This is a genomic window from Nocardia sp. NPDC003269 (genome assembly GCF_042888005.1).
GTDB lineage: Bacteria > Actinomycetota > Actinomycetes > Mycobacteriales > Mycobacteriaceae > Nocardia.
Genome location: NZ_JBIAPA010000001.1, coordinates 732,562 through 787,340, shown reverse-complemented (window position 1 = coordinate 787,340; position 54,779 = coordinate 732,562). Strand labels below are relative to the sequence as shown.

The 54,779-nt window shown below is 70.1% G+C and carries 59 protein-coding genes (1 of these 59 running past the window's edge); 37 read left to right on the top strand and 22 right to left on the bottom strand.

Going from position 1 to position 54,779, the window contains the following annotated elements:
* Together tilS and hpt are read left to right on the top strand one after the other, a co-directional pair.
* Positions 1–1,014, top strand: partial view of a tRNA lysidine(34) synthetase TilS gene (gene tilS, locus ACFYWJ_RS03600; RefSeq protein ID WP_355280843.1) — the 3' portion only. 6 nt of this gene lie to the left of the window's left edge; 1,014 of the gene's 1,020 nt are visible here — the last part of the coding sequence; the start codon falls outside the window, past its left edge; its stop codon occupies positions 1,012–1,014.
* A 48-nt stretch (positions 1,015–1,062) separates the two neighbouring features.
* The gene (hpt, locus tag ACFYWJ_RS03595; protein WP_218720732.1) at positions 1,063–1,614 is read left to right on the top strand and encodes a hypoxanthine phosphoribosyltransferase; all 552 of its coding nucleotides are present in this window, start codon (positions 1,063–1,065) and stop codon (positions 1,612–1,614) included.
* Here the strand turns inward: hpt and ACFYWJ_RS03590 are convergent.
* Complete coding sequence (locus ACFYWJ_RS03590; RefSeq protein WP_355280841.1) at positions 1,611–2,210, bottom strand: TetR/AcrR family transcriptional regulator; 600 nt, start codon at positions 2,208–2,210, stop codon at positions 1,611–1,613. The genes hpt and ACFYWJ_RS03590 overlap by 4 nt on opposite strands.
* A 120-nt stretch (positions 2,211–2,330) precedes the next feature.
* Here ACFYWJ_RS03590 and ACFYWJ_RS03585 point away from each other — a divergent pair, with 120 nt between their 5' ends.
* Positions 2,331–3,161: an SDR family NAD(P)-dependent oxidoreductase gene (locus tag ACFYWJ_RS03585; RefSeq protein WP_355280839.1), complete on the top strand. Its 831-nt coding sequence runs from the start codon at positions 2,331–2,333 to the stop codon at positions 3,159–3,161.
* Here ACFYWJ_RS03585 and ACFYWJ_RS03580 read toward each other — a convergent pair.
* The 3 genes from ACFYWJ_RS03580 to ACFYWJ_RS03570 are packed head-to-tail and all read right to left on the bottom strand — an operon-like array spanning position 3,149 to position 9,428.
* Positions 3,149–5,047 carry a serine/threonine-protein kinase gene (locus ACFYWJ_RS03580; protein ID WP_355280837.1) on the bottom strand — a complete coding sequence of 633 codons (1,899 nt, stop codon included), beginning with the start codon at positions 5,045–5,047 and terminating at the stop codon, positions 3,149–3,151. The two genes, ACFYWJ_RS03585 and ACFYWJ_RS03580, sit on opposite strands and share 13 nt — an antisense overlap.
* 31 nt (positions 5,048–5,078) lie before the next feature.
* Positions 5,079–6,977, bottom strand: a complete 1,899-nt coding sequence (locus ACFYWJ_RS03575; RefSeq protein ID WP_355280835.1) for a serine/threonine-protein kinase — start codon at positions 6,975–6,977, stop codon at positions 5,079–5,081.
* Positions 6,978–7,022: 45 nt separating this feature from the next.
* A complete protein-coding gene (locus ACFYWJ_RS03570) occupies positions 7,023–9,428 on the bottom strand; it encodes a serine/threonine-protein kinase (protein WP_355280833.1) in 2,406 nt (801 codons plus the stop codon).
* A gap of 225 nt (positions 9,429–9,653) precedes the next feature.
* Between ACFYWJ_RS03570 and ACFYWJ_RS03565 the strand changes: the two genes are divergently transcribed.
* Positions 9,654–11,003, top strand: coding sequence for an amidase family protein (locus tag ACFYWJ_RS03565; protein WP_355280831.1), 1,350 nt, complete (start codon positions 9,654–9,656; stop codon positions 11,001–11,003).
* On the opposite strand, the gene ACFYWJ_RS03560 is transcribed toward ACFYWJ_RS03565, so the two are convergent.
* Positions 11,000–11,896 (bottom strand): LysR substrate-binding domain-containing protein, encoded by an 897-nt coding sequence (locus ACFYWJ_RS03560; protein ID WP_355280830.1) that lies wholly within the window; start codon positions 11,894–11,896, stop codon positions 11,000–11,002. The genes ACFYWJ_RS03565 and ACFYWJ_RS03560 overlap by 4 nt on opposite strands.
* A gap of 414 nt (positions 11,897–12,310) precedes the next feature.
* Positions 12,311–13,873, bottom strand: a complete 1,563-nt coding sequence (locus ACFYWJ_RS03555) for an aldehyde dehydrogenase family protein (protein WP_355270658.1) — start codon at positions 13,871–13,873, stop codon at positions 12,311–12,313.
* A gap of 106 nt (positions 13,874–13,979) precedes the next feature.
* Between ACFYWJ_RS03555 and ACFYWJ_RS03550 the strand changes: the two genes are divergently transcribed.
* On the top strand, positions 13,980–15,203 hold the full coding sequence (locus tag ACFYWJ_RS03550) for a helix-turn-helix domain-containing protein (RefSeq protein ID WP_355270659.1): 1,224 nt from the start codon (positions 13,980–13,982) through the stop codon (positions 15,201–15,203).
* Here the strand turns inward: ACFYWJ_RS03550 and ACFYWJ_RS03545 are convergent.
* Positions 15,188–15,460 carry a DUF2277 domain-containing protein gene (locus tag ACFYWJ_RS03545; RefSeq protein ID WP_189029638.1) on the bottom strand — a complete coding sequence of 91 codons (273 nt, stop codon included), beginning with the start codon at positions 15,458–15,460 and terminating at the stop codon, positions 15,188–15,190. The two genes, ACFYWJ_RS03550 and ACFYWJ_RS03545, sit on opposite strands and share 16 nt — an antisense overlap.
* Before the next feature lie 97 nt (positions 15,461–15,557).
* Here ACFYWJ_RS03545 and ACFYWJ_RS03540 point away from each other — a divergent pair, with 97 nt between their 5' ends.
* Positions 15,558–16,415, top strand: a complete 858-nt coding sequence (locus ACFYWJ_RS03540; protein ID WP_355270661.1) for a DUF1266 domain-containing protein — start codon at positions 15,558–15,560, stop codon at positions 16,413–16,415.
* A 22-nt stretch (positions 16,416–16,437) separates the two neighbouring features.
* Here the strand turns inward: ACFYWJ_RS03540 and ACFYWJ_RS03535 are convergent, their stop codons facing one another.
* Positions 16,438–17,373, bottom strand: coding sequence for a hypothetical protein (locus tag ACFYWJ_RS03535; protein ID WP_355270663.1), 936 nt, complete (start codon positions 17,371–17,373; stop codon positions 16,438–16,440).
* A gap of 276 nt (positions 17,374–17,649) precedes the next feature.
* Here ACFYWJ_RS03535 and ftsH point away from each other — a divergent pair, with 276 nt between their 5' ends.
* The 19 genes from ftsH to ACFYWJ_RS03440 all read left to right on the top strand — a co-directional run bounded on the left by ftsH (position 17,650) and on the right by ACFYWJ_RS03440 (position 36,537).
* Positions 17,650–19,998 (top strand): ATP-dependent zinc metalloprotease FtsH, encoded by a 2,349-nt coding sequence (gene ftsH / locus ACFYWJ_RS03530; protein ID WP_355270664.1) that lies wholly within the window; start codon positions 17,650–17,652, stop codon positions 19,996–19,998.
* A gap of 71 nt (positions 19,999–20,069) precedes the next feature.
* Positions 20,070–20,744 carry a GTP cyclohydrolase I FolE gene (gene folE / locus ACFYWJ_RS03525; protein WP_355270666.1) on the top strand — a complete coding sequence of 225 codons (675 nt, stop codon included), beginning with the start codon at positions 20,070–20,072 and terminating at the stop codon, positions 20,742–20,744.
* Positions 20,741–21,613 (top strand): dihydropteroate synthase, encoded by an 873-nt coding sequence (gene folP / locus ACFYWJ_RS03520; RefSeq protein WP_355270667.1) that lies wholly within the window; start codon positions 20,741–20,743, stop codon positions 21,611–21,613. The genes folE and folP overlap by 4 nt, the downstream gene beginning before the upstream one ends.
* Complete coding sequence (gene folB, locus ACFYWJ_RS03515) at positions 21,610–22,032, top strand: dihydroneopterin aldolase (RefSeq protein ID WP_355270669.1); 423 nt, start codon at positions 21,610–21,612, stop codon at positions 22,030–22,032. Before folP ends, folB begins: the two co-directional genes overlap by 4 nt.
* On the top strand, positions 22,029–22,568 hold the full coding sequence (folK, locus tag ACFYWJ_RS03510; RefSeq protein ID WP_355270670.1) for a 2-amino-4-hydroxy-6-hydroxymethyldihydropteridine diphosphokinase: 540 nt from the start codon (positions 22,029–22,031) through the stop codon (positions 22,566–22,568). Before folB ends, folK begins: the two co-directional genes overlap by 4 nt.
* Positions 22,562–23,035, top strand: coding sequence for a DUF3180 domain-containing protein (locus tag ACFYWJ_RS03505; protein WP_355270672.1), 474 nt, complete (start codon positions 22,562–22,564; stop codon positions 23,033–23,035). The genes folK and ACFYWJ_RS03505 overlap by 7 nt, the downstream gene beginning before the upstream one ends.
* 68 nt (positions 23,036–23,103) lie before the next feature.
* Complete coding sequence (locus ACFYWJ_RS03500) at positions 23,104–24,249, top strand: DUF6779 domain-containing protein (protein ID WP_355270673.1); 1,146 nt, start codon at positions 23,104–23,106, stop codon at positions 24,247–24,249.
* Between the two features lie 228 nt (positions 24,250–24,477).
* The gene (locus ACFYWJ_RS03495; protein ID WP_355270675.1) at positions 24,478–25,392 is read left to right on the top strand and encodes a DUF2520 domain-containing protein; all 915 of its coding nucleotides are present in this window, start codon (positions 24,478–24,480) and stop codon (positions 25,390–25,392) included.
* Positions 25,392–26,348, top strand: coding sequence for a pantoate--beta-alanine ligase (gene panC / locus ACFYWJ_RS03490; protein WP_355270677.1), 957 nt, complete (start codon positions 25,392–25,394; stop codon positions 26,346–26,348). The genes ACFYWJ_RS03495 and panC overlap by 1 nt, the downstream gene beginning before the upstream one ends.
* A 14-nt stretch (positions 26,349–26,362) precedes the next feature.
* Positions 26,363–26,782 (top strand): aspartate 1-decarboxylase, encoded by a 420-nt coding sequence (gene panD / locus ACFYWJ_RS03485; protein ID WP_110041391.1) that lies wholly within the window; start codon positions 26,363–26,365, stop codon positions 26,780–26,782.
* A gap of 19 nt (positions 26,783–26,801) precedes the next feature.
* The gene (locus ACFYWJ_RS03480; protein ID WP_355270679.1) at positions 26,802–27,584 is read left to right on the top strand and encodes a type III pantothenate kinase; all 783 of its coding nucleotides are present in this window, start codon (positions 26,802–26,804) and stop codon (positions 27,582–27,584) included.
* Positions 27,585–27,746: 162 nt separating this feature from the next.
* A complete protein-coding gene (locus ACFYWJ_RS03475; protein ID WP_355270681.1) occupies positions 27,747–28,343 on the top strand; it encodes a cysteine dioxygenase family protein in 597 nt (198 codons plus the stop codon).
* Positions 28,344–28,351: 8 nt separating this feature from the next.
* Positions 28,352–28,774 carry a rhodanese-like domain-containing protein gene (locus ACFYWJ_RS03470; RefSeq protein WP_218720644.1) on the top strand — a complete coding sequence of 141 codons (423 nt, stop codon included), beginning with the start codon at positions 28,352–28,354 and terminating at the stop codon, positions 28,772–28,774.
* A gap of 305 nt (positions 28,775–29,079) precedes the next feature.
* Positions 29,080–30,546, top strand: a complete 1,467-nt coding sequence (gene lysS, locus ACFYWJ_RS03465; RefSeq protein WP_355271703.1) for a lysine--tRNA ligase — start codon at positions 29,080–29,082, stop codon at positions 30,544–30,546.
* A 115-nt stretch (positions 30,547–30,661) separates the two neighbouring features.
* Entirely contained in the window at positions 30,662–31,024 is a 363-nt protein-coding gene (locus tag ACFYWJ_RS03460) for an Lsr2 family protein (protein WP_019044650.1), read from the top strand.
* Between the two features lie 301 nt (positions 31,025–31,325).
* Positions 31,326–31,940, top strand: a complete 615-nt coding sequence (locus tag ACFYWJ_RS03455; RefSeq protein ID WP_355270683.1) for an FHA domain-containing protein — start codon at positions 31,326–31,328, stop codon at positions 31,938–31,940.
* Between the two features lie 126 nt (positions 31,941–32,066).
* Positions 32,067–32,669: an anthrone oxygenase family protein gene (locus ACFYWJ_RS03450; RefSeq protein WP_355270685.1), complete on the top strand. Its 603-nt coding sequence runs from the start codon at positions 32,067–32,069 to the stop codon at positions 32,667–32,669.
* A gap of 81 nt (positions 32,670–32,750) precedes the next feature.
* Positions 32,751–33,689 (top strand): lipase, encoded by a 939-nt coding sequence (locus ACFYWJ_RS03445; RefSeq protein WP_355270687.1) that lies wholly within the window; start codon positions 32,751–32,753, stop codon positions 33,687–33,689.
* Positions 33,690–33,969: 280 nt separating this feature from the next.
* Positions 33,970–36,537 carry an ATP-dependent Clp protease ATP-binding subunit gene (locus ACFYWJ_RS03440; RefSeq protein WP_355270689.1) on the top strand — a complete coding sequence of 856 codons (2,568 nt, stop codon included), beginning with the start codon at positions 33,970–33,972 and terminating at the stop codon, positions 36,535–36,537.
* 60 nt (positions 36,538–36,597) lie between these two features.
* Here the strand turns inward: ACFYWJ_RS03440 and ACFYWJ_RS03435 are convergent, their stop codons facing one another.
* Positions 36,598–37,062 (bottom strand): YfbM family protein, encoded by a 465-nt coding sequence (locus tag ACFYWJ_RS03435; protein WP_355270690.1) that lies wholly within the window; start codon positions 37,060–37,062, stop codon positions 36,598–36,600.
* A gap of 121 nt (positions 37,063–37,183) precedes the next feature.
* Between ACFYWJ_RS03435 and ACFYWJ_RS03430 the strand changes: the two genes are divergently transcribed.
* The gene (locus ACFYWJ_RS03430; protein ID WP_355270692.1) at positions 37,184–37,681 is read left to right on the top strand and encodes a hypothetical protein; all 498 of its coding nucleotides are present in this window, start codon (positions 37,184–37,186) and stop codon (positions 37,679–37,681) included.
* Here ACFYWJ_RS03430 and ACFYWJ_RS03425 read toward each other — a convergent pair.
* Both ACFYWJ_RS03425 and ACFYWJ_RS03420 read right to left on the bottom strand, forming a co-directional pair.
* Positions 37,671–38,465 carry an LLM class flavin-dependent oxidoreductase gene (locus ACFYWJ_RS03425; protein ID WP_355270694.1) on the bottom strand — a complete coding sequence of 265 codons (795 nt, stop codon included), beginning with the start codon at positions 38,463–38,465 and terminating at the stop codon, positions 37,671–37,673. The genes ACFYWJ_RS03430 and ACFYWJ_RS03425 overlap by 11 nt on opposite strands.
* Before the next feature lie 9 nt (positions 38,466–38,474).
* Positions 38,475–38,741 (bottom strand): hypothetical protein, encoded by a 267-nt coding sequence (locus ACFYWJ_RS03420; RefSeq protein ID WP_355270696.1) that lies wholly within the window; start codon positions 38,739–38,741, stop codon positions 38,475–38,477.
* Between the two features lie 160 nt (positions 38,742–38,901).
* Between ACFYWJ_RS03420 and ACFYWJ_RS03415 the strand changes: the two genes are divergently transcribed.
* On the top strand, positions 38,902–39,756 hold the full coding sequence (locus ACFYWJ_RS03415) for an AraC family transcriptional regulator (RefSeq protein WP_355270698.1): 855 nt from the start codon (positions 38,902–38,904) through the stop codon (positions 39,754–39,756).
* A gap of 10 nt (positions 39,757–39,766) precedes the next feature.
* Here ACFYWJ_RS03415 and ACFYWJ_RS03410 read toward each other — a convergent pair whose 3' ends face one another.
* Entirely contained in the window at positions 39,767–40,957 is a 1,191-nt protein-coding gene (locus ACFYWJ_RS03410; RefSeq protein WP_355270700.1) for an MFS transporter, read from the bottom strand.
* Between the two features lie 72 nt (positions 40,958–41,029).
* Positions 41,030–41,500 (bottom strand): DUF1877 family protein, encoded by a 471-nt coding sequence (locus ACFYWJ_RS03405; protein ID WP_355270701.1) that lies wholly within the window; start codon positions 41,498–41,500, stop codon positions 41,030–41,032.
* Positions 41,501–41,682: 182 nt separating this feature from the next.
* On the opposite strand from ACFYWJ_RS03405, the gene ACFYWJ_RS03400 reads away from it, so the two are divergent.
* Complete coding sequence (locus tag ACFYWJ_RS03400) at positions 41,683–42,330, top strand: VWA domain-containing protein (RefSeq protein ID WP_355270702.1); 648 nt, start codon at positions 41,683–41,685, stop codon at positions 42,328–42,330.
* Between the two features lie 9 nt (positions 42,331–42,339).
* On the opposite strand, the gene ACFYWJ_RS03395 is transcribed toward ACFYWJ_RS03400, so the two are convergent.
* Entirely contained in the window at positions 42,340–43,023 is a 684-nt protein-coding gene (locus ACFYWJ_RS03395) for a response regulator transcription factor (RefSeq protein ID WP_355270703.1), read from the bottom strand.
* Positions 43,020–44,306, bottom strand: coding sequence for a histidine kinase (locus ACFYWJ_RS03390; protein ID WP_355270704.1), 1,287 nt, complete (start codon positions 44,304–44,306; stop codon positions 43,020–43,022). Before ACFYWJ_RS03390 ends, ACFYWJ_RS03395 begins: the two co-directional genes overlap by 4 nt.
* 212 nt (positions 44,307–44,518) lie before the next feature.
* Here ACFYWJ_RS03390 and ACFYWJ_RS03385 point away from each other — a divergent pair, with 212 nt between their 5' ends.
* Positions 44,519–45,412 (top strand): ABC transporter ATP-binding protein, encoded by an 894-nt coding sequence (locus tag ACFYWJ_RS03385; protein WP_355270706.1) that lies wholly within the window; start codon positions 44,519–44,521, stop codon positions 45,410–45,412.
* A 5-nt stretch (positions 45,413–45,417) separates the two neighbouring features.
* A complete protein-coding gene (locus ACFYWJ_RS03380) occupies positions 45,418–46,269 on the top strand; it encodes an ABC transporter permease (RefSeq protein WP_355270708.1) in 852 nt (283 codons plus the stop codon).
* Between the two features lie 3 nt (positions 46,270–46,272).
* Here ACFYWJ_RS03380 and ACFYWJ_RS03375 read toward each other — a convergent pair whose 3' ends face one another.
* Complete coding sequence (locus tag ACFYWJ_RS03375; protein ID WP_355270710.1) at positions 46,273–46,755, bottom strand: DUF4240 domain-containing protein; 483 nt, start codon at positions 46,753–46,755, stop codon at positions 46,273–46,275.
* A 31-nt stretch (positions 46,756–46,786) separates the two neighbouring features.
* Positions 46,787–47,395 (bottom strand): helix-turn-helix domain-containing protein, encoded by a 609-nt coding sequence (locus ACFYWJ_RS03370; protein WP_355270712.1) that lies wholly within the window; start codon positions 47,393–47,395, stop codon positions 46,787–46,789.
* 109 nt (positions 47,396–47,504) lie between these two features.
* Between ACFYWJ_RS03370 and ACFYWJ_RS03365 the strand changes: the two genes are divergently transcribed.
* The 4 genes from ACFYWJ_RS03365 to ACFYWJ_RS03350 all read left to right on the top strand — a co-directional run bounded on the left by ACFYWJ_RS03365 (position 47,505) and on the right by ACFYWJ_RS03350 (position 49,497).
* Complete coding sequence (locus ACFYWJ_RS03365; RefSeq protein WP_355270714.1) at positions 47,505–48,158, top strand: NAD(P)H-dependent oxidoreductase; 654 nt, start codon at positions 47,505–47,507, stop codon at positions 48,156–48,158.
* Positions 48,155–48,475, top strand: a complete 321-nt coding sequence (locus ACFYWJ_RS03360; protein WP_355270715.1) for a multidrug efflux SMR transporter — start codon at positions 48,155–48,157, stop codon at positions 48,473–48,475. The genes ACFYWJ_RS03365 and ACFYWJ_RS03360 overlap by 4 nt, the downstream gene beginning before the upstream one ends.
* A gap of 55 nt (positions 48,476–48,530) precedes the next feature.
* The gene (locus ACFYWJ_RS03355) at positions 48,531–48,977 is read left to right on the top strand and encodes an SRPBCC domain-containing protein (RefSeq protein ID WP_355270717.1); all 447 of its coding nucleotides are present in this window, start codon (positions 48,531–48,533) and stop codon (positions 48,975–48,977) included.
* An 82-nt stretch (positions 48,978–49,059) separates the two neighbouring features.
* Entirely contained in the window at positions 49,060–49,497 is a 438-nt protein-coding gene (locus ACFYWJ_RS03350; RefSeq protein WP_355270719.1) for an OsmC family peroxiredoxin, read from the top strand.
* A gap of 15 nt (positions 49,498–49,512) precedes the next feature.
* Here ACFYWJ_RS03350 and ACFYWJ_RS03345 read toward each other — a convergent pair whose 3' ends face one another.
* The 4 genes from ACFYWJ_RS03345 to ACFYWJ_RS03330 all read right to left on the bottom strand — a co-directional run bounded on the left by ACFYWJ_RS03345 (position 49,513) and on the right by ACFYWJ_RS03330 (position 51,536).
* Complete coding sequence (locus ACFYWJ_RS03345) at positions 49,513–49,971, bottom strand: hypothetical protein (RefSeq protein WP_355270721.1); 459 nt, start codon at positions 49,969–49,971, stop codon at positions 49,513–49,515.
* Between the two features lie 36 nt (positions 49,972–50,007).
* A complete protein-coding gene (locus ACFYWJ_RS03340; protein WP_355270723.1) occupies positions 50,008–50,796 on the bottom strand; it encodes a CbtA family protein in 789 nt (262 codons plus the stop codon).
* A complete protein-coding gene (locus ACFYWJ_RS03335) occupies positions 50,787–50,987 on the bottom strand; it encodes a CbtB-domain containing protein (RefSeq protein WP_355270724.1) in 201 nt (66 codons plus the stop codon). Before ACFYWJ_RS03335 ends, ACFYWJ_RS03340 begins: the two co-directional genes overlap by 10 nt.
* 225 nt (positions 50,988–51,212) lie before the next feature.
* Entirely contained in the window at positions 51,213–51,536 is a 324-nt protein-coding gene (locus ACFYWJ_RS03330; protein ID WP_355270725.1) for an antibiotic biosynthesis monooxygenase, read from the bottom strand.
* 55 nt (positions 51,537–51,591) lie between these two features.
* Between ACFYWJ_RS03330 and ACFYWJ_RS03325 the strand changes: the two genes are divergently transcribed.
* Positions 51,592–52,335: an alpha/beta hydrolase gene (locus ACFYWJ_RS03325; protein WP_355270726.1), complete on the top strand. Its 744-nt coding sequence runs from the start codon at positions 51,592–51,594 to the stop codon at positions 52,333–52,335.
* Between the two features lie 48 nt (positions 52,336–52,383).
* On the opposite strand, the gene ACFYWJ_RS03320 is transcribed toward ACFYWJ_RS03325, so the two are convergent.
* The gene (locus tag ACFYWJ_RS03320) at positions 52,384–53,262 is read right to left on the bottom strand and encodes an A/G-specific adenine glycosylase (protein WP_355270728.1); all 879 of its coding nucleotides are present in this window, start codon (positions 53,260–53,262) and stop codon (positions 52,384–52,386) included.
* Positions 53,263–53,352: 90 nt separating this feature from the next.
* Between ACFYWJ_RS03320 and ACFYWJ_RS03315 the strand changes: the two genes are divergently transcribed.
* A complete protein-coding gene (locus ACFYWJ_RS03315) occupies positions 53,353–53,976 on the top strand; it encodes a carbonic anhydrase (protein ID WP_355270729.1) in 624 nt (207 codons plus the stop codon).
* Positions 53,977–54,057: 81 nt separating this feature from the next.
* Positions 54,058–54,738: a hypothetical protein gene (locus ACFYWJ_RS03310; protein ID WP_355270731.1), complete on the top strand. Its 681-nt coding sequence runs from the start codon at positions 54,058–54,060 to the stop codon at positions 54,736–54,738.
* The last annotated feature ends 41 nt before the right edge of the window (positions 54,739–54,779 follow it).

Sequence of the window (54,779 nt, the reverse complement as noted above, 5' to 3'; positions counted from 1 at the left end):
GGTCAGGTGCGGCTTCCGGAGACTCCCGCTGTGCTGGCGGTGCGGCGGGGTGTGCGGGAGTGGGTCGCGGCGCGCGGTGGGCCGATGCCGGTGGTGGTCGGGCTCTCCGGGGGCGCCGATTCGCTGGCGCTGGTCGCGGCCGCTGTCGTTGAGGCTGAAGACGTGACCGCGATCGTCGTGGATCACCGGTTGCAGGACGGGTCGGGGGAGGTGGCCGGGCGGGCGGCCGAGCAGGCGAGGGCGCTGGGGTGTGTGGCTGCCGAGGTGGTCGCGGTCGAGGTCGGGCGCGGCGGCGGGGTCGAGGCGGCGGCGCGAGCGGCCAGGTACGCGGCGCTGGAATCGGTGCGCGGGGAGCGGCCGGTGCTGCTCGGGCACACCCTCGACGACCAGGCCGAGACCGTCTTGCTCGGGCTGGCCCGTGGGTCGGGCGGGCGTTCGATTCAGGGCATGGCGGCGTGGAACGAGCCGTGGGGGCGGCCGTTGCTGGCGGTGCGGCGGGCGCAGACGCGACAGATGTGTGTCGACCTCGGGATCGAACCGTGGGAGGACCCGCACAACCTCGACCCGGCCTACACCCGGGTGCGGGTGCGCACCGAAGTCCTGCCGCTGCTCGAGGACGTGCTCGGCGGCGGAGTAGCCCAGGCGCTGGCCCGCACGGCCGACCAGCTGCGCGCCGACGGCGATGTCCTCGACGTGCTCACCGCCGACCTGCTGCGCGCGGCCACCGTGGGCGAGGGTGGCCCCGGCGACAGTGATCGACCCGCGCTGTCGATCGAGATCCTGGCCACTGCGGCCCCGGCGCTGCGTCGCCGGACGATCCGGGCCTGGCTCGCCGACCAGGGCATCGGCGGCGTGCTGAACGCACATTTACAGGCGATCGACGAACTCGTGAGCAACTGGCGCGGGCAGGGTGGGGTGGCCGTGGCCGGGGGCAGCAGGGACCACAGGTTGGTCGTGACGCGCGCGCATGGCACGCTGACGGTACGCGCGCAGCCGCGAAACGATGCCACATAATGGATCGGCCCGGTCGGGATCGACACCACTGAAGGGAAACCCACTTCCGTGTACGGAGACGACATCGCATCGGTGCTGATCACCGAAGACGAGATCAAAGCCAAGATCGAAGAGCTGGCCGAGATCGTCGCCAAGCGATACCCGCCGGATTCCCCCGAGGGCGACCTCCTGCTGGTCTGCGTGCTCAAGGGCGCGATCTTCTTCATGACCGACTTCGCCAGGGCGCTGCCGATTCCCACTCAGCTCGAGTTCATGGCCGTGTCGTCCTATGGTTCGTCCACCTCGTCCTCGGGCGTCGTGCGCATCATGAAGGACCTGGACAAGGACATCGCGGGCCGCAATGTGCTGATCGTCGAGGACATCATCGACTCCGGCCTGACCCTGTCCTGGCTCAAGCGCAACCTGTCCACCCGCAACCCGGCCTCGCTGGAAGTGGTGACCCTGTTGCGCAAGCCCGACGCGCTGCGCACCCCGGTCGACGTCGCGCACGTGGGCTTCGACATCCCGAACGAGTTCGTCGTCGGCTACGGCCTCGACTACGCCGAGCGCTACCGCGACCTGCCGTTCATCGGCACGCTGGACCCGAAGGTCTACTCCTAGTCCGCCGGTCCGAAGGCACGCAGCACCGACTCGACCAGGGCGTCGGCGAAGGCCGCGTCCAGCGGGCCGGAGCGTGGTAGCCAGCGCTGGGTGATCGGTCCGTAGAGCAGGTCGACGACCAGATCCAGGTCGGCGTCCGCGCGCAGCTGCCCGGCGCGCTGTGCCGCGGCCAGCCGCCGGACCTTGGCCGCGTGCACCGGCTGTTCCAGCTTCTCGCGGTAGAGCGCGGCCAGCGCCGGGTCGTTGATGACCTCGGTGAGCACCGCCCGGATCGGCGCGTCGAACGCGGGATCGGCGAATTCGGCGACCGTCGCGCGCAGCACCGTCTTCAGGTCGGCCGCGAGGTCGCCGGTGTCCGGCAGTTCGATGCCGCCGCCGTCGGGGTCCTCGCTCTGCGCGAGCAGGGCGTCGAAGACCACCGCGCCCTTGGACGGCCACCACCGGTAGATGGTCTGCTTGCCGACCCCGGCGCGTGCGGCGATGGCCTCGATGGTCAGCTTCGCGTAGGCGGTCTCGCCGACGAGTTCGCGGGTCGCGTTCAGGATCGCCGATCGGGACCGTTCGCTGCGACGGGCGCTGTCCGGGGTTCGTGCCATGGGGTGAGTCTAGCCCGAAAATAAAACGAGACGTTTCGTCTTGACAATCGCTCGATCATGGCCCATCCTCGTATTCAGCAAGCGAGACGAACCGTCTCGTCGCACGTGAAGGAGACGCACATGACCCGCGCAGACAACGAAGCCCGCACCTGGTTCATCACCGGCGCCTCGCGGGGGCTCGGCCGGGCGTTCGCCGAGGCCGCTCTCGCGGCCGGTGATCGGGTCGTCGGCGTCGCCCGTGACGTCACCCCGCTCGACGATCTGGTCACCGCCGCCGACGGGCGACTGGTCACCTTCGCGCTCGACGTCGCCGATCGCACGGCGGTCTTCGCCGGGGTGCGGCGGGCGTACGACGCGTTCGGGCGGCTCGACGTCGTCGTCAACAACGCGGGCGGGGTGGTGCTCGGCATGCTCGAGGAACTCACCGAGCGGCAAGCCCGCGACCACCTGGATGTCAACTTCTTCGGCGCGCTGTGGGTGAGCCAGGCGGTGGTGCCGCTGCTGCGCGAGCAGGGCTCCGGGCACATCCTCCAGGTGTCGTCCATGGGGTCGGCGGGCGGCTTCGCGGCCACCGGCGTCTACAGCGCGGGCAAGGCCGCTCTCGACGCGATGACCGAGGCGCTGGCCATGGAGGTGGAACGGTTCGGCATCGCCGTCACCATCGTGCAGCCCGGCGGCTACGAGACCGGCCTGTTCACCACCGGTCTCACCATGACCGAGCAGAACCCGGCCTACGCCCCGGTGCGGGCCTGGCTCGAGGAGATGTGGAGCGAGTCGAAGGACGCCGATCCGGCCTCGGCCGCCGCCGTCGTCGTCCGCTTGGTGGACATGGCCGAGCCGCCGAAGCGGATCATCCTGGGCGACGCGGCCTTCGACATGGTCGCCGACCTCGGCGCGGCCCGCACCGCGGAGCTCGCGAAGTGGGAGGAGCTCAGCCGTCAGGCGGGCTGAGGCCGGGTGCCGACCACCCGCAGCAGGGCGCGGATATCGCCCTCGATGACGCGGAACAGCGCGTAGGAACCGGCGAAACCCAGCGCCCCGCCCACGCAGATCGCGCGGAGCGGGGTGGTGGTCGTCAGCAGGTCCGGGATGGGCAGGAAGGTCGCGCTCCCGATGGCGAGCAGCGGAATCGACGCGGCCGTCATCAGATAGCGGTGACATCGCGTGATCAGGCCCGTCAGTGCCGCGCCGTCGGCGCGGAAGTCCTGTCCGTGGTGCACGAAGAGCGGATAGACACAGCGCGTGAGGTAGAGCGTGATCAGGAAGAACGGGTAGGTCGTCGCGATGGCCGCGCTGATCGCCGCCGCGATGAGGAAGTGCACCGCCGTGCGCAGCGTCAGGCTGCCCGCCAGCGCGATCGTGGCGGCGAAGACGACGGCCGCCGACAGCCACAGCACGACGGCCACCACCACGGCCTGGTTGCCGAACCGCAGGGAGTCGCGACGGGCGCGATCGAGCGCACCGGGTGAGCAGCGCAGGCCCGCGCGGAGCCGCCGGGGCACGATCAGCAGGCGCCGGGCCAGGTAGATCAGGGTCGCGGCGCCCGCGGAGAAGAAGAGCACGTTCGTCACGCCAGCGACCGTCAGCAGGGTTTCCCTGGTGGCCGGGTCGAGCCGGTCGACGATCAGCGCGGTGTTCAGCTGGGCGTTGTAGATCGCGGCCAGCAGATTGGGGATCGTGATCGACAGCGCCAGGATCGCGAACAGGTACGGCCGCAGCCGGATGCGCCAGCTGTTCGGTGGTGGGTCGACGAGGTCGCGGGCGTGCGGGTCAAGGCAGAGATCGAACTGCGCGGCGAGGACACCGGCGTCGGGCCAGCGGTCCGCGCGGTCGGCGGCCAGGCAGGTCAGCAGGACCCGGCGCAGCGCGGCCGGGCAGTCGGTGGGCAGCTGGGCGAGCGCGGCGGCGGTGACGCCGTCGTCGCGGCGTTCCAGGGCGGCGTCCAGGGCGATCTCCGGGCGCAGTTCGTCGAGGGGGACGGTGGTGTCGTCGAAGGGTTTCGCCCCGGTGAGCAGTTCCCAGAGCAGGACGCCGAGGGAGTAGATATCTGCGCGGGTGTCGAGGTCGGCGGCGGTGCGCTCGTAGCCGGGGTGGCAGGCCTCGAGCTGCTCGGGCGACATGTACGACAGCGAGCCGCCGAAGTACGAGACGGGATTGGGGTCGGTCGAGCGGCTGAAGCTGATGTTGAAGTCGGCCAGCTTGGGCACGCCCTCGGCGGTGAGCAGGACGTTGGCGGGTTTGACGTCGCGGTGCAGCACGCCGTTGCCCGCCGCGTGGTGCAGGGCGGCGGCGAGCCTGCTGCCGAGCCAGGCGACGGTCTCCGGCCAGCTGAGCCGGGCCAGCTGGGCGCGCACGGCCGAGTCGGTCGGGCGGATCTCGCCCTTCTCCTCCATGGCCGCGTCGACGGCGTCGAGCAGCAGCCCGCTGGTGCGCTCGGCGGGCGGGGTGGCGCGGACCCAGCGCAGGACGTCGAGCAGCGTGCCGCCGGGCAGGAACTGCATGTACAGCAGCCGCAATCGGGGGGAGCCGTCGGCGGGATCGTCGAGCACCTGCTGGTCGAAGACGCGCACGATGTAGTCGTGGTCGAGCTGGGCCAGCGTCTGCGGCTCGCTGCCGCTGTCGGCGGAGATCTTCACCGCGACCAGTCGCTGCATCGAGCGTTGCCGGGCCAGGAAGACGCGCGCGAACGCGCCCGCGCCGAGTTCGGTGAGCAACTCGAAGTCACCGATCCTGGTACCGACCGCGATCCGGTCGAGTCCACGCCGATCGGTCGGATGCGCCGCGCCGGTGCGGTCGAGTGCGGGCCTGGTCGCCTCGGCGGTGCGTGTGGAGCTCACGCCGGGGGTACGGGCGCGAGCGGCGGGTGGTTCATCGCGATGTCGGCGGACCCGCGCGCGGATAGCCGGACCCGGTCACCCGCAGCAGTGCCCGGATATCGGATTCGATGATCCGGAACAGCACATAGGAGCCGACGAAACCGATCAGCCCGCCCACACAGATCGTGCGCAGCGGGGCGAGCGTGGTCAGCAGGTCCGGAACCGGCAGGAAGGTCGCGCTCGCGACGACCAGCAGCGGAATCGACGCCGCGACCACCAGGTACCGGCGGCACCACGCGGCCAGGGCCGTCAGCGAGCCGCCGTCGCCGCGGAAGTCCTGGCCGTGGTGCAGGAACATCGGATAGACGCAGCGCAGCAGATACAGGGTGATCAGGAAGAACGGGTACGTCATGGCGACGGCGGCGCAGATCGCGGACACCAGCAGCAGGTGCACGACCGTGCGGACCGGCAGCACGCCGTCCGCGACCCCGATGGTGATCGCGTAGATCACTCCCGCGACGACCCACAGCACGAACACCACCGCGACCGCCAGGTGCCCGAGCCGCAGGCAGTCCTGTCTGGCCCGCTCGAGGGCACGGGGCGAACAGCGCCGGCCCGCGCGGAGCCGATGCGGGATGGTCAGCAGCCGACGGCCCAGGTAGATCAGGGTGGCGCCGCCCGCGGAGAAGAAGAGCAGATTGGTGAGGTCGGAGACCTCGCGCTGGGTGGCGCGGGTGCCGGGGTCGAGCCTGCTGTGCAGCAGCGCGGTGTTCAGCTGCCGCTGGTAGTAGGCGGCCAGCACGTTCGGGATCGCGATCGAGAGCGCCAGAATGGGGAACAGGTACGGCCGCAGGCGGATGCGCCAGCTGGTCGGTGGCGGGTCGACGAGGTCGCGGGCGTGCGGGTCCAGGCACAGGTCGAACTGCGCGGCCAGGATCGCGCCGTCGGCCCACCGGTCGGCGCGGTCGGGGGCCAGGCAGGTCAGCAGGATGCGGCGCAGCGCGGCGGGGCAGTCGGCGGGCACCTGGTCGACGGCCGTCGCGGTGGCGCCCGCGGCGCGGCGTTCCAGGGCGGCGTCCAGGGCGATCTCCGGGTGCAGGTCGTCGTCGGGGACGGTGGTGTCGTCGAAGGGTTTCGCGCCGGTGAGCAGTTCCCACAGGAGCACGCCGAGGGAGTAGATGTCGGCGCGGGTGTCCAGGTCGGCGGCGGTGCGGTCGTAGCCCGGATGACAGGCCTCGAGCTGCTCCGGGGACATGTAGGCCAGCGAGCCGCCGAAATAGGACACCGGGCTGGTGTCGGTCGAGCGGCTGAAGCTGATGTTGAAGTCGGCCAGCTTGGGCACACCCTCGGCGGTCAGCAGGACATTGGCCGGTTTGACGTCGCGGTGCAGCACACCGTTGCCCGCCGCGTGCTGCAAGGCCGACGCCAGCCTGCTGCCCAGCCAGGCCACGGTCTCCGGCCAGCTCAGCCCGGCGAGCTCGGCGCGCACGGCCGAGTCGGTCGGGCGGATCTCGCCCTTCTCCTTCATGGCCGCGTCGACGGCGTCGAGCAGCAACCGGCTGGTGCGCTCGGCGGGCGGGGTGGCGCGGACCCAGCGCAGCACGTCGAGCAGCGTGCCGCCGGGCAGGAACTGCATGTAGAGCATGCGCAGCCGGGGTGAGCCGTCGAGTATCTGCTGGTCGAAGACGCGCACGATGTAGTCGTGGTCGAGCTGGGCCAGGGTCTGCGGTTCGGTGCCGGTGTCGGCGGAGATCTTCACCGCGACCAGTCGCTGCATCGAGCGCTGCCTGGCCAGGAAGACCCGGGCGAAGGCGCCGGTGCCGAGTTCGGTGAGCAGCTCGAAGTCACCGATCCGCGCGCCGACCTCGATCCGGTCGAGGCCACGCCGGTCGGCCGGGTACGCGGTCTCGGGCGCGGGCCGGGTCGCCTCGGTCGTGCGTGTCGAGCTCACCTCAGGTGGTACGGCCGCGCACCGGCGCGGGGTTCATCGCACCGGTCAGCTGACGACCCGCTCCAGGGCGGCCAGGTCGGCCTCGAGCTGACGGAACAGCAGGTACGAGCCGACGAAGGCGATGATGCCGCCGACGCACAGGACCCGGACGGCCACGATCACCTGCGGGATGTCGGTGGGTGGCAGGAAGGTCACGCCGGCCACCGCCAGCAGCGGGATCGACGCGGCCACCGCCAGGTACCAGGTGCTGCGGCGGCTGAGCGCGCGCAGCCAGACGGCGTCGTCGGTGCTGATCTCGCCGTGTCGCAGGAAGATCGGGTAGATGCAGCGGACCAGGTAGAAGGTGACCAGGAAGAACGGGTAGGCGACCGCGATCGCGCCGCAGACCAGCAGCGAGGCCAGGAAGTGGATGACCGCGTGCATGGGGACGTCCCCGGAGGCCAGTTGCAGGGCGATCGGGAAGGTGACCCCGGACAACGCCCACAGCGAGAACGCGACGATCACCGCGCGGTCGCCCAGGCGCAGGGTGTCGTGTCTGGTGCGGCGCAGCGTCGCCGGGTCGTAGCGTTTGCCGTGGCGCATGCCCCGTGGCACCGAGAGCACGAACCGGGCCAGGTAGATGAGCAGGACGGTGCCGGCGGGGAAGAACACGAGGTTCACCCCGGCCGTGATCACCACGAACGATTGTTGCGCCGACTCGCTGAGTCTGCTCACCACCAGCGTCTGGTTGTGCACGATGTTGTACCAGGAGGCGAGGGCGTTCGGGATGCCGATGGCGACCACCATCACCAGCAGCGGCAGCCTGCGCAGCACCATTCGCCAGCTGTTGGGCGGTGGGTCGACCAGATCGCGGGCGCGCTCGTCGAGGCACAGGTCGAACTGCTTGGCCAGCACCGCGCCGTCGGGCCAGCGCCGGGAGCGGTCGGGTTCCAGGCAGGTCAGCAGGACCCGGCGCAGGGCGGCCGGGCAGTTCGCCGGCACCCGGTCCAGCGCGGCCTGATCGACACCGCCGGTGCGGCGTTCCAGCATGGCCTCGAGGGTGGTCTCGTCGCCGCCGCCCGCCGCCTCGGCGGTGCTGTCGTCGAAGGGCTTCGCGCCGGTCAGCAGTTCCCACAGGACCACGCCGAGGGAGTAGATGTCGGCGCGGGTGTCCAGGTCGGCGGCGCTGCGGCCGAGCCCGGGATGGCAGGCCTCCAGCTGCTCGGGCGACATGTACGACAGCGAGCCGCCGAAGTACGAGACCGGGCTGGTACCGGCGACCGTGCGGCTGAAGCTGATGTTGAAGTCGGCCAGCTTGGGCACGCCCTCGGCGGTCAGCAGGACATTGGCGGGCTTGACGTCGCGGTGCAGCACGCCGTGCGCGGCCGCGTAGTCGAGGGCCTCGGCGAGTCGCCTGCCCAGCCAGGCCACGGTCTCCGGCCAGCTCAGCTCGGCCAGTTCGGCACGCACGCTCGAGTCGGTCGGGCGGATCTCGCCCTTCTCCTCCATCGCCGCGTCCACGGCGTCGAGCAGCAGCTTGCCGCTGCGCTCCTCGGGCGGGGTCGCGCGGACCCAGCGCAGCAGGCCGAGCAGGGTGCCGCCGGGCAGGAACTGCATGTAGAGCAGGCGCAGGCGGCGGGCCGCGGACGGCGCCGCGTCGGTGTCGAGCAGCTGCTGGTCGAACACGCGCACGATGTAGTCGTGGTCGAGCTGGGCCAGCGTCTGCGGCTCGGTGCCGCGGTCGGCGGAGATCTTCACCGCGACCAGCCGCTGCATCGAGGTCTGCCGAGCCAGGAAGACCCGCGCGAACGCGCCGGACCCGAGCCCGGTCAGCAGCTCGAAATCGCCGATCCGCTGCCCGATCTCGATCCGGTCCAGCGGCGCGAACGCGCCGGGCCCGGACGCGTCGGCGGTTGCCGCGGCGGTTGCCGCAGCGGTCGCTGTCGCGGTGAGGTCGAGCTCGGGCGTGGTCACCTGGGTAGTACGACGTGACGTGGGCGGATGGTTCACCGTTGGGTCGGGATCGTCGGTGCGGTGGGTGCTCTGTTCGAGCTCGTCGGTGTTGAGCAGGCCGCGCAGACTCGACGCCTGATCCGGGTATTCGCGCAGGCAGTCGCGGGGGTCGACGCGCTCGCCGCTGTGCCTGCGGATGACGAATTCCTCGAACACCAGCCCGGCGGGCAGCGTGGTGCGCGCGAGTTCGGGGAACTCCGCGCAGTAGTCGGCCAGGCGCTTGCGGGCAACGGTCTCGCCCGCGTGCTGCAGCCACCGGTGCCGCAGATCGACGCGGATCAGCTCGTGCAGCGCCTGCCTGCGCAGGGTCTGCGCATCGGGCAGGAACTCGGACATATCAGGCGGCTGACCGGTGGCTCCCCAGGCTTCGGCGAACGCGTCGACCATGTTCGCGCGCACGTTTGTACCCGGACCGGCGCTCGTGTCGGGTCCGTCACCGCTTCCGGTGTTATCGCTCATCCAAACCGACCTAAGGTTCGCGTGGAGCGTGACCGAAATTCCTTCCGCCACACCCGACACCATCGGCCCCCGAGCCGTACCCGAATGATACTTTGCGCCTCGAGAGCAGATCACCCGAATTTCGACGACCATGCGACGGGGGCGAATCCGCACATGCACGATGACCTCACAGCGGTAGCATGGGAGTCCGTCGACGACGACGGCGTGACGGACGCTGAGGTGGCGATGAACTCTTCCCACCCACCCGCCGACGAGTACCCCATCGGCGGCCCGGCGGCGGCGCTGGCCGCCCGGGTACGCGCGGGCACGATCGCGCCCGTCGACGTGGTGACCGAGGCACTGACCCGCATCTCCTCGGAGAATCGCAAGATCAACGCGTTCACCGTCGTGCGCGCCGAGCAGGCGCGCGCCGAGGCCCGCGAGCTGACCGCCCGCGACGAGCTGGACGAGCTGCCGCTGGCCGGGGTGCCGGTCGCGGTGAAACAGAACATCGAGGTCGCAGGCGTGCCGACCAGGACGGGTTCCGCCGCCACCTCGGCCGAGCCGGCGTCCGCCGATCATCCGGTGGTGGCCAGGCTGCGGGCCGCGGGCGCGATCGTGGTCGGGGTGACCGCGATGCCCGAGCTCGGCCTCTGGGCGACGACCGACGAGGACGGCACCGTCACCCGCAATCCGCGCGATGTCGGCCGGTCGGCCGGTGGGTCCTCGGGCGGGGCGGCCGCCGCGGTCGCGGCCGGGCTGGTGCCGATCGCGCACGGCAACGACGGGCTCGGTTCGATCCGGGTGCCCGCCGCGGCGTGCGGTGTCTTCGGGATCAAGCCGGGTCGACAGGTGGTGCCCGCCGAGATCGGCGCCGACTCCTGGGGTGGCATGGCCGAGAACGGCGTGCTCGCGACGACCGTGTCGGACGCGGCGCTGGCGCTGTCGGTGCTGGCGGACCGGTCGGATCTGGCCGAGCTACGCGCGCCACAGCGACTACGCGTCGGACTTGCCGTGGCTCCGCCGTCGCGACTGGTCCGGGTGGATCGACACTGGACGGCGGCAGCGCGTACCGCGGGTGCGCGCGCGGCGGCGGCCGGTCACCTGGTGGAACCGGTCGAACTTCCCTACGGCGACGTGGCGCTGCTGATGCTGCTGCGCTGGCCGAGCGTGAGCCTGGCCGACGCGGCCCGGCTACCGCACCCCGAGCTGTTGCAGCGCCGCACCAAGCGGCATCTGGCGCTGGGCAGGCTGATCCGGCGGCTGCGGCTGGTGCGCCCGGATCAGGTCGACCGGACCGAGGCCCGGCTGGTCGACTTCTTCGAGAACTTCGACGTGGTGATCACCCCCACGCTCGCGGCGCCGCCGCCCAAGGCCAGGAAGTGGAGCGGGCGCGGCTGGACCTCGAACGTGCTGGCCTCGGCGCGCTACGCGCCGTTCACCGGCATCTGGAATCTGGTCGGCTGGCCCGCCGCGTCGGTGCCGATGGGCACCCATCCCGAGGCGCACACCCCGCTCGCGGCACAGCTGGCCGGTCCGCCCGGCAGCGAGGCCACCTTGCTCGGCCTCGCCGCCCAACTGGAACTGTCGAACTAGACCGCGATCGGCTGCGGCTGCTGCTGGGGTTCGGAGAAGCCACCGTCGACGGCGCGCCCGGCGAACTCCAGGATGGTCGGCCGGGTGTCGTCGGCGCGCCACGCCACCGCCAGCTCACACGGGGTGAGGCCGGCGACCGGACGCGCGGTCAGGCCGGGCCAGCGGTACATCGGGACGTTGTTCTCGGCGAGCAGGCACACGCCCAGGCCCAGGCTCACGGCCTCGAGCTTGTCCTCGGGGGTGGCCGCCTCGGCGCCGATCTTGGCCGCGCGGCCGCCGCGGGCGTCGTTGCCGAGCCAGAAGTCACGGACCGCGCCCGCCTCGGTCGGCAGGGCGACGAACGGCTCGTCGAGCAGATCGGCGAACTCGATCGTCTCCTGCTCGGCGAGCGGGTGGTTCTCGGGGAGCAGCACCCAGCGCGGCTCGGTGCGCAGCACCTGCCAGCGGTAGCGGTTGGGGTCGGGCAGCGGCAGCCACACCAGGGCCAGGTCGGCCTGTCGGCCCGCCAGGCCGCTGGACGGGTCGTTCCAGGAGGCGGCGTGCAGGGCCAGGCGGTGGCCGCTGGCGCTCTCCAGGTCGTTGAGCAGGCCGCGGCCGAGGGCCGACTGAATGCCCACGCGCAGCACTTCACCGGCTTCCTGCAGGGAGACGTTGGTCACCTCCCACAGCTCCAGGATCTTGCGGGCGCCTTCGAGCAGTTCCTTACCGGCGACGGTCAGGGCGACACTGCGCTGGTTGCGGTCGAACAGGACCACGTCGAGCTGGCGTTCGAGCTGGCGGATCTGGCGTGAGAGCGTCGGCTGAGCGATGTGCAGCCGCTGGGCGGCGTTGGTGAAATGCAGTTCCTCAGCGACGGCGACGAAATACCGCAGATCGCGCAAATGCGGGTCCATAGCACCTTGCTATCAGAATCGGTCGGGAAATTCCAGCCAAAACGGGCAAGGAAGTTCGCGTAAGTGGATCAAAACAGTCACCAGGTTGGTATCGCACAGCATATGGCCTGACATGGTGCGCTGCATCATTGAGGCGTCATTTGTGGACAAGCACCGGGCGACGACCGGTGGATGTGTGACTGCTGGGCGGTTGACCAGCGGAAATGCGTCCGGGCTCACACGATTCGGTGGGGTGTGGCGTGCGCCCCGGCGACGCCGTCGGGCGATGAAACAGACCGCTGACCACTGTCCGTGCGGGAAACCCTGCGATGCAGTGAGTTTCGTCACAAACAGGTTTCGGTGGGCGGAATCCGGCCGTGCGCGCGGTGCGCGCACGGCCGGATTCGCCGCCTCAGCTCACGCGGCGGGCGGTGCTCATCGACCGCTCTTGAGCCGCCAGACCGCGGGGAGGTCGATGCGGCGGATGCCGCGCGCACCGGCGGCCCGCATCGCGCCCACCGCGATGACCAGCTTGTTCATGTCGTACGGGTACCAGAACAGTTCCTTGCCCATGGTGGGCAGCTTCGGCTTGGTCATCGCCTGCGCGCGGCAGTACTTGCGCAGGCCCGCCGCCCCGCCCCAGCGCGCGCCGACGCCGGACAGGCCCCAGCCGCCCATCGGCATCGCCGGGTTGAACAGGTTCGAGAACACGTCGTTGATGTTGACCGCGCCCGCGTTCAGCTGCCGGGCCACGCGTTCGCCGCGCGCCTTGTCGCCGGTCCACACCGACGCCGACAGGCCGTAGATCGAATCGTTGGCCAGCCGGATCGCCTCGGCCTCGTCAGCCACCTTCATCACCGGCAGCGTCGGGCCGAAGGTCTCCTCGGCGACGCACGACATCGAATGGTCGACATCGACGAGCACGGTCGGCTCGAAGAACGTGCCGACCCCGGTGCGCTTGCCGCCGGTGGTCGCCCGCGCGCCCGCCGCGATCGCCTCGTCGACATGGCGCTGCACGATCCGCACCTGGTTCTCGTTGGCCAGCGCGCCCACGTCGTTCTTCGATTCGCGCCCGTCCTCGCCCTGGCGCAGGGCGGCCACGGCGGCGGTCAGCTTGGTGACGAACTCGTCGTAGACCGGCGCCTCCACGTAGACCCGCTCGACCGAGATGCAGACCTGCCCGGCGTTGAACATGCCGCCGAAGGCGATGCCGTGCGCGGCGCGATCGATGTCGGCGTCGGCCAGCACGATCGCCGGATCCTTGCCGCCGAGTTCGAGGCTGTAGGGCACCATCCGCTCCGCGCAGGCGGTCGCGATCTTGCGGCCGGTCGCGGTGGAGCCGGTGAACTGGATGTAGTCGGCGTTCTCGACGACGGCCGCGCCGGTCGCGCCCGCGCCGGTGACCACCTTGAACACCGGCGGCGCGCCGATCTCGGCCCAGCCGCGGGCCAGCTCGACCGCCGACAGTGGGGTCACCTCCGACGGCTTGAGGATCACCGCGGCGCCGGCCGCCAGCGCGGGGAACACGTCGATCGCGGGCATCGCGAGCGGGAAGTTCCACGGCGTGATCACGCCGACGACCGGGTACGGCCGGTAGGCGACGGTCAGCGACTTCACCCGGGCCAGCGGGCTGTGCGGGGAGGGATGCTCGTCGGCGAGGAACTTGCCCGCCCTGCGCGCGTAGTAGCCGAGCAGATCCACGGCGAAGGCCGGATCGATGAGCGCGTCGACGCGCGGCTTGGCGGTCTCGGACTGCAGGACCGCGGCCAGATGCTCGGTGTTGTCGATCATCCAGTCCTGCATCTTCAGCAGCCACTTCTTGCGGCCCTCGGGGCCGATCGCCTCCCATTCGGGCTGGTAGAGGCGCAGTTCCCGGACCGCGGCCGCCACGTCGTCCGGCGCGACGATCGGCACCGAGCCGGTCTGTACGCCGGTCGCCGGATTGTGTACCGCGATCACCTGGGCATCGGCCGCGGCGGTCTGGTCGAGTTCGGTCACTGTCGTGCTCCCCACTGCGTTGTGTGAATCAGTTCACCAACTATCAGCCTGGCACAATGAGAGCGCGGATTCTTGGCCGTTCACGTCAACGAAATCGGGATTTTTGGTGTCTGGAGAACAAATCAGCGAACAGGTGCGCGGCTGGTTCGCCGAGTTCGTGTTCGATCTGCTGCGCACACAGTCGATGGACCGGATCCTGGCCCGGCTCGACGCGGCCGTGCTGGCCGGGTCACCCGAGCTCGACGACCCCGATCTGCGCCGTGACCTGGCCGCCAGCACCCGCGCGCACGCCAGGGTGGTCCTCGGCGGCCTCGCCACCGACAGCGACGACCTCGTCCTGCCCGAGGAGGCGCACGTCCTCGCCAGGACGATCGCCCGCCGCGGCCTCGATATCCGGGTCCTGCTGCGCGCCTACCAGGCGGGCTTCGCCGAGACGCTCGCGGTGATGACCGAGACCGTCGACGAGGGGCAGGTGCCGCCGGATCTGGAACGGGCGGTCATGTTGCGCCTGTTCGACCGCACGGCCACCTGGATGGGCCTGTCGATCGAGCAGCTCACCGGCACCTTCATGGCCGAGCGCGAGCGGGTGCTGCGCGATGCCCTCAACACCCGCACCGAGCTGGTGCGGGCGCTGCTGGCGGGCACGGCGGTCGACGTCGACCAGGCCGCGATCGTCCTCGGCTACCGGCTCGCGCAACGTCATCTGGCGTTCCTGCTCTGGACCGGCGACGCGGCGGGCGAGGAACCCGGCGGCCTGCTCGACCGCACCGCGACCAGGATCGCCACCGCGCTCGGCGCCACCGGCCTGCTCACCGTCGCGGCCAGCGCCAGCGGGCTGTGGGCCTGGGCGGCGATCGAGGACGACGCCGAGCTCGCCGAGCGGATCGCGCGCTGCGAGGTGGTGGCGCCGGTGCGGGTGGCGTTCGGGCTGCCCGGCGCGCACGTCGACGGGTTCGTCGCCAGTCATCGGGAGGCCGTCGCGGCGCGCCGGGTCGCCGAACGTGGCACGGGCGCGGTCACCAGTTACCGCGAGGTCGAGATCGCCTATCTGGCCGGGATCGACACGGCCGCGATGCGTGGGCTCATCGCCCGCGAACTGCGCGGGCTCACCGGAACCGATCCGGTCGCGACGCGGCTACGCGCGACCCTGCACGCCTACCTGCGCGCGCAGCGCAGCCCGGAGGAAGCCGCGCGCACGCTCGGCGTGCACAAGAACACGGTGCGCTACCGGATCACCCGGGTGGAGGAGATCCTCGGACACCCGGTGTCCGAGCGCGCGCTCGCGCTGGAGGTGGCGCTGGATTGCGTCGCCGCCTACGGGGTCTCCTGAACCGCGCCGTCCCTGGCCGCGATCCGGCGCAGCGGCGGTTCGGTGGGCGGCGGGACCCGGCGATCGGGTAGTTCGGCGAGCAGCGTCGTCGTGGCCGCGGCGATGGCCGCGACGGCCTTGTCGACCGCGGGTTTGGTGGTGCTGCTCAGCCCGGAGATGCCGCCGACTTTGCGCACGTATTGCAAGGCGGCAGCGTAGATCTCCTGCTCGGTGGCGGCAGGCTCCAGACCACGCAAGACGGTGATATTTCTACACATGTCAGAACCATAGACCTGTGTGGCAGGTCACGGCAGGCCAAGAAAGGAGATTCGCTCCTAGGCCCAGGACGGCACCCGCCGCACTAGACTCGGCCGCATGCCTGCCAGGGGAGTACCAGCGCTGACCACCTTTCCCTACCCGGAACTGGACGGCCGCGAGGAAGACCACTGGTCCGGAGCCGGTGTGAGCGACGATGAACTTCGCGCGCTGGCGCTCGGCGCCTTCTACTCCACCCGCTGGGACGCCTTCCACGACGCGATGCTGCTCGGTCCCGAGCGCGAGCACCCGCTGGGCGATCGCCGCGAACTCGCCATCGACACCCTCACCGGCGCGTGGGGCATCACCGACGGCACCGAGGCGCGCGCGTCGATGGAACAGCTCCTCGAGGGCATGCACGCCCCGCTCTACTCGCTGGTGCACCCGCTGGTGATGGCCTCGATCAACGCCAGCGAGCGCGACCGCTTCGGCGAGCGCGCCGACCGGCACCGCGCCTTCCTCCGTCAGGTCGGTTCGTTCCGCGGCATGGACAACCCCGAGGCCCTGGTCCGCGACTACGACATCTGGGCCCAGGCCATCAAGATCGGTTTCACCGACCACCTGGCCCGCCCGCTGCCCAACGACATCTCCGCCTGGGACCTGGCCCGCGTCGTCGCGGTCGCCCGGATGGCGTTCACCGCCGGCTACATCGATGCCGATGTCGCGTGGGAGTACTGCATGCGCGCGCTCGCGCCCGCCCAGCGCCGCTACCGCAACTGGCGGCAGTTCGGCGACGCCTACCTCGCCGGCTGGACCTACTGGCAGGCCACCGAGGACCTCGCCGAGCTCAAGAACGGCGGCGTCGACCGCCGGATGGAACTGCTACGGCTGTGGACCCGCCCGACCAGCCCGTGGCGCCGGATCGAGCTGAACGAGCCCGAGCAGAAGACCGAAACCGAAGCGGCCGAACCGAACTGAACGTTCGGCCCGGCCGGTCGGGTCAGAGGCTGCGCAGGATGCCGCGGCCGTAGCGCTGGAACTGGGTGTCGTCGACCATGCCGAGCGAGTGCCGCTCGACCAGCAGTTCCCACTCCGCGTAGAGCTGGGACACGCCGGGGTCGGCGGGCCCGGCCGCGCCGTCGGCGGCCTGCCTGCGCACGGCGAAGTTGACCGCGCAGGTCACCCGTTCGGTGTCGGCCCGGTCGACGCCGGCGAAATGCAGCGTCCGGTTGCCGTCGCTGACGTCCATGCCGGAGCCGCCGTGCCTGGTGTCGACCTCGCCGGGCGCCGAGCGCGCACCGTCGACCGTGCGGGCGCCGAGGATCGCGGCGACGGCCAGTTCGTGGGCGTAGCGCTCGCCGCTGCCGATGGAGATGAACAGCAGCCGGGTGGTGGTCGCCGCGAGCAGACCGGTGCCGGTGCCCGCGGGCGGCGCGGCGACGGCGATCGCGGTCTCGAGCACGTACTCGTCGGGGGTGACGTAGCGGTGCAGCGCGTTGACCGCCGAGCGGGCCTCCTTGCGCGGCGCCATCCGGCGCACCGCGCGCTCGACATCGGCCCGGACCGGTCCCGACTTGCCCCACTCGGGCGCGGGCGGGGTGAGGTCGGGCGCGGCGACGTCGATGCGCTGGGTGGCCATGATCTGGTCGTTGATCCGGTCGACGATGCCGAGCGCGGCGGGCACGTCGTGTTCGGCGATGAGGACCGGCAGCGGGGTACGGTCGGCGGGCACGCCGGTGAGCACCGGGGTGGGATAACGCAGGTAGATCTCGATCACCACCGCGTCGTCGGCGCGCCGGTTCAGCCGCACTTTGAGCAGGTCGGCGATGGGAACATCGAGAACCCGTTCGCCATCGGTACCCGGCCGCAGAACGGTGAGACGTCCACGGCCGTGGCGCAGAATCGCTGTGGGTGTTCGTAGCTCGACGATGTCCATACCCCCTGCGCTGTAGTTGTGTCGTCGCCCACGATAAGGCGGGCATGACATGATTGTGGCCACTTGCAACAACGCGTTCGGAGCTTTCGGGAACCGTTCCCCAGCTCTGAACGTTGACCAGTGCAACTGCACCAGCAGCCGAACTGCGCGATGTATCGAACTAGACCGTACGCGGTAACGTGGCATGTCCGCATCCGAAACCCGCCGATCTCGACGCTTCGCTAGGCACACCCGGAGAAATAACCGGAAAGGACTGGGCCGTCCGGCCGACGCTCTATGAACCGCAAGACAGTGTTTCGCACTTTGGCGATCATCTCGGGCATCATGCTCATGATCTGGCTGTTCAGCTTTCTCAGCGATGACACGCGCGGCTGGGAGAGTGTCGACACCTCCGTGGCGCTCAGCCAGCTGAACGACAAAGCCAACGTCAAGAACGTCCAGATCGATGACAAGGAGCAGCAGCTCCGCATCGAATTGAACAACGGCAACGAGGCGACGAACAACAACACCAAGATCGTCGCCAAGTATCCGGGCGGCGGGGAGACCTCGGCGCAGATCTTCGACGCGGTGCAGCAGTCCGGCGCGAAGTACGACACGGTGGTCAAGCAGGAGAGCTGGCTGTCGCAGCTGCTGCTGTTCATCGTGCCGATGGTGCTGCTGGTCGGCCTGTTCATCTTCGTGATGTCGCGCATGCAGGGCGGTGGTCGCGGCGGCATGATGGGCTTCGGTAAATCGAAGGCCAAACAGCTGTCCAAGGACATGCCCAAGACCACGTTCGCCGATGTGGCAGGCGCCGACGAGGCCGTCGAAGAGCTGTACGAGATCAAGGACTTCCTGCAGAATCCGGCCCGCTACCAGGCGCTGGGCGCGAAGATCCCGAAGGGCGTGCTGCTCTACGGTCCCCCCGGTACCGGTAAGACGCTGCTCGCGCGCGCTGTCGCCGGTGAGGCGGGCGTCCCGTTCTTCACCATCTCCGGTTCGGACTTCGTCGAGATGTTCGTCGGTGTCGGCGCCTCGCGCGTGCGTGACCTGTTCGAGCAGGCCAAGCAGAACAGTCCCTGCATCATCTTCGTCGACGAGATCGACGCGGTCGGCCGCCAGCGCGGCGCCGGCCTCGGCGGCGGTCACGACGAGCGTGAGCAGACCCTCAACCAGCTGCTCGTCGAGATGGACGGCTTCGGCGACCGCACCGGCATCATCCTGATCGCGGCGACCAACCGCCCCGACATCCTCGACCCCGCGCTGCTGCGCCCCGGCCGGTTCGACCGGCAGATCCCGGTCGGCAACCCCGACCTGGCCGGTCGCCGCGCGATCCTGCGGGTGCACTCGCAGGGGAAGCCGATCTCGCCCGACGCCGACCTCGAGGGTCTGGCCAAGCGCACCGTCGGCATGTCCGGCGCCGACCTGGCCAACGTCATCAACGAGGCCGCGCTGCTCACCGCGCGTGAGCACGGCTCGGTCATCACCGGTGAGTCGCTGGAGGAGTCGGTCGACCGCGTCATCGGCGGTCCGCGCCGCAAGAGCCGGATCATCAGCGAGCACGAGAAGAAGATCACCGCCTACCACGAGGGCGGCCACACCCTGGCGGCCTGGGCGATGCCCGACATCGAGCCGGTCTACAAGGTCACCATCCTGGCCCGCGGCCGCACCGGCGGCCACGCCATGACGGTGCCCGAGGACGACAAGGGCCTGATGACCCGCTCGGAGATGATCGCCCGGCTGGTCTTCGCGATGGGTGGCCGCGCGGCCGAGGAACTGGTGTTCCACGAGCCGACGACCGGCGCGTCCTCCGATATCGACCAGGCGACCAAGATCGCGCGCGGCATGGTCACCGAGTACGGCATGAGCGCCCGCCTCGGCGCGGTCCGCTACGGCCAGGAGCAGGGCGACCCGTTCCTGGGCCGCTCGATGGGCCAGGGTTCGGACTACTCGCACGAGGTGGCCCGCGAGATCGACGAGGAGGTGCGCAACCTGATCGAGGCCGCGCACACCGAGGCCTGGTCGATCCTGAGCGAGTACCGCGAGCAGCTCGACGCGCTGGCGACCGCGCTGCTCGAGCGCGAGACCCTGCACCGCAAGGACCTCGAAGAGGTGCTGGCCGGGGTCGAGAAGCGGCCGCGGATCACCGCGTTCAACGACTTCGGTGACCGTCATCCGTCCGACAAGCCCCCGGTGAAGACCCCGGGCGAGCTGGCCGCCGAGCGCGGCGAGCCGTGGCCGCCGGTGCAGCCCGCCCCGGTGCCCGCCGGTGCCCCGCTGGAGCCCGCCAACGGCTACCCGGCGCAGCCGCCGCAGTACGGCCAGCCCGCTCCGCCCGCCAGCGGCTACCCGCTGCCCGCCGCGCCCACCCAGGCGATCCCGCGGCAGCAGGGCACGCACGGTTCGCGGCCCGACTACGGCGCCCCGGCCGGCTGGTCGGCGCCCGGCTGGCCGCCGCGCGACGAGCCGCAGCAGCCCCAGCCGCCGCAGGCCCCGCAGGGCCAGGGCAATGCCTGGGGCCAGCCGGAGCAGCCGCGGCACGCCGGTGGCTTCCAGCCGTGGGGTGAGCCGCCCGCCGCGCCGCCGCAGCAGCCCGGCACCGATCCGGAGAACAACGACTGGGAAGGGCCGAACGGCCGCCGCTGACCAGCGGCCAACTACGCTCGACCGTCGGATGCCGGACGATCACCGGCGTCGACATGTGGAGGTGCGGAGAAGTGTCGGCCAACAAGAAGGTCGCTGAGCCAACAGGGAACGGGTCGATCGCCGACGGCGAACTCGGCTCGACGAGCCCGACGGACCTGACGGCGCTGGCCACCGGTCGTCCGTTCGACCAGGACCGGGCCGAGCGCGCCGTCAGGGAACTGCTGCTCGCGGTCGGCGAGGATCCGGACCGACCCGGTCTGCTCGACACGCCCGCCCGGGTGGCGCGTGCCTACCGGGAGATGTTCGCCGGGCTCTACACCGAGCCCGACGAGGTGCTGGCGACGACCTTCGACGAGGGTCACCAGGAGCTCGTGCTGGTCCGCGACATCCCGATGTTCTCGACCTGCGAGCACCACCTGGTGTCCTTCCACGGCGTCGCGCACGTCGGCTACATCCCCGGCACCCACGGCCGGGTCACCGGCCTGTCCAAGCTGGCCCGCGTCGTCGACCTGTACGCCAAGCGCCCGCAGGTGCAGGAGCGGCTGACCAGCCAGATCGCCGACGCGGTCATGCGCAGGCTGGACCCGCGCGGCGCGATCGTCGTGATCGAGGCCGAGCACCTGTGCATGGCCATGCGCGGCATCCGCAAGCCGGGCGCGAGCACCACCACCTCGGCGGTGCGCGGCCTGCTGCAGACCAACGCCGCCTCGCGCGCCGAGGCGCTGGACCTGATCCTGCGCAAATGAGCGAGCACCTCGTGACCGCGCCGCGGGACGGCCGCTCGTGTGTGGTCATGGGTGTGGTGAACGTGACCGGGGATTCGTTCTCCGACGGCGGTCGCTATCTCGATCCCGAACTCGCGATCGCGCACGGTGTCGCGCTGCACGCGGCGGGCGCCGACATCATCGACGTCGGCGGTGAGTCGACCAGGCCGGGCGCCGACCGGGTCGACCCGGCCACCGAGGCGGGCCGGGTGGCACCGGTGATCCGCGGCCTGGTCGCCGCGGGCGTGCCGACCAGCGTCGACACCATGCGCGCCGAGGTCGCTGAGGCGGCCCTGGAGGCCGGTGTCTCGGTGGTCAACGACGTCTCCGGCGGGCGTGCCGACCCGAACATGGTGAAGGTCGTCGCCGAGTCCGGCGTTCCGTGGATCCTCATGCACTGGCGCGCGGGCGCCGACTACCGCCACACCGGTCCGGCCGACCACTACGACGATGTCGTCGCCGAGGTGCGCGCCGAGCTCGCGGCCCAGGTCGAGCTGGCCGTCGCCGCCGGTGTCGCCCCCGAACGGCTGATCCTGGACCCCGGCCTCGGCTTCGCCAAGAACGCCGAGCACAACTGGGAACTGCTCGGCGCGCTGCCCGAGCTGATCGCGGACGGCCTGCCGATCCTGATCGGCGCCTCCCGGAAACGTTTCCTCGGCGCGCTGCTGGCCGACGAGTCCGGCCCGCGTCCGCCGGACGGCAGGGAGACGGCCACCGCCGCGGTCTCGGCGATCGCCGCCAGCCAGGGCGCGTGGGGTGTGCGGGTGCACGATGTGCGTGCCTCGCTGGACGCGATCGCCGTTGTCGACGCGTGGCGCCGAGCCACTGCCGCCCGAGGAGCCACCCGATGACCTCACCGCTGCTGCCACCGCCCGCCGGCCGGTCCGCGACCTCGCGGATCGAGCTGCGCGGCCTGCGCGTGTTCGGCAGGCACGGCGTGTTCGACTTCGAGCGCCGCGACGGCCAGGAGTTCGTCGTCGACCTGACGGTGTGGGTCGATTTCGCCGCGGCCGCCGCCTCCGACGACCTGGCCGACACCGTCGACTACGGCGCGCTCGCCGAACGCGCGGTGAACATCGTCGCCGGTCCGCCGCGCGATCTGATCGAGACCGTGGTCTCCGAGATCGCCGACGACGTGATGACCGATCCGCGGATCGAGGCGGTGGAAGCCGTGGTGCACAAGCCGTCCGCGCCGATCCCGCACACCTTCGCCGACGTGCGGGTGGTGGCGATGCGGTACCGCACGACCGAGCCGGGGCCGCGCCGATGAGTCGCGCCGTCCTGTCGATCGGCTCGAACCTGGGCGACCGGCTCGCGCACCTGCGCGACGTCGTCGCCGCGCTGGGGGAGCGGGTGCTCGCGGTCTCGCCGGTCTACACGACCGCGCCGTGGGGCGGTGTCGAACAGGACGACTACCTCAATGCCGTTGTGGTGGCCGAGGATCCGGCCTTCGACGACTACGCCTGGCTGCGGTTCGGGCAGGACCTCGAGCAGGCGTCGGGGCGGGTCAGGGAGATCCGGTGGGGGGCGCGCACCCTCGATGTCGACGTGGTCGCCTGCGCCGACGCCACCGGTGCCGCCGTCGTCCGCGCCACCGATCCCGCGCTGATCCTGCCCCATCCGCAGGCGCACAACCGGGCGTTCGTGCTGGTCCCGTGGCTCGATGTCGAGCCGTCGGCGCGGCTGCGGGTCGACGGTGCCGACGTGCCGATCGCCGAGCTGCTGGCCGGCCTCGACCCGGCCGAGCGCGCCGGGGTCGTGCGTACCGACCTGGTGTTGCGTGACGAGAGCACTCGCCCGTGCTGAAGCCGACCAGGGTGCTCGATCTGGCGCTCAATGTGGTGGTCGCCGCGGCGATCGCCTGGGTCGCCACCCGATTCGCGTATTCGACCTTCCCGACCATCTCGGTCGCGGCGGGCGCGTCGCTGCTGCCGGTCGCCGCGATCGAGGCGGCGCTCGGGTTCGTCATCAAAGCCAAGATCGCCGACGAGAAGATCGGGGACGGCCCGAACGAACTGCATCCGATCAATGTCGCGCGCGCGGCCGCGCTGGCGAAGGCCTCGATGCAGGTGGGCTCGCTGGCGGCCGGTGTGTGGCTGGGCTTCCTACTGTGGGTATTCCCACAGCGCGGCACCCTGACGGCGGCCGCCGCGGATTCGCCGGGCGCGGTCGTCGGCCTGCTCGCCGGTTCCGCCCTGGTTGCTGCGGCTTTGTGGCTGGAGTATTGCTGCCGGGCCCCCGAGGAACCACCGGACGAACCCGCTACCACCTAGCAACTTGCGGATGGAATCACCGCCGAGTTCGGTGGGCCGACCAGCACTTTCCGGCTACCCTGGCCCACATGGTTTCACCCTCCCGTAGCACTCCGCCCCGTCGACGGCGGGACGACGCGGGAAAGCTCTTCATCGGCGTGCTCATCCTGCTCGGTCTGACAGCAAGCGTTTTCCTGATCTTCAGCGAGAACGTCCAATACGTTCGAGTAGGCCTGGTAGCGGCCCTGTGGGCGGCGGTGATCGGCGCGCTCGCGGCGACTCGGTACCGCAAGGACGCCGCGGTCGACAAGGCGAAGGTGCGCGATCTCCAGACGGTGTACGAGTTGCAGCTCGAACGCGAGATCAACGCGCGCCGCGAATACGAGATGGGCGTGGAGGCGCGCGTGCGCGCCGAAGTCGGCGCCGACGCCTCCGAGATCGCCGCACTGCGCGCCGAACTCACCCTGCTCCGCCAGAACCTGCAGGTCCTCTTCGACGGCCCGCTGCCCGACGAGCAGCCTGCCCTGCAGGCCGACGCGGTCCGCATCGACGCCCTGCCCGCCGGTGGCTTCGACGCGTTCGACGACGCGGACCACGATTACGCCGATAGCCCGGTGGATGCCAATGCCGCCTGGTTCGGCCCGTGGCAGCAACCGCCCAGCGCGCTGAAACCCGTCTTCATGGAGCCGGTTTCGGCCAATTTCGCCGACCCCTACGACGACCCGGTCACCGCGGAGACCTCCGCCGTCCAGCTCGACGACTACGCCGAGGCCCAGCAGGCCGAGGCCTCGCAGCCCGCCCCGACACCACCGCAGGCTCCGGCCCCGCAGCCCGCCCCGGCCCCGTCGAACGGCAAGACCCCGCCGCCCCGCCTGTCGGCCCCGAACACCCGCAAGGTCGACGAATTCGGCGCGACGATCACCGACAACGCCCCGGTGAACACCGCCAACGGCTCGCCTGCCGAGAGCGCCGCGACGAACGGAACGACCACCGAGCCCACAGCCACCGTCCCGCCCGGTGACTCCGCCGAGCCCGTCGGCGTTCCGGTAGCGGACAGCACCCCCGTCCCGCCCGAGCCCGCCGAGGCCCCGGCCGCGCCCAAGCCCGCCGACCCCACCCCGACCGTCGGCACCAGCTCCCGTCGCCGCCGCCGCGCCGAAGAAGAGGGCGCCCCGCGCCTATCGGTCGCCGACATCATGGCCAACCTCCAGTCGGAGTCCGGCGCCCGCAACTGACGCACCGGCATCGAACCGCCCGCGCCGCACCGGCGTGGGCGGTTTGCCGTTTTCCGGCATCGCCGCAGGTGGCGAACGAGTCGTAGATCACGTGATGGGTCCGTGGCGGCGCGCGGGGGCTCCCCGATATTCTCGATCCGTAACGTCCGGTACCCGCACTGCGGGACTGGAACGCAAATCGAGAGGACAGTGTTGACCTCGAGAAGTGTCAATTCCGATGGCGTGAACGTGGGTGTCGACCCTGCGCCCGCACGACTGACGGTGGGAATCGTCTCGGCGGGACGGGTGGGTTCGGCGCTCGGTGTCGCGCTCGAGCGAGCCGGTCACGTGGTGTTCGGTGTCGCCGCGATCTCCGATGCCTCGGTGCACCGGGCCCGGACGCGGCTGCCCGATTCGCAGATCCTGCCGGTGGAGCAGATCGCCCAGCGCAGCGAGCTGCTGCTGCTCGCCGTCCCCGACGCCGAGCTGGCCGGGCTGGTCCGCGGCCTGGCCAGTGCCGGGGTCGTGGGTCCCGGCACGATCGTGGTGCACACCGCGGGCGCGCACGGCGTCGGCGTGCTCGCGCCGCTCACCGAACAGGGCGCGCTCGGCCTGGCCATCCACCCCGCGATGACCTTCACCGGCCACGACGAGGACATCGACCGCCTCGCCAACGCCTGCTTCGGCGTCACCGCCGCCGACGAGGTCGGCTACGCGATCGGACAGGCGCTGGTCATCGAGATGGGCGGCGAGCCGGTGAAGGTGGCCGAGGAGCAGCGCACGCTGTACCACGCCGCCCTCGCGCACGGCGCCAATCACCTGGTCACGGTCATCGTCGACGCGGTCACCGCCCTGCGCGCGGCCATGGACGGGCCGGGCCTGCTCGGTCAGCCGGTGGTCGACGATCAGCCGGGCGGCCTGCCCGAGCGCCTGCTCGCCCCGCTCGTCTCCGCCGCGCTGGACAACGCGCTGCGCCGCGGCAAGTCCGCGCTGACCGGCCCGGTCGCGCGCGGTGACGTCGACGCGGTCGCCGCGCACCTGTCCGCCCTTGCCGCGGTGGACGAGCGCCTGGCCGCCGCCTATCGCGCGATGTCGCTGCGCACCGCCGAACTCGCCCAGACCAATCCGGCCCTGCTGGACCTGCTCGCCAAGGAAGGCCACTGATGGAACCCAGAGAAGTGCACCACCACCAGGGCGGCGCGCGGGCCACCGGCGCGTACAAGCCCGGCGTACTGACCGTCCACCACAGCCCCGAGGTCGTCGACACGGTGACCAAGGCGCTGCGCGGCGCGGGCCGCACGATCGGTTTCGTGCCGACGATGGGCGCGCTGCACGAGGGTCACCTGCAGCTGGTCCGCCAGGCCAAGCTGACCAATCAGGTCGTGATCGTGTCGATCTTCGTCAACCCGCTGCAGTTCGGCGCGAACGAGGATCTCGACGCCTACCCGCGCACCCTCGACGCCGACCTGGAACTGCTCCGGCACGAGGGTGTCGACCTGGTGTTCGCGCCGTCGGTCTCCGACATGTACCCGGAGGGCCCGCGCACCACGGTGCTGCCCGGCCCGATCGGCGCCGAGCTCGAGGGCGGCAGCAGGCCGACGCACTTCGCGGGCATGCTCACCGTCGTCGCGAAGCTGCTCAATATCGCGCACGCCTCCGAGGCGTACTTCGGCGAGAAGGACTACCAGCAGCTCACGCTGATCCGGCAGATGGTCCGCGACCTGAACATGGACGTGAAGATCGTCGCCTACCCGACGGTCCGCGAGCCCGACGGTCTGGCGCTGTCCTCGCGCAACCGCTACCTCGACGCCACCCAGCGGGAGGCTGCGCTCGGCCTGTCGGCCGCGCTGGCCGCGGGCAGGCACGCCGCCGGCCTCGGCCCGGAGGCGGTCGTGCAGGCGGCGCGCGCCGTCATCGACGCCGTCGACGGTCTCGACGTGGACTACCTCGAACTGCGCGACAGCAACCTGGGCCCCGCGCCCACCGCGGGCAATGCCCGGTTGCTCGTCGCCGCCAAGGTCGGCGACACCCGCCTGATCGACAATGCCCCGATTGTTCTCGGCGCCCAGATCGACGGGCACCCCGACGCGAACTCCCTGCCTGCCGCGCAGGCGAACTGAGAAAGGCGACGACGATGTTGCGCACCATGATGAAGTCGAAGATCCACCGTGCCACGGTGACCCACGCCGACCTGCACTACGTGGGCTCGGTGACCGTCGACCAGGATCTGCTCGACGCCGCCGATCTGCTCGAGGGCGAGCAGGTCTGCATCGTCGACATCGACAACGGCGCCCGGCTGGAGACCTACGTCATCGCCGGCGAGCGCGGTTCGGGCGTGATCGGGATCAACGGCGCCGCCGCCCATCTCGTGCACCCCGGCGACCTGGTCATCCTGATCGCCTACGGCCAGATGGACGAGCAGGAACTGCGCGACTACGACCCCAAGGTGGTCTTCGTCGACGACCGCAACCGCCCGGTGGAGCTCGGTTCGGACCCGGCGCACGCGCCCGAGGGTTCCGGCCTGACCTCCCCGCGCTCCCTGTCGTTCGCCTGAGCGCGGCGGGGGGACAGCGATGCTGCTGACGATCGACGTCCGCAACACCGGGATCGAACTGGGCCTGTTCACCGGCAGCGGCGAGCACGCGAAACTGGCGCGGCACTGGCGCATCCACACCAATCCGCTGCTCACCGCCGACGAGTTCGCCATGCAGGTGCGTGGCCTGGTCGGTGCCGAGCTCGACCAGGTGGTCGGCGTCTCGGCCTTGTCGACGGTGCCGCCGGTACTGCGTGAGCTGCGCACCATGCTCGCGCGCTACTGGGCGCACGTGCCGCATGTGCTGGTCGAACCCGGCGTGCGGACCGGCATCCCGCTGCTGGTGGACAACCCGAAGGAGGTCGGCGCCGACCGCATCGTCAACTGCCTGGCGGCCTACCGCCGCTTCGGCGGTCCGGCGATCGTGGTCGATTTCGGCACCGCCATCTGCGTCGACCTGGTCTCGGCCAAGGGCGAGTTCCTGGGCGGCGTGATCGCGCCCGGCGTGGAGATCTCCACCGAGGCGCTGGTCGAGCGCAGCGCGCTGCGCCGGGTGGAACTCACCCGCCCGCGCTCGGTGCTCGGCAAGAACAGCATGGAATGCATGCAGTCCGGCGCCGTCTTCGGTTTCGCGGGCCTGGTCGACGGTCTGATCGATCGCATCCGCGACGAGTTCGACGCCTTCGCTGGCACCGATGTCACCGTGGTCGCGACGGGCGCGGGCGCGCCGCTGATCGTGCCGGAATCGGAGACCATCGATCAGCACGAGCCGCATCTGACGCTGACCGGGTTGCGGCACGTCTACGAACGCAACAAGAAGTGACTGTGGCGCAGGTCATTTTCGCCGGAGCGCGTGTCAACTGCTAAACTCACGCTCGTGTCCTTCCGTGTGAGCACCCAGGAGTGTTGTCGAGGCTGACCTGCCTCGACCGTTCGAGGCTGACGTTTTCCCCTCGACCGTTTCGCACCTCCTGGAGATTCGCTCATGCGTTCTTCTGTCCTTTCCCTGACGTCCGCCCGCGACGGCTACTCGGCGACACCCCCGCTCGACCGGGCGGTGGCTTCGGCGTTGCCGACCCGGCTGCGGCCCGCTGACCTGCTGCGACTCACCGACGAGGGCGCCGAAGACGTTCTCGCCGGTCGCTACGATCACCTGCTGCCCGCCGACGGCGTCTGGCCGACGGAGGAACGCTGGGCCACCCGGCTGATCGCCGACGACGAGGTCGATGTCTGGCTGATCAGCTGGACGCCGGGGAAATCCACCGAATTGCACGATCACGCCGGTTCGCTGGGCGCGCTCACCGTGCTCAGCGGCGCGCTCTCGGAATTCCGCTGGAATGGTTCCGAGTTACGCAGGCGCACGCTCGCCGCCGGCGATCAGGCCTCGTTCCCGATCGGCTGGGTACACGACGTGGTGCGGGCGCCCGCCGCCGCCGAATCCGTCGGCCCGCTGGATCCCACGCTGAGCGTGCACGCCTATTCCCCGCCGTTGTCGGCGATGTCCTATTACGAGGTGACCGGACACGGCACCTTGCGGCGAACCAAAACCGTCCTCACCGACCAGCCCGAAGGTGACCTGTGATGAGTCGTTTGACGATTGATCAGATGCTCGAGAACGCCCGCGCCGACCTACGCAGGCTCTACGTCTACGACCTGTCCGCCGCATTGGCCAGGGGCGCGATTCTGGTGGACATCCGCCCGGCCGCGCAGCGGGTTCGTGAGGGTTCACTGCCGGGTGCGCTGGTCATCGAACGCAATGTCCTGGAATGGCGCCTGGATCCGACCTCGTCGGCGCGTTTGTCGCTGGCCGTCGACCACGACGTGGAATGGATCATCTTCTGCTCGGAGGGCTACACCTCGAGTTTGGCCGCGGCGTCGTTGCAGCAGCTCGGTTTGCACCGCGCCACCGATCTCATCGGCGGCTACCAGGCATTGAAGTCCGCGGGCTTGCTGACCGTCGCGGTGGGTGCGCCGCACTTTGCCCGTGAGGTGAATGCGCTCGCCTCGTTGTAGTGACGACCGGCCGGTGGCCGGGCCGCCCGAGCGGTGGCCCGGCCACTGCTCGTCATGGGGTGAGTTGGCCTGTCCGCGTGCCGATTCGGGGACCGCGGGGACGCCCGTTTGTTTCGAAGGTGTGACGTGGATTGCATTCGGCCGAGGAATGGCCGGTGCGGTGTCCGGTTACCGTCGAGTTCGGTACGGGCGGGCCGCAAAAGCATTTCCGGCGCACGCTACTGTTATCGGATGTGAGCACCCCTAACCCCGCCGATACCGGCCGCGCCGTCAGTTCCGCCGTGGACAGCGATGTTCCCGAGCAGATGCGGATTCGCCGGGACAAGCGGGAACGGCTGCTCGCCGAGGGCGGTGAGGCCTATCCGGTGGTGGTGCCCCGCACGCACACGCTGGCCGAAATTCGGGCCGCCTACCCGGATCTGGAGCCCGATACCCAGACCGGTCTGCAGGCCGGCATCGCGGGCCGCGTCATTTTCGTCCGCAATACCGGCAAGCTCTGCTTCGCCACCCTGCAGGAGGGCGACGGCACCAAGCTGCAGGCGATGATCAGCCTCAACGGCGTCGGCGCCGACGCGCTGGCCGCCTGGAAGTCCGATGTGGACCTCGGTGACTTCGTGTTCGTGCACGGTGAGGTCATCTCCTCGCGGACCGGTGAATTGAGCGTGATGGCCGATTCCTGGTCGATGGCGGCCAAGTCGCTGCGGCCGCTGCCGGTCGCGCACAAGGAGATGAACGAGGAGTCGCGCGTCCGGCAGCGCTACGTCGACCTGATCGTGCGCCCCGAGGCCAGGGAAATGGCCCGTACCCGCGTGAACGTGGTCCGCGCGCTGCGCACCGCGCTGGAGCGCCGCGGCTTCCTCGAGGTCGAGACCCCGATGCTGCAGACCATCCACGGCGGCGCGGCGGCACGCCCGTTCGTCACCCATTCCAATGCCCTGGACATGGAGTTGTTCCTGCGTATCGCGCCGGAACTGTTCCTGAAGCGCTGTGTGGTCGGCGGCCTGGAGAAGGTCTTCGAGATCAACCGGAACTTCCGCAACGAGGGCGCCGACTCGACCCATTCGCCCGAGTTCGCGATGCTGGAAACCTACGAGGCTTACGGCACCTATGACGACTCCGCGAAGATGACCCGGGAATTGATCCAGGAAGTCGCGCAGGAGGCATTCGGCACCCTCGTGGTGACGCTGGCCGACGGTACGGAATATGATCTCGGCGGCGAGTGGACGACGGTCGAGATGTATCCGTCGCTGTCGGAGTCGATCGGTGTCGAGGTCACTCCCGAAACCACTGTCGAGGAATTGCTGGCGCTCGCCGATCGGGTCGGTCTGGAAATTCCCACGGGCAAGGGCTACGGTCACGGGAAACTTGTCGAAGAACTGTGGGAACACGCGTATGGCGACAAGCTGTACGCGCCGACTTTCGTTCGCGACTTCCCGGTCGAGACCTCTCCGCTGACGCGTCAGCACCGCAGCAAGGGCGGCGTCACGGAGAAGTGGGACCTGTATGTTCGCGGCTTCGAGTTGGCAACGGGCTATTCGGAGTTGGTCGACCCGGTGATCCAGCGGGAACGGTTCGTCGATCAGGCGAGGCTGGCCGCCGCGGGCGATGACGAGGCCATGGTGCTGGACGAAGACTTCCTCGCCGCGATGGAACACGGCATGCCGCCGACCACCGGAACCGGTATGGGAATCGATCGCTTGTTGATGGCACTGACCGGTTTGGGAATCCGGGAAACGATCCTGTTCCCGATTGTCCGCCCGACTAGTCGCTGACCAGTCGATTTGCGGGGTGAAGACCTCGTGTTGGAATTTTCGTAATTAGAGGTATTCTTGCCCTGGGTATTCGGCCTGGAGGCAGGCTTGACGATTTCGAGAGGACGTTCATCTCATGGCAAAGAAGGTCACCGTTAGCCTGATCGACGATGTCGACGGTGAGTCCATCGCGGACGAGACCATCGAGTTCGCTATCGATGGCGTGTCGTACGAGATCGATCTGTCCGAGGCTAACGCGGCGCGGCTGCGCGAAGGCTTGGACGAGTGGGTCGCCAACGCCCGTCGCGTGAGTGGCCGTCGCCGGGTGAAGGCGGCAGGGGCGCCGGCACCGCAGGGGAAGAGCCGAGTTTCCATGGACCGGGAACAGAGCGCCGCAATTCGTGAATGGGCCCGCCGCAAGGGCCACAAGGTCTCCGCGCGCGGCCGCATCTCGGCCGACATCACCGAGGCGTACAACAAGGAAGTCGGCAAGGCCTGAAGTTCGACGGCGGTCCGGGGTTGCTGACGCGGCGATCCCGGACCGCTCTGCTGTCAACGGTGTACCCGCAGGTCGGGACATGCGTCGGCGGACTCCAGGGAACTCCTGGGGAGATAGACTGATGTTCGTGCGCAAGGTTTTTCACGTCGGCGATGGCCGACCGTCCGACCCGATTCGGCGAGTACATGGGTAACTCACCGGGTACGGGCGAACGGGCGAAGGTCTCACCGCCGCCCGCCGTCGATTCGGCCGACGCGCACGAGTCCGGCCAAAATCGCGGAGAGGCGGGACTGTGACCGGCATGGCGAGTTCGTTTTTGCGGTATACCGATGACACGGGGCGGCAGCACGAGCTGGCGCTCGAACCCGCGCAGCAGCGGTTCACCATCGGCCGCAATGTGCAGGCCGACCTCGTCCTGGGCTGGGACGCCGAGGTCTCCCGTCTGCACGCCGCCGTCGAGTACCTGGGCGCGCACTGGACCATCGTCGACGACGGCCTGTCCCGCAACGGCACCTTCGTCAACGGCGAGCGGCTGATCGGCAGGCGCAGGCTGAGCCCGGGCGACCGCATCCGGGTCGGCACCACGCTGGTGCATTTCTTCGATTTCGGCGGGGTCGTCGACGACGCGACGCACACCGCGTCCGGTTCCATTCCCACCATGCGCTCGCTGACCGAGACCCAGCGCGCGGTGCTGATCGCGCTGTGCCGCCCGTACAAGCACGGCACCGGTTTCGCCACCCCCGCCTCGAATCAGCAGATCGCCGAGGAATTGTTCCTTTCCATCGACGCGATCAAGACGCATCTGCGCGCACTGTTCGCGAAATTCGGGGTGGAGAACCTGCCGCAGAACCAGAAGCGCACCCGGCTGGCGGCGCTGGCGATGCAGAGCGGGATGATCTCCGACCACGATCTGTGAGGTCGCGACGCTCGCGCAGGTGCCTGAGCGTCTGAACCATGTCGGCGAGCCGCGTGACAAGGTTGACTTACTCGTAACACCGGAGCACAGGGATCGAGCTCCGGAACACGAGTCAGGAGACCTCACATGTTCGCACTTCGGATGGCCGCCATGGTTCTGGCGCTGCTCAGCACCGGGCTGATCGCGGGTGTGTTCTACGCCTACGCGATCTCGGTGATGCCGGCCCTGGCGCGGACCGGCGACCGCACGCTGATCGACGTCATGCAGAAGATCAACGTCGTGATCATCAACCCGTGGTTCATGCTCGGCTTCCTCGGCACGGTCGGGTTCACGGCGCTGGCCGCGGCCCTGTCGCTGGGCAAGGAGCACCGCACCACGCTGATCTGGCTCGGCGTCGCCCTCGCGCTCAACGTGATCGCCTTCGCCGTCACCTCGGGGCTGAACGTGCCGCTCAACGACGCGCTCGCCGCGGCGGGTGACCCGTCGGCGATCGCCGACACCGCGGCCGTGCGGGCCGACTTCGAGGCGGCCTGGGTGCGCTGGAACATCGTCCGCGGGGTGCTGCACACGCTGGCGTTCCTGGTGCTGTGCGGCGCGCTGTTCGCGGCGGGTGTGCAGCGGGGCGAGTCGAGCGCCTCGGCCGGTGGTGCGGTTGCCGGGCAGCCGGTGCCGCAGGCGATGGGCGCGCCGCTGGCCGGTGGCTACGCGCCCGCCCCGTTCCAGCGTTGATGGCGATCTGCCAATAGGGCCACGCGATCACTAGAACGTGTTCCATGATGATCGGAACACGTTCTAGTGAGGAGTCGTTTCATGCGACGTAGTTCGAGATCGTTGCTGGTACTGGCCGCTGCCGCGCTGCTGGCCTGGGGGAATTCGGGTACCGCCGCCGCGGAGTATCCGGTCGACTACAACTTCTTCGCCGGCATCGCCCCGGAACTCGCCAACCCCGGCGGCGCGCTGCCCGGCGCCAACGACCCGGGCTGCGTCCCCTCCGCCGAGCATCCGAATCCGGTGGTGCTGCTGCACGGCACCGGCGGTGGCGCGCAGACGAATTGGGGCGTGTACGCCCCGCTGCTGGCCAACGAGGGCTACTGCGTCTTCGCCCTCACCTACGGCGCGTACGGGCTGCCCTGGCCGGTCTCGGCGGTCGGCGGGATGCGGCCCATCGAGCAGAGCGCGGCCGAGGTGTCGGCCTTCGTCGACCGGGTGCTCGCCCGCACCGGCGCCGCGCGGGTCGACTTCGTCGCCCATTCGCAGGGCAATATCGTCGGCAACTTCTACATCAAGCGCCTCGGCGGCGCGGCCAAGGTGGACAAGCTGGTCGGGATCGCCCCGCCGTGGCTGGGCACCAACGCGCTCGGCGCCGGCGACATCGCGGCCTACAGCCGGGCGCTGGGCGCCGGTCCCGCCTTCGACGCGGTCGCCACCTCGCTGTGCCAGGCCTGCGGGCAGATGCTGACCGGCGACGACTTCATGGCCGCGCTCAACGCCGACGGGGTGTACAGCCCGCAGGTCACCTACACGAACATCGTCTCCTCGATCGACGAGCTGGTCGTGCCCTACACCTCCGGCCTCGTGCCCGGACCGAACGCCACTTCCGTCGTCGTCCAGGACGGCTGCGCCCAGGACTACTCCGAGCACATGGCCATCGCGGGCAGCCCGCGCGCGGCCGGTCACGTCCTCAACGCCCTGGATCCGGCCCGTCAGGCCCCGGTTCCGTGCGAGTTCGTGCCGCCGTTCACCGGCTGAGGCCGTCACCGCTCTGTCATATTTCGCTGTAGGCAAAACTCCGAGGGAAACGAATGCCGCGACGTGCGCGTTATGAGTGAATGACCATGTTGCCGCCGGTCATCAATAGGGTGGACCGGCGGCGGCGGAATCCCCTGCCAACTAGAGTGGAGGCGGGGGCCGCAACCCCCGGGCTTCATGGCAGGCTGACGGCGACAGTTGTCGGTCCGACGCCCTAGGTTGTACCGAGCACACTGCGGCGTCTGTTGCCAGAATGTCGGAGCAGGAGAGTGAGGGAGCGATGTTCGAGAGGTTCACCGACCGCGCGAGGCGTGTCGTTGTCCTGGCCCAAGAAGAGGCCCGGATGCTCAACCACAACTACATCGGCACCGAGCACATCCTGCTTGGGTTGATCCACGAGGGCGAGGGCGTGGCGGCGAAGTCGCTGGAGTCGCTTGGCATCTCGCTGGAGGGTGTGCGCAGCCAGGTCGAGGAGATCATCGGGCAGGGCCAGCAGGCGCCGTCCGGCCACATCCCCTTCACCCCGCGCGCCAAGAAGGTGCTGGAGCTGAGCCTGCGCGAGGCGCTGCAGCTCGGCCACAACTACATCGGTACCGAGCACATCCTGCTCGGTCTCATCCGCGAGGGCGAGGGCGTCGCCGCCCAGGTTCTGGTCAAGCTCGGTGCCGACCTGAACCGCGTCCGTCAGCAGGTCATCCAGCTGCTGTCCGGGTACCAGGGCAAGGAGCCCGTCGAGGGCTCCGGCTCGCGCGGTGAGGCGGGCACGCCGTCCACTTCGCTGGTGCTCGACCAGTTCGGCCGCAACCTCACCCAGGCCGCGCTCGAGGGCAAGCTCGACCCGGTCATCGGCCGCTCGAAGGAAATCGAGCGCGTCATGCAGGTGCTGAGCCGCCGCACCAAGAACAACCCGGTGCTGATCGGTGAGCCCGGTGTCGGTAAGACCGCGGTCGTCGAGGGCCTGGCGCAGGCCATCGTCAACGGCGAGGTCCCCGAGACCCTCAAGGACAAGCAGCTCTACACCCTCGACCTGGGTTCCCTGGTCGCGGGCAGCCGCTACCGCGGTGACTTCGAAGAGCGCCTGAAGAAGGTGCTCAAGGAGATCAACACCCGCGGCGACATCATCCTGTTCATCGACGAGCTGCACACGCTCGTCGGCGCGGGTGCGGCCGAAGGCGCCATCGACGCGGCCTCGATCCTGAAGCCGAAGCTGGCCCGTGGCGAGCTGCAGACCATCGGCGCGACCACCCTCGACGAGTACCGCAAGTACATCGAGAAGGACGCCGCCCTGGAACGCCGCTTCCAGCCGGTGCAGGTCGGCGAGCCGACCGTCGAGCACACCATCAACATCCTCAAGGGTCTGCGCGACCGCTACGAGGCGCACCACCGGGTGTCCATCACCGACGGTGCCCTGGTCGCCGCCGCGACGCTGGCCGACCGCTACATCAACGACCGGTTCCTGCCGGACAAGGCGATCGACCTCATCGACGAGGCGGGCGCGCGCATGCGCATCCGCCGGATGACCGCGCCGCCGGACCTGCGCGAGTTCGACGACAAGATCGCCGACGCCCGCCGCGAGAAGGAAAGCGCTATCGACGCGCAGGACTTCGAGAAGGCCGCCCGCCTGCGGGACAAGGAGAAGCAGCTCGTCGCCAAGCGCGCCGAGCGCGAGAAGCAGTGGCGTTCCGGTGATCTGGACGTCGTGGCCGAGGTCGACGACGAGCAGATCGCGGAGGTGCTGGCCAACTGGACCGGCATCCCCGTCTTCAAGCTCACCGAGGAGGAGACCACCCGTCTGCTCCGCATGGAGGACGAGCTGCACAAGCGGATCATCGGCCAGGAAGACGCCGTCAAGGCCGTCTCCAAGGCGATCCGCCGCACTCGCGCCGGCCTGAAGGACCCCAAGCGCCCCTCCGGCTCGTTCATCTTCGCCGGTCCGTCCGGTGTCGGTAAGACCGAGCTGTCCAAGGCGCTGGCGAACTTCCTGTTCGGCGACGACGACGCGCTCATCCAGATCGACATGGGCGAGTTCCACGACCGCTTCACCGCGTCGCGGCTCTTCGGTGCCCCTCCCGGGTACGTGGGCTACGAGGAGGGCGGCCAGCTCACCGAGAAGGTGCGCCGCAAGCCGTTCTCCGTGGTGCTGTTCGACGAGATCGAGAAGGCGCACCAGGAGATCTACAACACCCTCCTGCAGGTGCTCGAGGACGGCCGTCTCACCGACGGTCAGGGTCGTACGGTCGACTTCAAGAACACCGTGCTGATCTTCACCTCGAACCTGGGCACCTCCGACATCTCCAAGGCCGTCGGCCTGGGCTTCACCCAGTCCAACGCCGAGGGCTCGAACTACGAGCGGATGAAGCTCAAGGTCAACGACGAGCTGAAGAAGCACTTCCGCCCCGAGTTCCTCAACCGCATCGACGACGTGATCGTCTTCCACCAGCTCACGAGCGAACAGATCGTGATGATGGTGGACCTGATGATCGGCCGCGTCGCCAAGCAGCTGAAGAACAAGGACATGGGCATCGAGCTGACCGAACAGGCCAAGAGCCTGCTCGCCAAGCGCGGTTTCGACCCGGTCCTCGGTGCGCGGCCGCTGCGTCGCACGATCCAGCGCGAGATCGAGGACCAGCTGTCGGAGAAGATCCTCTTCGGCGAGATCGGCGCCGGCCAGACCATCACGGTCGACGTGGAGGGCTGGAACGGCGAGGGCCAGGGCGAGGACGCCAAGTTCACCTTCGCGGGCAAGGCGAAGCTGACCAAGGCTCCGGCGGGCGACGACAAGCCCGAGGTCGTCCTGACCGGCGCAGCCGAGGGCACCGCGCCCGAGGCCGCCGCCTCCGGCGAGTAAACAGCTGAACCGGCGAAGCCCGCTCCTGGATTTCCAGGGGCGGGCTTCGTCGTGTGCGGGTCAGCCGAGGTGCTGGAGGAAGCCGGATCCGCGCGCGGCGGCGTACCGGAACACCTGCTCCAGGCCGTCGTAGTGGTGGCGCAGGTAGTGCAGCGCGCTCTCACCGTCGCGGACCCAGATGTTCGGGTACACCCCGGCCGCGTCCATCGCCGCGGGGTCGTAGAACAGCGCGGGCTCGTCGAACGGGAAGCGGCTCAGGACCTTCGCCGTGGCGGACACGTCGTCCGGGGACCACGCGAAATAGTTCTCGTGGGCCAGCGGACGGCCGGTGTCGACGAGGTCGATCCCCAGGTCCGCCTGGGTCAGCAGGTAGCCCAAGCCCGCCCACGCTTTGTCCAGATAGCCGCTCGGCCCGCCGTCCTGGACCACCAGACCGTCGAGGAAATCGTCTGGCCACTCGGTCGTCGTCGCCAGCCGCGCGAGCTCCTCGGCGCTCACCCTGGTGAACGACATCGTCAGCCCCATCCGGAACTCCCTTTCCTCCTGCGGATTCCGGCCGAAGCTAGCAGTGCCGACCGACAGGTCGCGGCCGAGCAGAGCTGGGCGGCGCGGACTTTCAGCGCGCCGGATTGCTAGGTTTGTCAGCGTGTTCGGGTGGGTAAAGGCGCGTGGCGCCGGAATGTTCGTTGTCGGGGTGGCCGTGGCCGGATGTGGCGCGGAGGAGGCCGGATCCGCGCCGCCGACGATCGCGTCGTCGGCACCCGCGCCGACGAAGGCGCCGGTCGTCGACGGGGTGCTGCCGAGCGGTGCCGACAAGCAGGGCTGGCTCGATCCGGGGGCGCGCTGCCTCGACGGTGAGCGGCCGGTGCTCCTGATCGGCGCGACCAGGAGCTCCAAGGAGAAGTTCGCGGTGTGCGAACGGGCCGACGCGACCCGCCTGCTGCGGGCCGCGGCGCCGGGCCTGCGTGCGCAGCCGTTCGAGGCGCCGTTCTTCACCTACACCGCCAACAGCCAGCAGTTCCTGAACGGCGACGGCATGAAGATCGACCTGTCCAAGGCGACCGTCACGGTGACCGACGACCCGCAGAATCCGCGCTACATCATCGGCATGGTCGTCGAGGCGTACTGGAGTGTCATCTACTGAGCGCCAGTTCGAGGGTCGGTGCGAACGACTCGGCGAGTTCGCCGGGGACGATCAGCTCGTCGATTCCGTAGCGCGCGCTGCGGGATTCGAGGATGTCCACCGCGGCCTGGGGATCGCTGGGGAGAAGTCCGGCGGCCTTCGCGTCGCGCAGTGCGCTCGCGGTGTAGCCGAGGCGCGCGCTCAACCAGATCGGCAGTTGTGCACCGACGCCGACCAATTGGAGCGTGAACCGGACGTCGCGGTCGGTGTGCTCGGTGACCGTGGCGACCATGGCGGCCAGTTCGTCCTCGGTGGCGTCCGGTGCGGCGGCCAGCAGGACGCGATCGGCGTTCGCGGCGGCGGTGGCCAGCATGCGCGGGCCGTTCGCCGCGATCACGATCGGCGGGGACGGGTCGACCTGGGCCCGGACCGCTGTCACGGTGTCGATCAGCTGCTGTCGTCGTTCGCGCGCCGAACCCCAGGGCATGCCGAGCTTTTCGGCTTCGCCGTGGGCGTCGGGTCGGCCGGTGCCGAGACCGAGTTCGAATCGGCCGTCCGAGAGCAGTTGCAGCGCGGCGACTTCCCGGACCGTCGAACCGAGGGTGCGCAAGGGTGCCGCGAGGACATTGGGCCGCAGCCGCAGTGTCGTCGTCACCGCGGCCGCGGCGGCGAGCGCGGGGAGCGGCGACGGGGTGTAGAGGGTGTCGGGGAGCAGCACGGTGGCGTACCCCTGCCGCTCGGCCTCGACCACCGCGCGTGTCCACTGTGCCCCGGAGCTGGGCGTCAGCACGATCCCGAATCGCATCGCGGCCTCCTACTTCTTCTCGCGCCGGGGCTCGTTCAGCACCGCGAGCCTGCTGCGGTACTCGGACTCGCTGATCTCGCCCCGGGCGAACCCGGTGCGCAGTGCCCCGATCGCGCCGCCGCGCCCGACGCACCATCGGCGCGCGAAGAACAGGACCGCGATCACGGTGATCCAGAACAGCAGCGGAAAGATCCAGAAGAACGGCCAGGGGTGCCAGCCCCCGTCGTAGTGGTCGGCCAGGAAGGTCAGCGTCGTCGCGCTGTCGACAATGTTCATGACTTCAGCCTGCTCGCGACGGCGGTCGCGGACATCGGCCGCGCGACCCGATCCCGGCTACGTCCGCGCGCGTAGGCGGGGCGGGATTTCACGGCCGCACCGCCGCCGAGCTGCCTTGGTACCGTGATTCCGTCGGAGATCCACCCGGAGGTTGTGCACGGTGACGCTGATCGAATCTGGTGCGAGCGGTCTCGACGATGTGCTCGCCGGTCTGCAATGGCGGTTCGCGGGCCGGGACGAATTCGCGCTCCCCGCCGGTGGCTGGGAGCACCTCGCCGGCGAGCCGACCGCCCTGGTGGTGACCGACGGCTTGGTCCGGGTCCACTGCCCGGCGTCCGGTGATCACGACGGCGAGGCCGAGGATCTGGCGAGCGGCGATTTCCTGTTCGTCCCCCGCCCGAACCGCCTCGCGATCACCGGCCTCACCGACAGCACCGTGCTGCGGGTGCGGCTGGACCCGGTCGGGTCGGGCGGTGCGATGGACGCGCTGCCGCGCCGGGTGCTGCTCACCGAATTCGTCCGGCACGCGCCGCTGGCCGCGACGATTCTGGAGCACCTGGTCCGGGACTGCCCCGATCCGTACGGGGTGCAGGGCGACCGGGTCGCCACATTGATCGGCTCGATGGCGGTCGAGTCCTGGCATGCGCGCGGATGCGCGCCGAAGCGGTGGTTGCTGCGGGTGCACGAGCCGGGTGTGGCGCGGGCAGTGGCCGCGATGCACGCCGAACCCGGCCGGGAGTGGACCGTCGAGGCGCTGGCCAGGGTCGCGCTGGCTTCGCGCTCCGGCTTCGCCGCGCGGTTCCAGACGGCGACCGGGCTCACCCCGGGGCGGTATCTGACGAAGCTGCGGGTCGAGCGCGCGCAGCTGTTCCTGACCGAGCACAACGTGTCGGTCGGCGCGGTGGCGCGGCGGCTGGGCTACCGGTCCGAAACCGCCTTCGGCCGGGCGTTCCGCAGGCACACGGGCCACACGCCGTCGGAATGGCGACGCGCGGCCCGCTCGGCCTCTGGCTGACCCCCGACCGCTAGCCCGCCGCGCGGGCGAGCGACACCCGCACCAGCACACCGCCGAGCACGGCGGCCAGCGCCGCGAGTCCGTACGTCGCGGCCAGGCCGATGCTGTCCACCCCGCGCCCGCCGACCGCGGAACCGAGGATGATCGCCAGCTGGAAACCGCCGACCACCAGCCCGCTGCCCGCCTCCATCCGCTCGGGCAGTACCCGCGACACCCACACCTGCACCAGGTTGAGGATGCCGCCGAACGCGCCGCCCCACACCACCACGGCGACATAGCCGAGCACCGGCACCGCACCGGAGACGATGATCGCCAGCAGCGACAGCCCGATCGCCGTCGGCACCGCGACCAGCAGGACGCCGAGCTTGCGGTCAGCCAGCGACCCGAGCACGAAATTCCCCAGCAGACCGCCCACCCCGAACAGCGCGAGCAATACCGGAATCGCCGACGGACCCGCCTGGAGCAATTCGGCGAGCGCGGGCCGGATGTAGGTGAACCCGGCGAAATGCCCGCCGATCACCGCGACCACGCTGACCAGCCCCAACGCCACTCCCGGCGCCCGCAGGGCCGGGCCCATCGCCGCGAATCCGATGCCCTTGCTCGGCGCGATCGGCGGCAGCATCACCCGCACCGCCACCGCCGCGACCACGGTCAGCGCCGCGGTCACGACGAACACGGTCCGCCACCCCGCGTAGGTGCTCAGCAGCACGCCCAGCGGCACCCCGGCCACGGTGGCGACGGTGGTCCCCGAGTTCACGATCATCATGGCCTTGCCGAGGCGATTCGCGGGCACCAGTTGCGCGGCGATCACCAGCGCCATCGACCAGTACCCACCCACCGCGACGCCGAGCAGCAGCCGCGCGACCAGCAGCAACGCGATGTTCGGCGACACCGCCACCAGCACGTTCGACGCGGCGGCCCCGATGGTCAACACCAGCAGCAGCGTGCGGCGGTCGACCCGGGGGAACAGGGAGCCCAGTCCCAGCGCGGCCAGCAGCGCGGTCAGCGCGGTCGCGCTGACGGAGAGCCCGACCACTCCTTCTGGCACTCGCAGGTCGTCGGCGAGCGCGGTCAGCACGCCCGGCGGCAGGAACTCCGCCGTCACCAGCGTGAAGCTGCCGAGGAACATGGTGAGCAGCGCGGGCCAGGCGCGGCGGCCGGTCTCCGGTGCCGCGGCGTCGATGGTCGATGTCGTCGTCATGCCCGGTGCAACAACGCTTCTCGCACCGGTTCGCGACCCGGACGCCACACGGTCCGACCCAAACGCCAGGGTTCAGGCGAAGCTTTGGACGAATCCCGATCCGTGCCGGTCGGCGAAGTCGAAGACCCGCACCAGCTGGGCGTAGTGGAAGCCGAGTTCGCGCAGGCCGTCGTCACCGTCGCGCACCCAGACGTGCGGGTACACCAGGGTCGCGTCCATGCGCTCCGGGTCGTAGTGCGCGGCCAGCTGGTCGAAGGGGAGTCCGCGCAGCAACGCGGCGGTGTGGGACACGTCCTCCGGGCTCCAGACGCTGTAGCCCTCCGCCGCGATATCCAGCGGACGGCCGGTGAAGAACAGATCGACACCGGTGCGCGCCGCTTCGAACAAATACCTCAGGCCCGCCCAGGATTTGTCCAGATAGCCGGTGGGCTCGGTATCGGGAGTCCGCACCTGCTCGACGAATCGCGCCGCCAGCTCCCTGTCCGCGACGATCCGTTCCAGATCGGCCGCGCCGACCCTGGTGAACGACATGACCGCACCCATGAATCCCCCTCTGTTCGTTACGATTTCGGCGATACCGGCCATCGGTGCCCGACAGCCTCAGGCAGTGAATGTTCGCCGCCTTGGAGTTCGCTTTCCATCGGCTTTCGGTGGCATTTCGTGGTTGGTGAATCGGCGTACGGTGGGAATTGTTCGTCGCAGAGAAACAACACGGGGGTGTTCACATGACCGATTCCAACCGCACACTGATCGCCGTACTGCTCGACCGTTCCGGGTCGATGCAGTCGATCAAAGCCGACACCGAGGGCGGGCTGGCCGCCTATTTCGAACAGCAGCGTTCGGTGCCGAAATCCATCGAGGTGACGCTGGCGCAGTTCGACACCGCCTACGAGGTGGTCTACGCGAACGTACCGCTGGACCAGGTCCCGCCGCCGAACCTGTTGCCGCGCGGCGGAACCGCGCTCTACGACGCGGTCGGCAAGCTCGTCACCGACGTCGGCGCCGAACTCGCGGCCCGCCCCGAGCCCGAGCGCCCCGGCACCGTGATCGTCGTCGTCCTCACCGACGGCCACGAGAACTCGAGCAGGGAATGGACCCACCCCGCGGTGAAGTCCCTGATCACCCAGCAGCAGGACGTCTACAACTGGACCTTCGTCTTCCTCGGCGCCAACATGGACGCCGTCGAAGTAGGCGCCCACCTGGGCTTCGACCGCGACTCCGCGATCACCTACGCCCCGGTCGCCGGCGGCGTCCGCGGCGCCTTCGACGCCCTCGCCGCCTACTCCGCCCGAGCCCAAGCCGCCCCCGCAGGCACCGCCCGCCGAGCCAGCTTCTCCGCCGCCGAACGCCGCAAGGCCGACCCTGGCACGTAGTCGGGACCGCTACTGCCAGCCGGGGCGGACCAGGCCGGATTCGTAGGCGAGGACGACGAGTTGGGTGCGGTCGCGGGCGTCGAGTTTGGTGAGGATGCGGCTGACGTGGGTGCGGGCGGTGGCGGGGCTGAGGTAGAGGCGGGCGCCGATCTCGGCGTTGGTGAGGCCTTCGGCGACGAGGATCATCACCTCGCGTTCGCGGTCGGTGAGGTCGGCGAGCGCGGCGGGTGGGGGTTGTTTGGCGTGGGTGGAGAACTCGGCGAGGAGGCGGCGGGTGACGCCGGGGGAGAGCAGGGCGTCGCCCGCGGCGACCACCCGGACCGCGCGCAGCAGGTCGGCGGGTTCGGTGTGCTTGACCAGGAACCCGGCCGCGCCGGCCCGGATCGCCTCGAAGACGTATTCGTCCAGCTCGAAGGTGGTGAGCACGACGACGCGGACCGCGGCGAGCTTGGGATCGTCGGCGATCATCCTGGTGGCGGCCAAGCCGTCGAGGATGGGCATCCGGATGTCCATCAGCACCACGTCGGGGACGAGCGCGCGGGTCATCCGGACGGCCTGTTCACCGTTCTCGGCCTCGCCGATCACCTCGATGTCGTCCTGGGCGTCGAGCAGCGCGACGAACCCGCCACGCACCAGCGCCTGATCGTCGGCGACGAGCACCCGCGTCGTCGTCTTGTCGGACGGTTCGCTCATGCCGTCTCCTTGTCGCCGGACACCGAATCCGCCACCGGCCGGGCGGGCAGCCTGGCCGCCACCCGGAACCCGCCGGACGGCCGCGGCCCCGCCGTCAGCGCGCCGCCGAGCGCGTGTGCCCGTTCGCGCATCCCGATGACCCCGTTGCCACCGGCGCCGGTGCGGACCGCGGTGCCGGTGGGCCGGGTGTTGTCGACGGTGATGTCGACGGTGTCGGGCGTGTAGCGCAGGGTGATCAGCGCGGTGGCACCGGGCGCGTGCCGCACCACGTTGGTCAGCGATTCCTGGATGATCCTGGCCGCCGCCACATCGATTACGCTGGGCAGCTTCTTGGGCGTGCCGATGATCTTGGTGTCGACGGCGAGCCCGGTCGCGCGGGTGCGTTCCAGCAGGGTGTCGAGGTCGTCGAGCGAGGGCACCGGCGCGCGGGGTGCGGGCCGGGGTGGCGGCGCGGGCGCGATCGGCGGTGGCGAATCGGCCACGGCCGCAACGGAATCGACGGGCTCGGTGAGCACCGGCGCGACCGGGGCGCCGCTGCGGATGGCGTGCAGCAGCGTGTGCACCTCGGCCAGCGCCTCCTTGGAGGTCGTCTTGATGGTGGCCAGCGCGGCCGCGGCCTGCTGCGGTTTGCGGTCGAACAGCTCCAGCGCCACCGAGGACTGCACATTGATCAGCGAAAGACTGTGCGCGAGTACGTCGTGCAGTTCTCTGGCGATGGCCAGCCGCTCCTCGCTGGCGGCCCTGGCCTGCTGCGCCTCCGCGTCGCGCTGCGCGGCCTCGGCGCGCTGCCTGCGCGCGACAACGACGGCCCGCCGCTGCCGCACCCCCTCGGCGATCGCGACCAGAATCCCCATCCAGGCCAGCAGTCCGAACAGCTGCCACGCGCCGGTCTCGCGCCCGAGCAGCGCGGGCACCGGCCACACCATGGTCAGATAGCCGACCGCGACCAAGGGGTAGGTGCGCCAGCGTGATCCGTTGACCGCCGCGCTCACGAACGCGATCACCAACGACAGGAAGATCGGCCCGTACCCGTAATCGCGCAGCACATACGCCACCGCGGCCAGCAGCGCGACCAGCAGCACCGGCTCGGGCAGCACCCGCCGGAAGCCGAGCGCGATCGGGCCCGCGAGCAGCAACAGATACGCGAACGCGTCGAGCGAACGCACGCCGGTCTGATGCGCGTTGGCACCGGAACTCCCGGCCAGCTGGATCAGCGCGACCACACCCGCCAGGCCCCAGTCCTGCAGGACCGAGCCACGCTCCCATTTCGCAGACGCTCTCACCTCCCTCACCCTATTGCGTAGGCGCGCCCTCCGCGTCGGCCTGCGCTCGTAATTCCGCCGCGAACCCCGTCATCGGGCCGGATCGGCCGGTCGGCGGGCCCGGCGAGGCGAATTCTCAGCGTCGGCGAGGCGTGGGTAGGCCGCGCGGCGTAGTGCGGGAGTCGCTCCGGGACGGATGCCCGGCGACCCCTGTGGCGCGGATTCTGATTCGCATGAACGATTCGATCGTGGTCACCGACGGGCTGACCAAACGCTATGGCGAGCACCGCGCGGTGGACGCGGTGAGCATGCGCGTCGCCGCCGGGGAGATCTACGGCTTCCTCGGCCCGAACGGCGCGGGCAAGACCACCACCCTGCGCATGCTGGCCGGCCTGATCCGGCCCAGCGCCGGCACCGCCCTGGTGCACGGCCGCGCCCCGGGCGACCCGGCGGTCCTGCGCCGCATCGGCGTCCTCATCGAGGGCCCCGGCTTCTATCCGTACCTCTCCGGCCGCGACAACCTGCGCGTGCTGGCCCGCTATCGCGGTCACCGCCCCGCCGATGTCGAACAGGCGCTGGCCCGCGTCGGCCTGACCGACCGGGCGGACGACCGCTTCCGCACCTATTCGCTCGGCATGAAGCAGCGCCTCGGTGTCGGCGCGGCCCTGCTCGGCGACCCCGACCTGCTGATCCTCGACGAGCCGACCAACGGCCTCGACCCGGCCGGGCTGGCCGAAATGCGCACGCTCATCGTCGAACTGGCCGCCGACGGGCACACCGTGCTGCTGTCGAGCCACCAGCTCGCCGAGGTGCAGGAGATCTGCCACCGGGTCGGCGTGATCTCCGGCGGCCGCCTGCTCGCCGAATCGACGGTGGCCGAATTGCGGGGCAGCGCAACGCTCGTCGTGCGGGCCGAGCCCGCCGACAGCGCGCTCACGGCGATCCGGTCCGTCGCGCCCGCCCGCGCCGGCGTCGACGGCATCAGGGTCGAGACGACGGCCGCGACCGCGCCCGAGGTGGCGCGCGCGGTGGTCGCGGCGGGCGTCGATCTGCTGGAACTGCGGGTCGACGAGAAGTCCCTGGAAGAAGTGTTCTTCGAGATGACGGCTGTGGAGGTCGCGAAATGACCGGTATGACAAGGGATCTGTGGGCGAGCATGCGCGCGGAGTCGGTGCGGCTGGGGCGCTGGCCCGCGTTCTGGATCGTCCTCGGCGTCTGGCTCCTGCTGAACCTGACCTTCGCCTACCTGTTCAACTACCTCGCCTACACCTCGGGCGAGAGCGGCGCGATGTCCGACGGGCTGCCCCGCGATGTGCTGCTCGGCCAGCTCCTGCCCGCCGCCGTCCCCGAGGTCTTCACCCAGGGCATGGCGATGTTCGGTGGCGCGTTGATGCTGGTCCTCGGTGCGCTCGCGGTGGGCAGCGGCTACGGCTGGGGTACCTGGAAAACCGTGTTCACGCAGGGTCCGAGCCGTCCGGCGGCCGTCGGCGGGCTGCTGGCGAGCCTGCTGGTCGTGGTGGTGGCGCTGGTCTGCGTGGCGTTCGCCGTCGACCTCGGCGTCGCCTCGCTGATCGCGGTGAGCGAGGGGCAGCCGCTGGTGTTGCCGTCGCTGACCCGAACCGTGCTCGGCCTCGGTTCCGGCGCGGCCATCCTCGGCATGTGGACGCTGGCGGGCGCCCTCATCGGCGCCATCGCCCGTGGGCCCGCGCTCGCCGTCGGCCTCGGGCTGATCTGGGTGCTCGTCGTGGAGAACCTGCTGCGCGGGGTGGCGGGCATCTTCGGCCCGATCGAGGCCGTCACCGACCTGCTGCCCGGCACCGCCGCGGGGTCGCTGGCGGGCGCGATGCGCACGGTCGGCGGCCCGGCCACCCCGGGTGTGCTCGACACTCTCGGCCGAGGCGAGTCGCTGGCCCTGCTCGGGGCGTACGTGCTGGTCTTCGCGGGCGGCTCGATCGGGCTGATGACGCGCCGCGATCTGACCTGACGCTCAGTGCCACCCGGCCGGGTTCGAGGCGCTCTCCCTGGAGATGCCCGAACCCGTCTCGGGGAACCCGCCGTAGAGCTTGTCGTGCAGGTGGGCGAAGAAATAGCAGAGTTCCTCGCATTCGGCGTCCGGCACCGCGGCCGTCGGATCGGCGCGCACGGCGTCGTAGTGCTCGCGGCCCATAGCGACGATGAAGCCGCGGGCGTAGAGGAAACCGTCGTCGGAGCCGTCGGTGATCTCCTGGATGTCGGCGCGGTCGATCTCGTAGAGCGCCCGCTCGACGACGCGATCCAGGGCGGTCAGCTCGGCGCTGGTGAAATCGGTGCTCACCGAGCGCAGGGCATCGATGAACCGGCCGAGCAGGTCGTAGTCGAAGTCGCCGTCGAGCAGTGCCCGGCGCGCGGCGGCCGAACCGGTGCGCTCCCAGGCGGTTTCGATCAGGTCCCAGAATCGGGCGGCTTCGGTGTCGGTCGGAAGTGTCGTCACCCGCGTGACGGTAGCGGCAGGGACCGACAGGTCAGGCGCGGCCGAGCAGCCGGTGGGCGAGCAGGGTCAGCCCGTCGACGATCTGCTCCGCCGACAGTCCGCGCTCGCGCTGCTGCAGGTAGACCTCGGCGGCCAGCGGCGCGAGGACGGTGTCGACCAGCGAATCCGGCTGGGCCACACCGGCGTCGGCCAGCAGTGCGCGCACGTGCGCCGACCAGAACCCGTACGCGCCGGTCGCGAAGCGGGCGCCGCCGGTCTCCGCCCCGAGCACCAGATGCGCGTGGGCCGAGAGCAATTCGATCATCGCCGCGTAGAACGCCGCGAGCCGCTCGGCCGGTGGCGCGCCGGGGCCCAGTGGCGGATCGCCGCGCAGGAGATGTTCCTGCAGCGCGCGCTCGTGCTCGTCGAGCAGGGCGACGGCGATGGCGGTGCGGTCGGGATAGCGGCGGTAGAGGGTGCCGCGGCCGACGCCCGCCGCCTTGGCGATGTCGTCCATGGTGACGGTGCGCGGGTCGCGGGTGGCGAAGAGTTCGGCCGCCGCCGCCAGCACCTTGGCCCGGTTGCGGGCCGCGTCGGTGCGCTCGGCGGGCTGCGGTGCGTCCAGCGCGGTGCCGGTGAGCAGGTCGGATCGAGGCTCCATGGTCTCGACTGTAGCCCAGAAACGAATATGTGGACAAGCTGTCCACTTGTGTTCTATGGTCGAGTCATCGACAAGCGGACATGATGTCCAGTTCTGGAAGGGTTCGACCATGACACACCTGCTGCACCTCGACGCCAGCGCTCGCACCCGGTCGGTCAGCCGCAGGCTCGGCGCGGAATTCGTGGATTCCTGGCGCGCCGCGGCACCGGACGGCGAGTACACCTACCGCGACCTGGCCGTCGACCCGGTGCCGTTCATCGACGAGGGCTGGACCGAACTCTGCGACGCCGTCCTCGCCGCGGGCAGCACCGACCTCGACCGGCTCCCGGAACTGGCCGCGACACCCGCCGCCAGGGCCGCCTGGGAGATCGTCGAACCGCTGCTCGCGCAGGTTCTCGCCGCCGACGTGATCCTCATCGGCACACCGATGTACAACTACTCGATTCCCGCCACCCTCAAGGCCTGGCTCGATCAGGTCACCTTCCCGCGGATGTCGCTGGGGGAGCGCAGGTTCGTGGTGGTCGGCGCGCGCGGTGGCGCCTACTCGCCTGGTGCGCCCAAGGCCGCGTTCGACTATCAGGAGCGCTATCTGCGCGACTTCTTCGCCGGGCACTACGCCGTCACCGACACCGTGTTCGTCAACGCCGAACTCGCCAACGCCGTCCAGGATCCGAACCTGGCCCACCTGCGCGACGCGCACGAGGCCTCGCTCGCCGCGGCGCTGACCGAAGTTCGCCTGCTCGCAAAGGATTACGTGAAATGAGCTGGGTAGTACTCGGCCTCGCCGGCCTCGTCGAGATCATCTGGTCGCAGACCATCAAGCCCACCGAGAATTTCACCAAACTCGGTCCCACCCTGCTCTGCGTCGCTCTCGGCTCGCTCGCGGTGTACCTGCTCTCCCGGGCCATGCACACCCTGCCCGTCGGCACCGCCTACGCGGTGTTCACCGGCATCGGCGCGCTCGGCGCGATCAGCCTCGGCGTGCTCGTCCACAAGGACCCGCTCAGCGCGGGCCGGATGCTGGCGCTGGCGCTGATCCTCGGCGGGATCGTGCTGGCCCGCGTCACCAATCCCGAGTGACGCTGTCGCACACCCGATGCGGCGAACGGCCGGTCCGAGCCGGTAAGGTCGGCTGATGGACCAGCCAGTTCGCCCCCCGGACCTGTCTGCGCGACCGCACGAGCTCACGGTCGAGCGCGTGATGAAAGCCTCGCCCAGCCTGCTCTACGCGGCCTGGACCCAGGGCCTGGACCTGTGGCTGGCCGTGCCCGGATCGGTGCTCGGGCGGCCCGGCGTCAACGAACCCCTCTACTTCGACACCGGCACGGCCGACAAGCGCAACCCGCACTACGGCCGCGTCCTGCTGCTGGAACAGGACCGCCGGGTCGAGTTCACCTGGGTCACCGCGGCCACCGACGGCGTGGAGACCGTGGTCGCGGCCGAATTCCTCAAGCAGCCCCGAGGTATCCGGCTGCGGCTGCGGCACTCCGGGTTCCCCACCGCCGCCATCCGCGACCTGCACCAGCAGGTCTGGCCGGAGATGCTGGAACGCCTGGACGAGGTCACCGGCACCGTCGCCTGAACGGCGAACCCGGGCGGGGACCGGCCGGGATCCGAGTAGGTTCGTCATCGAACGCAACACCCAACGAATCGAAAGGATTGTCATGCCGACTCGTAGCGCACGCACCCTCTGGGCAGGCGGACTGCAGGACGGTTCCGGGCAGGTCGAACTGGTCAGCTCCGGTGCTGGCAAATTCGATGTGACCTTCCCGCGCCGCGTGGCCGACACCGCCGAGGGCACCAGCCCGGAGGAGCTGATCGGCGCCGCGCATTCGTCGTGCTACTCGATGGCGCTGTCGGCCGAGATCGCCAACGCGGGCGGCACCCCGGAGAGCCTGGACGTCACCGCCGACGTGACGCTGGGCCCCGACCCGGCCGGCGGCTTCCGGATCAGCAAGATCAAGCTGACCGTGCGCGCCGTGGCCGCGGGCCTGGACGCCGAGGGCTTCTACGCCGCGGCCGTCGCCGCCAAGAACGGCTGCCCGATCAGCAAGGCGCTGGCCGGTGTCGCCGAGGTCGAACTGGACGCCGAGATCATCTGATGTCCCCGCCGCGGCTCATCGCTGGGTGAACCAGCGGTGAGCCGCGGGCGTGTACATGGCCGCGATCGCGACGACCACGGCCAGGATGTGGACGGCGCGGCACCCGGCGAGCACCGCCGACGACGGTGCCAGGCCGGCGAACAGCGCGCCGAAGTCGTCGGTGGACAGCAGCACCGCCAGCGGCTCGATGATCAGCGACAGCAACCCGACCACGCCGATCCCGACGGTGAGCAGCGCCCGCGCGACCCGGCTGCCGTTCACCATGTACATCCCCACCGCCGCGACGACCAGATAGATGGCCAGCCGGGGCAGCAACCCGGACGCGGTCGCCGCGAACTCACCCCCGCCGCGCACCGCGCGCAGCAGTCCCTCGGCGGCACCGGCCGCGAGCGCGGTCACGAGACCGCCGAACGCGACACTCACCGCGCGCGGCCGGGCGTCGGAAACGGAAACGGAAAAGGCAGTGCCGGTCATGACACCGACACTGCCTTCCACTGATACCCGCGAGGATCACCCTGCGGTAGCGACCTGCCCCGCTACCGGAGTGCTACGCCGCGAAGTGAATTCGGTGAGCGCGGCGAAGGCCAGGCCCAGTGCGACCCACAGCGTGGTGGTCTCGGCCAGCGAGGCCACCCGGAAGTTCCACAGCAGGGTCGCCGGGAAGTCGTCGGCCACCTCGTTCACGCCCGGCAGCAGCACATAGCCGACCGTGGTGACCAGGACGAACGCGAGCACGCCCGCGATCAGCCGGAGCGTGTCCAGCTGTCCGGCCAAGGCCCGGTACGCGGCGACCGAGGCCGCGACGGCGAGCAGGCCGAGCACGACGGCCGCGACCCACAGCCAGGTGCGGTTGTTGATCGTCTCCGGATCGCCCACCGCCGGTGGGTTGGCCGGGTACTTGAAGAACGGCACCGCGACGATCGCGGCCCACGCGAATCCCGCCGAGGCCAGCGACAACGCGACCCCCGACAGGGTGGTGAACCGGCGGGCGATATTGACGGCCGAGGCGAACAACGCGCCGAACGCCATGCCGGCCAGGCCGAGGGCGAGGAACTGACCCGCCTTCTGTCCGGTCCGGCTGACCAGCGGTTCTTCCTCGCCGCCGTGCGAGTGGCCCTGGGGCTCGGCCGCCTCGTGCGGATGATCCGCCGGAGCGGCGGCAGCTTCTTCGATGGCGATCGCGGCGTCCACCTGGGGCTCGCCGACGAAATAGCCCACTGTGGCGGCCAGCAGGCCGGCGATCAAGCCGGCCAGCAGGCCACGCAACAGCAGGGTTTTGAGTGATCCGGTCAGTGGCACGGAACACCCAGCAGGTGACGTCCGTCGTGCATCAGCTCGTGCAGGAACATCCCGCTACGCGAGACGGCCCCCTGATCGAAACCGACCAGGTACAGGGCGAGCAGTGCAAGCAGAACGACACCGACCGTGACGAGCACGGTTGCCAGGGTGTCCAGGCCGGCAGACCGGCTGGGTGAATGCGCGATAGCCATTCGGGTCCTCCTCAGGGATACGCGTCCCATGGTCGAAGTGTGGTGCGAAGGTGCCGGTGTCTGGCTCTCCGGCACCGGGGACCCGGTACGTGGATACAGTGGCGCGACCGCTCCGGAATCTCACCGGAATTACCGCGCACCCTCGCGTATGTTCCCTCGAACTGTGACAGTCACGAGGCGTCCACGTCAATACGCGCATCCGCATGTCCAGCGGAAACGCCGTCGTCAGGCCTTCGCGGGGACGTCGAGGACGACCTCGAACTCGAGCAGCGACGCACCGGTCGAGACCGGCTTCGGGCGCTCGCCCTCGCCACCGTTCCCGGCGTGCGCGGCACGGGCCGGACCGTCGCGCCACGCGGCGAAGGATTCCTCCGAATCCCATTGCGTCACCACGAAATACCGGTTGTCGCCGGCCACCGGGCGCAGCAGCTGGAAGCCGAGGAAACCGGGGGAGTTCTCCACCGCGTGCGCGCGGGCGGCGAACCGCTTCTCCAGCTCCGGGCCGGCACCTTCAGGGATCTCGATCGCATTGATCTTCACAACAGCCATGAGCCGACAATACGACCGCGCGGGAAACATCCCGGTCTGGGGCACAATCGGCAGGGTGTTGTACGACGAAGGCGGGACCGGCGTCCCGATCCTGCTGTTGCACGGGCTGATGGGCAGCGCGCGCACCTGGACCGATCAGCTGCCGTGGCTGCGCGAATACGGCCACCTCTACACCGTCGACGCCGCCGGGCACGGTCGCGTGCCGCCCGCCGAGCTCACCACCGAGGCGTTCGTCGCCGATCTCGCCGAGCTCACCGCCGCGATCACCGAGCCGATGGTGATCGTCGGGCACTCGATGGGCGCGATCCACGGCTGGGTCTTCGCCGCCACCCATCCCGAGCGGGTCCGCGCCCTCGTCGTGGAGGACATCGCCCCCGACTTCACCGGCCGCACCGCCGCGCACTGGGCCGAGCTCATCGGATCCTGGCCGCAGCCGTTCGCCGACGACCAGGCGGTGCTCGACTACTTCGGGCCCGTCGCGGGCACGTATTTCCTGCGCGCCTTCACCGCCGGCCCCGACGGCTACCGGCTGCACGGTGAGGTCGACACCTTCCGTGCCATCTCCGAGGAGTGGGGGACCAGGGACTTCTGGTCCGAATGGAAGTCGCTGGAGCTCCCCGTGCTGCTCATCGAGGGCGAGCACACCATCACCCCGCCGGGGCAGATGCGCACGATGGCCGAAGTGCACCCCGACGCGGAGTACACGCTCGTCGCCGGGGCCGCGCACCTGGTGCACGACGAGCAGCCCGAGGTCTATCGCGACCACGTCGGCCGGTTCCTGCGGCGCGTACTGGGCTGACCGGCCCGACGGTCCTGCTCGGCCGGGCGAGGGCACGCAGCCCGGTGACTAGCCCGCCGCCCCGCCTTCTCCGGCCAGCGCGAACAGGCCGTCCTCGGTCTGTTCGATCAGGCCGTCGACCAGGAGCGAGTCCAACGCCCGCGCTCGCTGGCCGGGATCGCGGGTCCAGGCCAGGTCGAGGCGGACCCGCTCGACCGGACCGGACGCGTCGCGCAGGACATCGAGCAGCCTGCCGCGCGCCTGCCGATCGGTGCCCTCGTACTTCTGCACCTTGCGGACCACCTCGGCGGCGGGCTTACCCGCGTCGACCCACGCGCACGCGGGCAACGGGCACCGCGCGCAGTCGGGATTGCGGGCGGTGCAGATCAGCGCGCCCAGTTCCATCAGCGCCGCCGAGAACTTCGCGGCGCGCGGTACCGAGATCGGGAGCAGAGCAGCGGTTTCGGCGAGGTCGCGCGAGGACGGATTGCCCGGCTCGCGTCCGTGCACCGCCCGCGCGACGACCCGGCGGACATTGGTGTCGACCACCGGGACGCGCCGGCCGTAGGCGAAACAGGCCACCGCGCGGGCGGTGTAGTCACCGATGCCGGGCAGGCTCAGCAGCACGTCGACATCGGTCGGCACCACGTCGCCGTGCTCGGTGGCCAGCACCCGCGCGCACTCGTGCAGCCGCAGCGCCCGGCGCGGATAGCCGAGCTTGCCCCAGGCCCGCAGCACCTCGGCCTGCGAGGACGCGGCCATCGCCGAGGGCACCGGCCACCGCGCCACCCATTCCCGCCAGATCGGCTCGACCCGCACCACGGGGGTCTGCTGCAACATGATCTCGCTCATCAGGATGTGCCACGCGGTCGCTTCCGGCCTGCGCCACGGCAGGTCACGTGCCGTCTCGGTGAACCAATCCAGCAGTACTTCCGCGTCGATACTCACTGTTCCCGTTCCGCCTCAGCCAGGCCATCTTTGCCGACGCGTAACGCGGCGGACTCGCTGGTAACCACAGGTCTGTGCACAATGGTCGGTATGCCTGGTTCCAATCCGATAAGCGCCTGGAAGTCGCTGCGCGAAGGCAATGAGCGCTTCGTCAACGGCACCCTGCTGCATCCTAGCCAGGGCGCCGCCGACCGAGCCAAGCTCGTCAGCGGCCAGCATCCGCACGCGATCCTGTTCGGCTGCGGTGACTCCCGGGTGGCCGCGGAACTGATCTTCGATCAGGGCCTCGGCGACATGTTCGTCGTGCGGACCGCGGGTCACGTGGTGGACAGCTCGGTGCTCGGCTCGATCGAGTACGGCGTCGAGGTGCTCAACGTGCCGCTGATCGTCGTCCTCGGGCACGACAGCTGCGGCGCGGTGAAGGCCACCATCGACGCGCTCGACGGCGGCGAGGTCCCCGGCGGATTCATCCGCAGCGTGGTCGAGCGCGTGACGCCGTCGATCCTGGTCGGCCGTCGCGAGGGCCTCAGCTCGATCGACGAGTTCGAGGCGCGCCACGTCGTGGAGACCAGCAGGCTGCTGATGCAGCGGTCGATGATCATCTCCCAGCGCGTCGCCACCGGTCAGTGCGCGATCGCGAGCGTCACCTACAAACTCGAGGACGGGCGCGTGCACCTGCGGCGCGTCGTCGGGAACATCGGCGAGGTGGTCTGAACCGGGCGATCGTCCCGGTTCGACCCCCGACACGCCGAGGTCATCGAGCGCGGGTCCGCGCGGTGCGCTTACCGTTGAGGCGTGCTGGAACCGAATGGACCGCTGCCACCGGAGATCTACTGGCGTCGCCGCGCACTCGCCATCGGCGTCATCGTCGTCGCGCTCGCGATCGTGATCTGGCTCGTCACCATGGTGGCGCGTGGTGGTGACTCGTCCGGCGACAATGCCGCGGCCACGTCGACCACCGCTCCGGCGAGCAGTGCGGCCTCGACCAGCAGTGCCGCGGAGTCGAGCAGCGCGCCCGCGAGCAGCGCCTCCGCCACCTCGAGCGCCGCGGCGAGCAGCACACCGACGGATCAGCCCGCGGCGCAGCCGTGCAGTGATCAGTCGCTGGCGTTGAAGGTGACCGTCGGCCAGCCGACGTACCGGGTGGGCGATCAGCCCGGATTCGGCACCGTCATCACCAATATCTCCTCGGCGCCGTGTTCGCGCGATCTCGGTCCCGGCCCGCAGTTCCTGGTCTACACGCTCGACGGGCAGCGTCGGCTGTGGGCGAGCAACGACTGCAACCCGGATGGACCGCCGGAAGTGAAGACGCTCAAGGCCGGTGAGCAGCTGTCCTACAAGGGCAGCTGGTTCGGGACCACCTCGCAGCCGAACTGCGCCGGTGATCGGCTACAGGTGCCCGCCGGGGCCTACATGGTGGTGGCCCAGCTCGGCGCTGTGCGCAGCGCCGCCGAGCCGTTCAACCTCGCGACCTAGCCGCGGACGCCCGCGCGCACCCGGCATTGTGCGGGTGCGCT

Excerpts from the sequence above, each read along its gene's own strand:
- ftsH (WP_355270664.1), top strand. The coding sequence starts at position 17,650 with ATGAACCGCAAGACAGTGTTTCGCACTTTGGCGATCATCTCGGGCATC.
- lysS (WP_355271703.1), top strand. The coding sequence starts at position 29,080 with ATGCGGATTCGCCGGGACAAGCGGGAACGGCTGCTCGCCGAGGGCGGT.
- ACFYWJ_RS03380 (WP_355270708.1), top strand. The coding sequence starts at position 45,418 with ATGACAAGGGATCTGTGGGCGAGCATGCGCGCGGAGTCGGTGCGGCTG.
- ACFYWJ_RS03350 (WP_355270719.1), top strand. The coding sequence starts at position 49,060 with ATGCCGACTCGTAGCGCACGCACCCTCTGGGCAGGCGGACTGCAGGAC.
- ACFYWJ_RS03365 (WP_355270714.1), top strand. The coding sequence starts at position 47,505 with ATGACACACCTGCTGCACCTCGACGCCAGCGCTCGCACCCGGTCGGTC.
- ACFYWJ_RS03405 (WP_355270701.1), bottom strand. The coding sequence starts at position 41,500 with ATGGGTGCGGTCATGTCGTTCACCAGGGTCGGCGCGGCCGATCTGGAA.
- ACFYWJ_RS03420 (WP_355270696.1), bottom strand. The coding sequence starts at position 38,741 with ATGAACATTGTCGACAGCGCGACGACGCTGACCTTCCTGGCCGACCAC.
- ACFYWJ_RS03480 (WP_355270679.1), top strand. The coding sequence starts at position 26,802 with ATGCTGCTGACGATCGACGTCCGCAACACCGGGATCGAACTGGGCCTG.
- ACFYWJ_RS03425 (WP_355270694.1), bottom strand. The coding sequence starts at position 38,465 with ATGCGATTCGGGATCGTGCTGACGCCCAGCTCCGGGGCACAGTGGACA.
- ACFYWJ_RS03330 (WP_355270725.1), bottom strand. The coding sequence starts at position 51,536 with ATGGCTGTTGTGAAGATCAATGCGATCGAGATCCCTGAAGGTGCCGGC.
- ACFYWJ_RS03315 (WP_355270729.1), top strand. The coding sequence starts at position 53,353 with ATGCCTGGTTCCAATCCGATAAGCGCCTGGAAGTCGCTGCGCGAAGGC.
- ACFYWJ_RS03540 (WP_355270661.1), top strand. The coding sequence starts at position 15,558 with ATGCCTGCCAGGGGAGTACCAGCGCTGACCACCTTTCCCTACCCGGAA.
- ACFYWJ_RS03500 (WP_355270673.1), top strand. The coding sequence starts at position 23,104 with ATGGTTTCACCCTCCCGTAGCACTCCGCCCCGTCGACGGCGGGACGAC.
- ACFYWJ_RS03385 (WP_355270706.1), top strand. The coding sequence starts at position 44,519 with ATGAACGATTCGATCGTGGTCACCGACGGGCTGACCAAACGCTATGGC.
- ACFYWJ_RS03570 (WP_355280833.1), bottom strand. The coding sequence starts at position 9,428 with ATGAGCGATAACACCGGAAGCGGTGACGGACCCGACACGAGCGCCGGT.
- ACFYWJ_RS03560 (WP_355280830.1), bottom strand. The coding sequence starts at position 11,896 with ATGGACCCGCATTTGCGCGATCTGCGGTATTTCGTCGCCGTCGCTGAG.
- ACFYWJ_RS03410 (WP_355270700.1), bottom strand. The coding sequence starts at position 40,957 with ATGACGACGACATCGACCATCGACGCCGCGGCACCGGAGACCGGCCGC.
- ACFYWJ_RS03450 (WP_355270685.1), top strand. The coding sequence starts at position 32,067 with ATGTTCGCACTTCGGATGGCCGCCATGGTTCTGGCGCTGCTCAGCACC.
- panC (WP_355270677.1), top strand. The coding sequence starts at position 25,392 with ATGGAACCCAGAGAAGTGCACCACCACCAGGGCGGCGCGCGGGCCACC.
- ACFYWJ_RS03535 (WP_355270663.1), bottom strand. The coding sequence starts at position 17,373 with ATGGACATCGTCGAGCTACGAACACCCACAGCGATTCTGCGCCACGGC.
- folK (WP_355270670.1), top strand. The coding sequence starts at position 22,029 with ATGAGTCGCGCCGTCCTGTCGATCGGCTCGAACCTGGGCGACCGGCTC.
- ACFYWJ_RS03445 (WP_355270687.1), top strand. The coding sequence starts at position 32,751 with ATGCGACGTAGTTCGAGATCGTTGCTGGTACTGGCCGCTGCCGCGCTG.
- ACFYWJ_RS03370 (WP_355270712.1), bottom strand. The coding sequence starts at position 47,395 with ATGGAGCCTCGATCCGACCTGCTCACCGGCACCGCGCTGGACGCACCG.
- ACFYWJ_RS03335 (WP_355270724.1), bottom strand. The coding sequence starts at position 50,987 with ATGGCTATCGCGCATTCACCCAGCCGGTCTGCCGGCCTGGACACCCTG.
- ACFYWJ_RS03355 (WP_355270717.1), top strand. The coding sequence starts at position 48,531 with ATGGACCAGCCAGTTCGCCCCCCGGACCTGTCTGCGCGACCGCACGAG.
- ACFYWJ_RS03395 (WP_355270703.1), bottom strand. The coding sequence starts at position 43,023 with ATGAGCGAACCGTCCGACAAGACGACGACGCGGGTGCTCGTCGCCGAC.
- ACFYWJ_RS03435 (WP_355270690.1), bottom strand. The coding sequence starts at position 37,062 with ATGGGGCTGACGATGTCGTTCACCAGGGTGAGCGCCGAGGAGCTCGCG.
- ACFYWJ_RS03545 (WP_189029638.1), bottom strand. The coding sequence starts at position 15,460 with ATGTGTAGAAATATCACCGTCTTGCGTGGTCTGGAGCCTGCCGCCACC.
- panD (WP_110041391.1), top strand. The coding sequence starts at position 26,363 with ATGTTGCGCACCATGATGAAGTCGAAGATCCACCGTGCCACGGTGACC.
- folB (WP_355270669.1), top strand. The coding sequence starts at position 21,610 with ATGACCTCACCGCTGCTGCCACCGCCCGCCGGCCGGTCCGCGACCTCG.
- ACFYWJ_RS03565 (WP_355280831.1), top strand. The coding sequence starts at position 9,654 with ATGAACTCTTCCCACCCACCCGCCGACGAGTACCCCATCGGCGGCCCG.
- ACFYWJ_RS03585 (WP_355280839.1), top strand. The coding sequence starts at position 2,331 with ATGACCCGCGCAGACAACGAAGCCCGCACCTGGTTCATCACCGGCGCC.
- ACFYWJ_RS03440 (WP_355270689.1), top strand. The coding sequence starts at position 33,970 with ATGTTCGAGAGGTTCACCGACCGCGCGAGGCGTGTCGTTGTCCTGGCC.
- folP (WP_355270667.1), top strand. The coding sequence starts at position 20,741 with ATGAGCGAGCACCTCGTGACCGCGCCGCGGGACGGCCGCTCGTGTGTG.
- ACFYWJ_RS03345 (WP_355270721.1), bottom strand. The coding sequence starts at position 49,971 with ATGACCGGCACTGCCTTTTCCGTTTCCGTTTCCGACGCCCGGCCGCGC.
- ACFYWJ_RS03360 (WP_355270715.1), top strand. The coding sequence starts at position 48,155 with ATGAGCTGGGTAGTACTCGGCCTCGCCGGCCTCGTCGAGATCATCTGG.
- ACFYWJ_RS03475 (WP_355270681.1), top strand. The coding sequence starts at position 27,747 with ATGCGTTCTTCTGTCCTTTCCCTGACGTCCGCCCGCGACGGCTACTCG.
- ACFYWJ_RS03460 (WP_019044650.1), top strand. The coding sequence starts at position 30,662 with ATGGCAAAGAAGGTCACCGTTAGCCTGATCGACGATGTCGACGGTGAG.
- ACFYWJ_RS03590 (WP_355280841.1), bottom strand. The coding sequence starts at position 2,210 with ATGGCACGAACCCCGGACAGCGCCCGTCGCAGCGAACGGTCCCGATCG.
- ACFYWJ_RS03455 (WP_355270683.1), top strand. The coding sequence starts at position 31,326 with ATGGCGAGTTCGTTTTTGCGGTATACCGATGACACGGGGCGGCAGCAC.
- ACFYWJ_RS03400 (WP_355270702.1), top strand. The coding sequence starts at position 41,683 with ATGACCGATTCCAACCGCACACTGATCGCCGTACTGCTCGACCGTTCC.